This is a genomic window from Siphonobacter sp. BAB-5385, from assembly GCF_002261125.1.
In the GTDB taxonomy this organism is placed as follows: Bacteria; Bacteroidota; Bacteroidia; order Cytophagales; family Spirosomataceae; genus Siphonobacter.
The window spans coordinates 57,672-108,289 of record NZ_NMPS01000178.1 but is presented as its reverse complement, the minus strand read 5'-3'; the positions used below and the strand labels follow the sequence as shown (position 1 = coordinate 108,289).

The following is a 50,618-nucleotide window of genomic DNA, read 5'->3' as shown; positions in this document are numbered from 1 at the left end:
TTTAGATCAAAACGAATTGATGGAAGTAGAAGGAGGCATCGTACCCGCCCTGATCGCTGGATACATCGCTGGTGTGGCCCTCTACGCCTGGGTTTCTAAGTAGTAGTTCCGCCAGGCAAGACCCTGCTCCTGGTAGCAGGGTCTCTGCTTTTCGCCCGCGGGAATGCCATTCGTTCCGTCCGTAGCCCGCTACGGACGGAATTGCTGATTATAGCCTCCCGTTATAAAGCAAAACCAAACGTTGTTGAGCTAGCGAGCTGATTGATAGACCTTTGACCTAAGAAGTTAAACGTCGAAATCATGAGCCAACAACTGCATCCGGCTGAAGTCATCGAGCACACGACTGAAGCCTACTTACCCCAAGTATCCGCTCGCGGGCAGGTGATCTACCTGACGATTCTGGCGGCGGTTTTCGTGGCCCTGGGTAGTTTACCCTTTATCCGCACGGAGGTATCAGTACAAAGTTCGGGTGTAGTGCGTCCCCGGGCCGAACGCAATGAAATTCGCCCCCTCATTGCGGGTACACTTACCGAAGTACTGGTTCGGGAAAACCAGCCCGTAACGGTCGGCCAGCCGCTGTTTCGCCTGCAAACGGACGTACTCGACAGCAAATTACGCCTGATCCGCCTCCAGCAGCAGGAAAAAGATGGCTACATCCGCGACCTGACGCTACTGGTTTCTACGCCGCTCTCCCAGGCTCCGGCTTCCCTTTCGTTGCATTCTCCGCTGTACCGGCAGCAATACGAACAGTTTCGGTATCAGCAGGTGGAACTGGCCGAAACCCTTCGCAAACGCCAACGCGAACTCCAGACCAATCAGAAATTACTCAGTGAAAAACTCATCGCCCAGCAGGAACTTGAAGACAAGGAATTTGCCCAAAAGACGGCTCAGGCTCAGTACCAAACCCTGACCGAGCGTCAGATGAGCGATTGGCAAACGGCCCTGGCCCAGTATCGTCGCGATGTGGTCGAACTACAGGCTCAGCAGCAGCAATTGCAACGCGAACGTGACCTGTACCTCATCAAAGCTCCCGTGGCGGGGAGCGTGGGGCAGCTGGTAGGCAAGTACGTGGGCAGTTACGTTCAGGCCGGAGAAGTCATGGGAGTCATTTCACCGGATTCCAATCTGCTGGCCGAGTGCTACGTCTCACCCAAAGACATTGGCCTCCTTCAAAAGGGGATGAAAGCCCGCCTGCAGGTGGATGCCTTCGACTACAACCAGTGGGGCCTGGCCGAAGGCGAGATTGCCGACATCGCCAATGACATCACGGTTACGGATCAGCAGACTTACTTCCGGGTGAAGTGTAAACTCAGCCGTAATCACCTCACGCTCCGGCAGGGCGTCAAAGGATACCTGAAAAAAGGAATGTCCCTGCGGGCTCATTTTGTGGTCACCGAACGCAGCCTTTTTGATCTGCTCTACGATAAAGCCGACGACTGGTTGAATCCCAAAACCAATCCCGGACTGGCTTCCCGCTAAGTGTTTCAACTCCTTCCTGTGTACCTCCTTAATGAAATTGAGCAATGTTTACCCGTAAGAAAATATGCATCAAGCAGCATGACATCACCGACTGTGGTGCCGCCTGCCTGGCTTCGGTAGCCGCCCATTATGAATTACTCATGCCCATTGCCCGCATCCGGCAGTATGCCTCGACCGATCAGAAAGGAACTAACGTACTGGGCATGATTGAAGCCGCCCAGCGACTGGGTTTTCAGGCCAAAGGCGTACGGGGTACGTTTGAAAGCCTCTCGAAGATTCCCATGCCCACGGTGGCCCATATTGTCGTCAAGGAAGTACTGCACCATTTTGTCGTCATCTATCAGGTGACCGATACCCACGTGGTCGTGATGGATCCCGGTCCGGGCAAAATGGAAAAATATACGCACGAAGCGTTTCAGAAAGTATGGACGGGTGTACTGGTGTTACTATTGCCTGGGGAAAGCTTCGAAACGGGGAACAACAAAAAATCGATTACGGGCCGGTTCTGGAATCTGGTCCGCCCGCACCGCTCGGTGATGATGCAGGCACTGGTTGGGGCGTTGGTGTATACGGTGCTGGGCCTGTCCACGTCGATTTACATGCAGAAAATCGTAGATCACGTATTGGTAGAGGGAAACCGGAATCTGTTGAATCTGCTCAGTGTGGCCATGATCCTGATTCTGGGACTGCAACTCTTCATCGGTTCCATGAAAAGCATTTTTGCCCTGAAGACGGGACAGCAGATTGATGCTCACCTGATTCTGGGTTATTACAAACACCTGCTCAAGCTACCCCAACAGTTTTTCGATACCATGCGGGTAGGGGAGATCATCTCGCGGGTGAATGACGCCGTAAAAATCCGGGCATTCATCAATGACACCGCTCTGACGCTGGTAGTCAACGTATTTATCGTCCTGTTTTCCTTCGGTATGATGTTCACCTACGACTGGAAACTGGCCCTGATCATGCTGGCGGTCATTCCTTTTTACGCTTTGATTTACTGGGTTGTAAACCGGGTTAACAAAAAGGGGCAGCGAACCCTGATGGAAAATTCTGCTGATCTGGAATCGCAACTGGTGGAATCACTCAATTCGGTAGGAACCATCAAACGCTTCGGGCTGGAGGGCTTTTCGAACGTGAAAACCGAAACCCGCTTCATCAAACTGCTCCGCAGCATTTATACCTCGGCTTCCGTATCTATCTGGGCGGGTAGCGGTTCGGAGCTGGTATCGCGGTTGTTTACCATCATTTTACTCTGGGTGGGTTCGGGCTTTGTCATCGACAACGCGATTACCCCCGGGGAACTCCTCTCGTTTTACGCCCTCATTGGCTATTTCACGGGTCCGGCCAGCAGCCTGATCACGGCCAACCGCGTGGTACAGGAAGCCCTGATTGCCGCCGACCGTCTTTTTGAAATCATGGATCTGGAACGCGAGGCTACGGAAAATAAAATCGAACTCCGTCCGGAAATGATTGGGGACATTACCTTCCGCCAGATGTCTTTCCGCTACGGCTCCCGCGTACAGGTCTTCCAGAACCTGAATCTGACGATTCCCAAGGGTAAAGTGACAGCTGTAGTAGGCGAAAGCGGATCGGGAAAATCTACCCTGCTCTCGCTGTTACAGAATCTCTACCCGCTGCAAACCGGGTCCATTTACATCGGCGATTACGACATCAAGCACATTCATAATGAGAGCCTGCGTCGGCAGGTGAGCGTAGTACCGCAGCAGGTGGATTTATTCGCCGGGAATGTCATCGACAACATCGCCGTCGGGGAGTACCAGCCCGATATGCAGCGGATTCTGGGGCTCTGCCAGTTGCTGGGTATTTCCGAATTCATCGAAAAATTACCCAACGGTTTTCATACCTACCTGGGCGAAAACGGAGCCAGTCTGTCGGGCGGTCAGAAACAGCGGCTGGCGATTGCCCGGGCTCTGTACCGCAATCCCCAGATTATCATTCTGGATGAAGCGACCTCATCGCTCGATTCGGTATCCGAACGAGCCGTACAACATACAATTGAACAATTGCGTCAGGCGGGCAAAACCATCATCATCATTGCTCACCGCCTGAGTACGATCATGAATGCGGATAAGATTGTCGTGATTGAAGAAGGCAAGCTGGTCGAAGAAGGTTCGCATGCCGAATTGCTCGACTACCGCCAGGCCTACTATAAACTCTGGGCTTCGCAGTATCTGGTCAGTACCCCGGAAACGGCTCTGGATCGGGCTAGTCTGCTGAATGTGAGTGCCAACGGTACGGAATCCACCCCTACAAACGCCAGCCACCATGTTTCGATTCAATCCTAAACTCGTCGCAGCCTTTCTGCTGGGCGTTGGATGCCTGACGCCCGGCCTGGCCCAGACCCGTATTTCACTCCAGGAATGCATTCAGCAGGCCATCAAGGAAAACCTGCAGATTAAAGATGCGGAGTTGCAGCAGGAGTCAACAATCAACACCTATCAGCAATCCCGACGCGACCGAATGCCTGCCGTATCCGGCGTATTTAATCCGGGCTATTCACTGGGTCGTTCCATTGATCCGTATACCAACAGCATTACGACCGATCACCTGGGAACGAACAATCTGGGCATAACGGCCAGCTGGGCGGTCTACAACGGCAATCAGTTGCAAAGTATTCAGAAGCAGAATGCCCTGAATCTATCCGCAGGTCAGTACGATTTGCAAGCGGCTAAAAATACGATTACCCTGAAGGTACTGCAGGCCTATTTGCAGGTGCTCGTGACGCAGGAACTCCTACAGGTGGCCCTGAAACAGGCCGAGGCGACGCAACTGCAACTCGACCGCATGACCCGGCAGGTGCAGCTTCAGGTCGTGGCTGAAGCCAATCTCTACAACCTGCAATCGCAGCGAGCGAATGATGACTTACAGATTACCAACGCTCGAAACGAGGTTCGTACGGCCCAGATGGCTTTGAGCCAGCTACTCAACTGGCCCGCGGATCAAAACTACGAACTCGAAGCCATCGCCAGGGAAGTGACGGCGGCTCCGGTAGAATCCTGGCAGCAGGTATACCGCTCGTCGCTGACGATTCTGCCCGAAAGTAAATCCGCGGATTTACGCATTCAGTCTGCCCGAAGGGGTATGGACGCAGCCCGGGGGTTGCGACTACCCACGTTAACGCTCAATAGTTCGCTGGGAACCTCGTATTCATCGGCGGCCAAGAAATACGTCGCCGGCGATTCGTACCGCGAAGAGCCGCTCAATGCCTTTGTAACGGTGAATAATGAACGCTACCAGCTCAGTTCGATCAGCCAGACTACCCGTACGCAGAACATGGGTTACCTGGAACAATTGGGCAACAACCCGGTATGGGCGGTGAGTCTGTCTTTGCGTATTCCCATCTTCAATGCCAATCAGGCTTCGTACCGGATTCAGGAAGCGAAGATCCAGCAATTGCGGGCTGATAATCAGCGAAAACAGGTCCATCTGCAACTGCGACAGCAAATTGAACAGGCGTTTGTTCTCTATAAAAATGCCCTGGAACGCCAGCAGACGCACCAGCGGCAGGTAGAAGTACTCGAAAAGACTTTACACGCGGCCCAGGTACGTCTGGAAGCAGGGGTGGTAAACGTACTTGATTATACGCTAGCCAAAACGAACCTTGACCGGGCTCGGGCCAGTCTCATACAGGCAACGTACGAATGTGCGTTCCGCCAGCAAATTATTGGGTTTTACCAGTCAGGTACCCTCAATTAATGTGTTGCTCAATTTCGACTATTCACACACGTATCGGCTGCTGGCTGGTGCGTGTGTTGCTGTTTCACGGAGGATCGAGGGGTTCAAGGGATATAAAAAACTCCTGATCATCAGTGATGACAGGAGTTTTTACTTCAGTGTTTCAGAAAAGTTCCGCCAAGACCTTCTCTGAAACAGTACGGTTGAATTATTCCTCATAGGTAAGATTTTTCTTTGAATTGAAAAAGGATTTTTGTAAGAATTTTTATTGATATAACAGGTAGTGGTACAAAGGTTTAGGCGTAAAAAAAGCTATGGATTTGAGCGTTGGTTTTCTCTGGAAAACGCAGCAATCTGAGCATGATAAATCTTGCGTATGTATGACCGACTGACGAATACAGATTCGTTTTATAACCCACGATTCAATGCCCGTAAAGCCTGTTTTTTTAGTAGTTGAAGATGATGAAGATGATCGCGATTTTTTAATGATGGCCTGTCAGGAAGGAGCGTACTTCTGTGATCTGGTTTTTGCTCACGACGGGGCCCATGCCCTGGATTTACTGGAACATCATATTCCCACGCCTAGTCTCATCATTCTCGACATCAATATGCCAAAGATGAATGGCATGCAACTGCTGGAAAAACTTAAAGAATCTTCCCAGTGGAAACATCTGCCTATTATTATGCTGACCACCTCGCAGGACCTGCAGATGATTCAGGACGCCTACCAGCTCGGGGCGAATTCCTACCTTGTAAAACCTTATTCCTATCAAAAAGTATCCGAACTCTTCGACGGCCTGTATAGCTACTGGATTCGGACGGTACAACTGCCGAAAAAGTAAAAGCCTAACGTAGCGTAGAACCGGGAAGCAGACAGTTTTGCCAGTATTCGACGATGGTTTTCAATTGTTCCTTGAACGTGGAATAATCGCTTGCTTTTTTATAAAAACCCTGAATGGAGCCCTGATATGCCTGATTGACCAGGGTCGGATTGGCCGCGGTCGTCAGGTAAATGAAGGGGATAAATTTTTTCTGAAGGTCGGCGTGCTGCTGCATTTGCTGGCGAAGCTCCAGTCCATTCATTAACGGCATGTTCACATCGCAGAGAATCAGAAAGGGTTCTTCACTGGTATTCGTCAGATATTCCATCACCGGAATGCCGTTGGAAAAGAAAAGCAATGGATTGCTGATTCCCAGTTCTTCCAACGTAGCACGCAGTAAAAATTGATCATCTTCGTCGTCTTCAACGCAAAGGATAGGGCCGTGTAAAGCCATAAGCAGCAAAAGTAAAAACTGTAAGAAAAACTACCGGCAAACGTCTGCACGAAGCATTCTTTTGGGATAAACACAAAAAATAGCTTCTGGTTTAAAAACCTTCTATTTTCTAACTAGCTGGCCCGGAGTTTTATTACCTGAATCAGGGAAAGAAATACCCGACTGAATTTTGCTACTTTGCAGGGTTAATGACCTGTAATCTTTAAACAGTCGGGTCTGTTCCCCAGTTACCTGAATAAACGAAGTATCTTGGCTAAGCTACCCATGAGTAATGATTTGTTAACGCCTGAATCCAACCACTACCAGCATGATCGGTATGTATTTGCACTAGCCTCTGCGGGGCTGGGCACCTGGGACCTGGACCCCCTGAATCATGTTGTTGCGTGGGATGACCTTTGCAAGCAGTTCTACGGATTTTCTAAAGACGATGTCGTAGGCTACGATGAGGTACTTCGTTGCATCCACGCCGAGGATCGCGAACGGGTTGATCAGGCCGTTACTTGGGCCCTTAATCCTGCTTCAGGGGGACTGTATGAAATCTCTTTTCGAACCATTGGGGCAGAAGATGGCCTCCTTCGGTGGTTGCACTGCAAAGGCAAAGCTTATTTTAATGAGAACGGAGAAGCTACCGATTTTCCGGGACCGCTCAGGACGTTTCTTCCCACCGGGAAGCCCAGCAGAAAGTACAGGCCGCCGAAAATTTAGCCCAGCTTGCTCTGGAAAGCTCCAAAGCGGGTTCCTTTTATATTTTACTGGCAACAGATGCCATTTCCTATACGCCGCGGCTGGCGGAAATACTAACGGGTGAACCACGTTCACAACTGAACCGCCAGAACTTTATTGCGAGTCTACATCCTCAGGATGAGCATATTCGGGATGAGGCTTACCAGATCGCCAACCAGACAGGCCACCTGCAATACGAAGCTCGCTTTGTCTGGAGAGATGGCTCTGTACACTGGGCCCGTGTCATTGGTACCTTCGCTTTCGATACTGACGGTACGCCTTTATCACTGGCGGGCATCGTTCAGGAAATCACCGATGAGGTGATTCACCAGCAGGAGGATGAACGCCTGAAAGCCCTGGTGAACGGCAGCGAAGAGTGCATGGGTATTGCGGATATGAACGGCAACCTGCTCTTTGTGAACCCCTATGGACTACAGCTGACGGGCCTGACTCTTGCTCAGGTAAAACGGATGAACCTGCTGGAATTCTGCTCAGCAGATGCCTACTGGCTGTTGACGCAGGAAATTTTACCCACGCTGAAGCAGGAAGGTCGCTGGGCGGGGAATGTACCTTTCCGGAGTTTTCCCTCGGGCAAAGCCATTCCCGTTCACATGAAAGCTTCGTATCTCAAGGATAAGAGCGGCCATGTCCTGAACCTGCTTTTTACGGCTCATGACCTCCGGGCGGAGCTGGCTTCGCGTCAGTCCCTGCAAGAAAGTGAGGCGTTGTTTCGTAATATAACCACGGCCTCAACGGCGGCTCTCTGGATTACCGATGCTCAACTGCACATTACGTATGTGAGTCAGCGGTGGATTGACTGGACCGGCGAACCCCTGAATCAGCATGTAGGTTTTGGCTGGCTGGATTTCGTAGTTGAACAGGATCGAGCTCAGACGGCGGAACGCTTTCTGGCTGATTTTCACGCAAAGCGTAACCATAAAAATCAGTTCCGGATTTTTAATACCGACGGTACGATCCGCTGGGTAGACTGCTCGGGAAGTCCGCAGTTTAATGAACAGGGTAACTTTACCGGCTATATCGGGGCTATTCTTGATGTGACGAGTACCGTTGAGGCTCAGCACCAGCTCCTCAATAGCCAGGATCGCTTGCAATCCATTATTCTTCAGGCTCCCGTGGCCATTAGTCTGTTAATGGGGCGGTCGATGGTCATCGAAACGGCTAACGACCGAATTCTTGAACTCTGGGGTAAAACGGAAGCCGTAATTGGGCTGCCGCTGACCCAGGCCCTGCCCGAAATTGAAGGGCAACCGTTTATGCAATTGCTGGAAGGCGTCTACGACACCGGGCAGGCTCATTACGGAATCAGTACGCTGGCCCGACTCGAACGCGGTGGCGTATTGCAGGATTGTTACTTCGATTTTGTCTATGCTCCCCTCCGCGAAGCTGAGGGGCATATTAGTGGTGTTATGGTGATCGCTACGGAAGTGACCGAACAGGTCCGCATTCGATTAGCCCTCGAAGCCAGTGAACGGCGTTTCCGTAAACTCATTGAAGAAGCTCCCATGGCTACGGGTCTTTACAAAGGTCGTGAACTACAGGTAGAACTGGTAAATGAAGCGATGATTAAGCTTTGGGGCAAAGATAAAAGCGTACTGAACAAGAAACTACCGGAAGCCTTACCCGAACTGGAAGGACAACCGTTTCTGCAAATTCTGGACGACGTATTTACCTCCGGGAAAGCCTACCATGCTCAGGCCGACCCGGTGGATCTGGTCATTGATGGTCGGATGCAACGGGGCTACTATAACTTTACCTACAAACCCCTGCGAAACGAATTCGGGGAGGTGTACGCCATTTTGAATATGGCCGTAGATGTTACCCAGCAAATGACGTCTCAGAAAGCTCTGGAGAAAAGTCAGAAACAGTATCAGTTACTAGCCAGCCAGCTTGAAGAACGGGTGGCCGAACGTACCCTGGAACTTGATCAGCTCAACCAGGAATTAACTCTGACCAATAATAATCTTCAGCAATTTGCTTATGCTGCCAGTCACGATTTACAGGAGCCGTTAAGGAAAATACAGACCTTCAGCTCCATTCTGGCGGAACGGCACACGGCTGGACTCACGGAAAGTGGTCTGAACTTACTGCATCGCATTCAGTCTACGGCGGATCGTATGTCAATGCTGGTGAAGGATGTTCTCGATTATTCCCGGCTGACGACCACCCAGGGATTGGAACAAAAAGCCGTAGAGCTTCGGGAGTTACTCGACGGCGTCTTACTTGATTTGGAAATGCCCCTGCAGGAAGAAAAGGTAGAACTCGTCATTAGCCCTTTACCGACGGTTTGGGGCAATGCTCGTCAGCTCACGCAATTGTTGCAAAATCTGCTTTCCAACGCTATTAAATTCCATAAGCCGGGAGAACATCCCCGGGTTGAAATCCGGACGCAGAAGGCCACTGCTGAAGAAATGGCCATGTTGCCTCAGCTTTCTCCCTTCAGAACCTACATTCGGCTGGACGTCAGCGATAACGGAATTGGTTTCGAAGAGGAATACAAAGAGCAGATTTTCCAGATTTTTCAGCGACTCAATAGCCGGGACAATTACCTGGGTACGGGTATCGGGCTGACCCTGTGCCGGAAAGTTGCCGAAAACCACCAGGGCTATATTACCGCTCAGAGTCAACCGGGGCAGGGAGCTACCTTTCAGGTGTTTTTGCCGGACAGTCCACCCGTATAGTCTGATACGGTAAACAGAATGGTTAGTCCTGGGACTGCCGTATACCTCGCAAAAGTGGTATGGTTTTATTGAGCTAGAGCTTATCTAACCACTAATCCACGAAGTCATGACTGTGATCGAGCTCACAAAAAACGAGGTATTTACGGCCCCCCGAGACGGGGCGAACGAAAGTCTCTGGCAATCGAAATTACATGTGGGAACCGAATCCCTATCCTTCAACGAATCAACCGTATACGACACGCTAATTGTGGGCGGAGGAATTACCGGCCTTACCGCCGCCGTGTTATTACAGCAACAAGGACAGAAATGCCTGCTCGTCGATGCCCATAGCCTGGGTTATGGCACGACCGGAGGAACCACGGCCCACATCAATACCTTTGCCGACACCACGTACGCGGAAGTAGAAAATGATTTTGGGGCCGAGGCGGCCCAGCAATTTGCCAATGATATTGCCGGGGCTGTGTCCACGATTCAGGATTGGGTCCAGACGTATAAAATTGACTGTGATTTTGAACGCAAGCAGGGCTTTGTGTACGCCGATGAAGAAAAGCAGCTCAAGGAACTCGACAGCCTGTTTCAAAGTGCGGTGAAAGTAGGAGTGAAGGCCCGTCTGGCTCCTAAAGCTCCCGTTCCCATACCGACGGTGAAGGTCATTACCATCGACGATCAGGCTCAGTTTCATCCCTTAAAATACCTGATGGGTTTACGCGAAGTGTTTGTTAAAGCTGGCGGCGTTATTCTGGAAAACACCCGGATCGAACAAACGACACAGAAGGACGGCTACCACGAAGCCGAGTCCGAAGGCCGTATCCTGAAAGCCAAGCAAATCATTTACGCTACGCATATTCCGCCTGGTGGTGTGAATCCCCTACATTTTGAAGCAGCACCGTACCGGAGTTATGTACTGGCCGTTACCCTGAAAGACAAAGCCTACCCCGACGCCCTGGTGTACGATATGCAGGACCCCTACCACTACTTCCGTTCGCACGTAGTCGAGGGCCAAAAGTATCTGGTTGTGGGTGGAGCGGACCATAAAACCGGTCACGGCGATCCTGAAGCTTCCTTTGCTGAGCTGGAAGCCTACGTGCGGCAGTACTACGAGGTGGATTCGGTAGCTTATCGCTGGTCGGCCCAGTACTACATGCCCGTGGACGGACTGCCTTATATTGGTAAACTGCCCGGCTTTTCGGAAGGAATTTTTACGGGGACGGGTTACAACGGAAACGGAATGATTCTGGGTACGCTAGCAGGAAAAATTCTGAGTGATCTCGTGCTGGGGAAAGAAAATCCGTCGGCAGCTCTGTATGATCCGGGTCGGGTAAAACCCCTGGCCGCCGCTTCCGAATTCATCAAGGAAAACGCCGATGTCGCTTACCGCTTCGTCGCTGATCGTTTTTCTACCGAAGAATTGGATTCACTCGATCAGCTTCAAAATGACTGTGGGATGGTGGCTGAATTTTCGGGAGAAAAAGTGGCCGTCTATAAAGACCCATCGGGAGACATTCACGCGGTTAGTCCGGTGTGTACGCATACGCACTGCATTGTCAACTGGAATAACTCCGAAAAAAGCTGGGATTGTCCCTGCCACGGAGCCCGCTTTGATACGGATGGAACGGTACTGACCGGCCCCGCCCGGCGAAATCTGGAACCGGTAGATTTGAAAGGCAAGGCTTAAGCTTAAGGCCAGATTGTTTATAGAGAAACTAAAAAGAGCGGATGAAAGGTTAACTTTCATCCGCTCTTTTTCTACGAAATGCCTCAAGTGTTTATGTAGCGAAAATGATACAAACACCTGAAAATGAAAACTACTCCATAAATTCCCAGGCACTTTGATACGCTTCATGACTTTCCGCATACGCGATGAAGTCCGCGTAAAAGGGAAGTTGCGAAAGCGTAGCACTATCGCCAATCACGACCAGCTTTTTACGAGCCCGGGTCATGGCTACGTTCATGCGACGGATGTCGGAAAGAAAACCGATCTCACCTTCACTATTACTGCGGGTCATGCTGATGTAAACCACATCCCGTTCCTGCCCCTGAAAACTATCAATGGTATTAATGGAAATGTACTCAGCTACGGCTTGCAAAGATTCCGTGTGCTGAAACTGTTCCTGTAACACGCTGATTTGTTGCTTATAGGGTGAAATAACCGCAATGCTGGGGAAGTCGCCGCCTCTGGACCGTACCTGTTCCACCAGTTGAGCCAGATGCCGCATGAGAAAGGCCGCTTCTTCGGGGTTGGTCGAACTGGTCCCTTCCAGTTTTTCTTCGAACCCGCAGCCCGCTGTATCAATGAAAGCCAGCGGGGCATCGCCAGGAAACAAGAGCCGATGAGCTACCGAAGCATGAGCGATGAGCCGATCCTGATAGAATAGTTTCGAGGAAAAACCCATGATTTGTTCGTGCATGCGATACTGTTCCTCAAGCAGTACCACGGCTTCCGGATGGAGAGCAACGGATTTTTCAAGCAATGTGGTACTCAGTCCCTGACGGGCGGCTTCTTTGGACTTTACCGTGGGCGGCAACTGGCAATGGTCGCCCGCCAGTACTACCTTTTGAGCTTTGAGAATGGGAATCCAGCAGGCGGGTTCCAGAGCCTGTCCGGCTTCGTCGATGACTACCGTATGAAAGGTTTGATTGCGAACGGTGTAATGATTGGCTCCCACAAGCGTTGCCGTAATCACCTGCGTACGCCCCACCAGATCGTCAATGATGTATTGTTCGCTCTGATCAACCTCTTTCATAATACGATGAGCCTCGTCAAAGAGAGCCTTGCGTTGGTCGCGTTCACCTTTCCCAAAGTTTCGCTTGTAGGTATGGGCCATGCGTTTGTATTCCTGAGCCTGCTTCTTCAGGTTTTTGATTTCTTTCGTGCGGGCATGCTCGGCCATTTTCTGGTCAAGCGTCAGGGACATCAACCGCTGTGATACGCGGGCCGGATTGCCTACCCGTAATACGTTGAGGCCTTCTTCACTTAGTTTTTCACTGAGCAAATCGACGGCCGTATTGCTGGGAGCCACCACCAGAATTTTCTGGTGCGTTTGTTGCCAGAGGGCTTTAATGGCCTGGACGAGTGTGGTCGTTTTACCCGTACCCGGCGGGCCGTGAACGATAGCCAGTTCATTAGCCGCCAGGATTTTTTCAACGGCCTGTTGCTGAAAGGGATTCAGTCGCGGCAAAGAAACCGGCGTAACGTCGGTACGAAAGGTGGGAGAAGCCGAGCCCGTCAACAGTCGAATCAATTGACCATCGGGTTTGTCGCTCCGTTGATCCGCCACTTTCAGGGCATTCTGCATTTCCTCGTAGCTGTTGTCATCAAACAGCAGGTCAATGCCCAGTTTGCCCTGACGGGACCATTCGGGCAGCTCATCCGTCCGCAACGTTAAACGAAGACGGTTGCCACTTTGGTGGGCAACAATGCCCTCCACGCGATCCTCCTTGGGATCATGGTTGGAAAACAGTACCGCTGGCATACCGAAGCGGAACTGATGAGGTATATCCTGATGCGTGGTTCGCTCTAGTTCCACCGTCAAATAATCGCCGCGACTCATTTCTGAACCCCGGATGGCCAGTGGGTACCAGCTCAGGCCGGCAGCTCTCCGCTCGCTAACGGAGGACGATTCGGTCAGTTTTAAATACGACTGCCGATCTTCTTCCCGCTCGATCTGGAGTAATTCCAGTAGCTTTTTAAAATAATCCATACACAAAGGTAGCCGCTGGTTCACAGAAATGGGGAATTCCTCCGAAAACCAAAGGGACAGCCTGTCACTTTGGAAGCAAAAACTACTGAGTGTAGAGCGGCACGTGTAGCTTTGCCGCGTCTAATCACGTACCGAATGCCTGCGATCTCTGCCCCCGAAACTACTGAAATCTATCGTGAAGCGTCCCTTTCGCTAGTAGTTAAACCCCAGGCCGATGCGGCGGCCTTGAGCCTGCTCAAAGACACGGTTTATGGTACCAAAGGCGTTCGGTATCGGCAAACCAATCAGGAAGAGCGGTTGCGGGAACTCTACAATCCCTTCTTTTTTCACCTGTATGAAGAGGAAACCCTGTTGGGCGTGTACTGCCTGGATCATCGGGTCGTTGAAGTGCCCTGGGGATGGGTAGACAGCTTTTATGGGCGGTATCTGGCCGTAACCTCAGTCGCTCAGGGCGGGCTATGGTCGTTTGCTGAAAACGCAGGCCGTTGCTTACCTTTTTCAGCAAATCCCGGCTCCGTTTCTGGTGTATTCGTTTATTGAAGCCAGGAATACGCGTTCGGTAGCCGTCTCTCAAACGCTTCAATTTGAGTCCATTGCCCGGCTACAATCGTACCTGTTCCGCCGCTTGAACCCTAAAAGAGATCCCCGTTTCAGAGCCCTGACACGGGAAGAAGAATCGCAGCTACTGCCTTCCCTGCAAGCCAGCTACCAGCCGTACGCTTTTAAAACCTGGACGAAAACGCAGGGAAATTTTTATGGTCTTTGGGAAGCAAATCAAATCGTAGCTGCCGTTGCCGCCCGGCGGGTTCGCTGGCAGTTCAGGCACATGCCGGGGGCGGGGGGCTGGTTTTTGATGCATGGACTTCGTTACGTACCGATTCTAAAGAATCTTTTCCGGGCGGATTACGCCTTTGTCGCCGTGGAAGCCGTCTACCTGAAGGCGGGTTACGAATCGCTTTTACCCACACTGCTGGAAAGCTTACTGGCTCATAGGGAAAGATACACGGCTCTCTGGCAACTCGATGAACGCCGTACCGAATGGACCCGTCTACCAGGTATGGGCTTTTTTAGCGGCTTTCAAACGGGAGTGTCTACGCAGGTATGGGTACAGGCGAAAGGCCTGTCCGAAGAGCAGTGGCAACAGCTCCGGCAAAGTCCGGTGTATGTCTCTTCATTTGATTATACCTGAGAAAAATGATTTCAAGTTTAAGTTGAGGTAGGAATGTTTATTTAATTAGTAATCAAACAAGTATTATAAAAAGCAAAGAGGGAGTATAGGATTGCCTGTACTCCCTCTTTGCTTTAAAACGAATGCTCTATTTAGCTTTCTTAGACATTTCGTCAATGGCCAGATACCGCTCACGTTGCTGCTCGGGTTGCTCAAAGGTCTTGGCACCAATGTGCATGACGTACACCTTATTTTCCGTAGCGGGCGTCCATTTGGGTAAGCCAGCTCCGTTGGGATTGCCCGTTTTGATAAAATTAGCGAAGTAGTTTTGCATGGTTTTGGACACTTTGTAATCTTCATCCGTCCAGGCGTACACTTTGTTGGTGGCCAGATTGCCCATAGCGTACTCAATTTCAGCCGAGTGAACGGCACCCTTAGCCGCCGGAGCGGGTTTGGTAGCGGGATCCGCATTTTTCACTACGCCTCCGGCCAGTCCGGGCTGAGCATTACCCATTTCAGGCCGCATCGCGGGACGCGGCTGGGTATACAGGTAACGGTACACGGGCTGCTTGCTGGTTTTCATGTGGTAATCCGCCCATTTCCAGGTGCTGTACCCAATGAAAAGATCACCCGCCAGAGCCGTACCTACTTCTTCTACCTGAGCATCTGAAGTCACGGGATAAGCCTTTAGAATGTCATCAGCCGAAGCTCCTAAACGACCCTGCACGGCCTTTTTGTAGTTTTCTACGGTAGGAGCTTGCGGACCCAATAAAGCCCGGTAATTCATTTCTTCCGAGTTCCAGCCCAGTAACAGCGGTACTTGAGCCTGATCACCCGCGGCAAAAATATCGCTGACAGGTTTCGGGAAAAAGTAACCGTCGATGGTGATGGGAAAGCTGCCAGGAGCTGCCTTTGCGGTCGCTTCCAATAATTCTTTCGCCGGCAGGGCCCGCAGGGCAGCCAAAGATGAAGCCCCGATGGATTCGCCAAACTGACTGCCTTTCTTTTCCGCCTCAGCCAGGGAAACGGGTGAGAGCGTACCCATCAGCGAACCACTTTCACCAATCGCCTGAGCAAACAGGTTTTTGGAACCCGGCGAGGCCATCTGGGCACTTACCGCAATAGAGCCAGCCGATTCGCCAGCAATGGTTACTTTGTTCGGATCGCCTCCGAAAGCGGCAATGTTAGCCTTTACCCAGCGTAAAGCCGCCTGCTGATCCATGAGCCCGTAATTACCGGACGAATGGTGTGGTGATTCCTTAGTTAATTCGGGATGGGCCAGAAAACCGAAAACCGTAAGCCGGTAATTTACTGTTATGGCGACTATGCCCTTCTGAGCCATGCTTTCGCCATCGTAACGTGGCTCGGAGCCATCACCGGCCATGAAGCCACCGCCGTAGAAATACACCAGTACGGGCAGTTTTTCATTCCCTTTTTTCGCCGGCGTCCATACATTCAGGTACAGACAATCTTCACTCGTTCCGTTCGAACGAAAGTTCATGTCCCCAAACAAGGCTCGCTGCATGGCAGCAGGGCTAAAATGATCCGCTTTGTGCACGCCTTCCCAGTTTTTAACGGGCTGAGGTTCTTTCCACCGTAGATCGCCCACGGGGGGCTGAGCAAAGGGAATGCCCTTGAACGAACGAATCCCACTGGCTTCGACGGTTCCTTCGACGACTCCGTTCTGGGTTTTAATCTGAGGAGCTTTCGACGTCTGGGCGAAGGCCAGCGTCGTTCCCATCAGTAAAAAGGTAAGCATTGTTTTCATCATTGCAAGAGGCTGTTTAACGCTTGAAGTAATGGATTGGGCTTTTTGAAAAATCAGAGAAATGCTTTATTGTTGCACAGTGCAACAATAATAGAAAATGCCCTTGAATCGAACAAATTTTGTAAAAAAGAAACGATAAAGAGTGTTACGTATGACTACTGCGACGGATGAGACCAACCCTGATGGACGAGGGTTTTTACCGGGTCTGGCTCTTGATTTTGTCATTTTCGGTTTTCACGATCAGGAACTTAAAATTCTGATTCTGGAGTACAAAAACACGGATTTATTTGCCCTGCCGGGCGGATTTGTCCGCGAAAAGGAAGATCTGGAGTCTGCCGCCCGCCGCGTGCTGGCTCAGCGAACGGGCCTGACCGATATTTACCTCGAACAGTTTCATACCTTCGGAAGTCTGCAGCGGTACGATCCAGCTCCGCTTGCTCAGATTATGCAAGCGAAAGGGCACGCGGTACAACCGGATCATTGGCTGTTACGTCGGTTTGTAACGGTAGGCTATTACGCCCTGGTGGATTTTACCCAAGCCGTACCTCAGCCCGACGCGATGGCCGATCGCTGTGCCTGGTACGAACTACATCAGCTGCCTTCGCTGATGCTCGACCACAAAAGCATTGTAGCTAAAGCCCTGGAAACGCTTCGGGAAACGCTGGATCGGAAACTCATTGGGTTTAATCTGCTGGAAGAATCCTTCACCATGCACACGCTGCAACGACTTTACGAAACGGTGTTAGGAGAACCACTGAATCGATCGAGTTTCCAGCGACGCATGCTGAGCCTGGGAATTTTGCAGCGACTGGAGAAGACGTATACGGGCAAAGCTCACAAAGCTCCGTATCTCTACCGGTTTATTGAGCCGGATTAAACTGTCGGAATCAGCCCGGCAAATTGTCGGTTTTAGCCAGTATTCGCTGAAAAAAAGGGGCTTAGGTTTGCAAAAACAAAAACATACTAAACCTATGGCTACGCAAATCTTTGTAAACCTGCCCGTCAAAGCCCTGGAACCTTCCGTCACCTTTTTTACGCAACTGGGCTATTCATTCAATCCGGAGTATACGGACGAAAACGCCACGTGTATGGTCATCAGCGATACCATTTTCGTCATGCTATTGGTAGAACCCTTTTTCCAGACGTTCACCAAAAAAACTGTAGCCGATGCCCAACAAACCGCTGAAGTAATCGTATCCCTCTCCCTCGAAAGTCGGGCGGCCGTCGATGACATGATCCAGAAAGCCCTGGCGGCTGGAGCGACCACACCTACGCCCGCTCAGGACATGGGATTTATGTACCAGCACGGTTTTCAGGATCCGGACGGTCACTTGTGGGAATTTTTCTATATGCAGCCCAACGCGTAAGTACGTTGCCATCCAACGTCCACTACTCCGTAAGACTAGAGCTTAGGGGGTGGTGGACGTTACTTTAATTAGCAGACGCCAAATGTTTGATAGCCACCGAAATCGTTAGTGCGTGTCTGAAAACAGCCTTGATCAACACGGGCACGGTGCAACCCATAAGAGCTTTTGACCAAACCGTATTAATACAATTAGAAGTAGCTTATACACCAAAAAACAGGGCATACTCGTTCTATCGGCAGAAAAAAAGTTAAGGAATCCCGCTGGCAAAACAACGCCTGTTGACTTGTTCAGTGTACCTTAGCCTTTTTGAAACCCTTACTCTGGAATTTTTTACAATGCAAAGACGCCATTTTTTAAAACAGTCTGCTCTGCTGACGGCTGGTGCCCTCGCCTTACGTGAGTCGCTTGCGGCGGCTCCGTTGAAAACGATCAATCCGTTCGGCGTTCAGTTGTACAGTGCCCGCGACGTACTGCCGAAGGATCCTAAAGGCATCATGACGCAGTTGGCTCAGTACGGCTACAAGCAGTTTGAGAGCTACAGCGGACCCAAGGGATTTTTGTGGGGTCTGGAGCCGAAAGAAATGAAATCGTTTCTCGATGGGCTGGGCGTAAAGATGATCAGTACGCACTTCGATTTTCGGGCCGCGGCCAGCAAGCCTGATGTACTGAAAAAGAACATTGAAATGGCACAGGGAGCGGGCCTGAGTTACCTGCTTTGTCCTTACATTGGTGCTCAGAAGACCTGGGATGACTGGAAGAAAATCGCCGATGAATTCAACAAAGTAGGAGAGGAAGTAAAGAAAGGCGGCCTGAAGTTTGGGTACCATAACCACGACTACTCGTTTAAGCCCCTGGATGGCAAGCTACCCCAGGATTACCTGCTGGCTAACACCGATCCTAAAAACGTAATGTTTGAGCTGGATTTGTGCTGGATTGACGTTGCGGGAGTGAATACAACCGAACACCTGAAGAAATACGGCAAACGTTACGAACTCTGCCACATCAAGGATTATACCGTTAAAAATGGTAAACCCGTTCAGAACGATATTGGTGAAGGATCCGTAGATTTCAAAAAGACGTTGCGGAGCGTACTGGATACGAGTAAGATTAAGTACTTCCTCGTTGAACAGGAGGAGTACCCCGGCTCGCCGATGGACAGTCTGAAAAAGGACGCTCAGTATATGAAAACGCTGAATGTGTAGCCCAAAGGCAGCTACGAAAAGAGCAAGGCACGGACCACTGTCCGTGCCTTGCTCTTTTGTAGGGTATACGGGTGCAGGTTTCCAGACCTGTACCCACTATGAGGCAGTTGCCAACTGCCGCCTCTCCAGTAGGTGATTAGTACTTCTGAATGAAGTTGATTGACTACAGATTCACCCCACCCGATACCTCGATTCGCTGAGCATTGATCCAGCGGGCTTCTTCCGTACACAGAAAAGCCACTACACCCCCAATGTCATCGGGTAAACCTACGCGGCCGAGGGCCGTCGCACTGGCAATTTGCTGGTTGATCTGAGCATTGTCCCGCACGGCTCCACCGCCAAAATCGGTTTCGATGGCTCCCGGAGCTACAACGTTGACGGCAATACCCCGCGATCCCAATTCTTTTGCCATGTACCGGCTCAGCGTTTCGATGGCCGTTTTGAGGGAAGCGTACACGGCGTAGCCTGGATTGGAAAAGCGAGTCAGACCCGAAGAAATATTGATGATCCGGCCACCATCGGTGAGGAGGGGAAGTAGGTGCTGGGTCAGGAAAATGACGCCCTTGAAGTGAATGTTTACCAGTTGATCCACATCTTCTTCCTTCGTGTTGCCAATGGGCGTATGAGCGGCCACACCAGCGTTGTTAATCAGGAAGTTGAAGTGTTCCTGGCCAAAGGTATCGGCGAGTACGTGTTTGAACTGGCCAACAAAAGCCTCAAAGCTAGCCACGTTTCCCGTATCAAGCGGAAGGGCTATGGCTTTCGCTCCCAGTTGCTCAATCTCTGCGACGACCGCCTGAGCTTCGTCAGCTTTACTATGGTAGGTAAGAATCACGTCGATTCCCTTTTTTGCCAGACTCAGGGCCATGTTTTTGCCCAAACCGCGGCTTCCCCCGGTAACTAATGCAATACTCATAATGGTCTGTTTCTTAAGGTTTGAAAGAACGGTACTTAGCCGTAAAACCAAGTACCAGCAGGCACAGGGCGTACCCGGCTAGGCCGTATCCCAACCAGCGATTTACGGCTGGCTTGCCGGATGCAAAGATGAGGGCTAGGACAATCCGGGTGTTTGTAAGGATCAATCCATTCGTTGCAAAAATCAAATCTTAGGCCCGAAAAGCAAGTGGCGAGAAGGAGGTTTGTTTGCGGAAGAAATTGGAAAAGTGGGCGACCTGCTCGAAACCCAGGCAGTAAGCAATTTCGGAGACCGTCCAGTTGGTTTGTTTGAGCAAAATTTTGGCTTCCTGCAGAATCCGCTGTTGAATGGCTTCCGTCGTGGTTTGGCCCAGCGTTTCTTTCAAAACTTTATTGAGGTGATTGACGTGAACCGCCAGATGATCGGCAAAATCCTTGGCCGTACGAAGGCCTACTTTCTGATGAAGCGTATCAATGGGAAACTGCCGTTCCAGTAATTCAAGAAACAGGGAGGTAACCCGGGCAGAGGCCGGCGGATGGGTTGAACTTGCCGGCAACGGCTGTAGTTTCTGTCCGTAATGAATCAACTCCAGCACGTAGGTGCGTAGCAAATCGTATTTATAGGCGTAATCGGACGTAATTTCTTCCCGCATCTTCAGGAACAGGCTGTTGAGCTGGTCGGCTTTCTCATCGCTCAGCTGGAAAATCGGTATGCCGCCCGGCCGGAAAATGGGTAGCTCGTCCAGGATGACGCCGCTCTTGCTGGGCAGAAGAAACGCATCCGTGAAAATGCAGAAATAACCCGCCTGGTGCTCATCCAGTGGTACGTAATGATAGGGTACTTTAGGTGAAGCAAACAGCAGGGCATTGGTTTCAATGTCAAGGACTTTATCGGCGTATTCGGCCCGGTTTCGGCCGCGAATCAGACTGATTTTGTAATAAGTCCGACGATTGTACGGCATGACCGACCGCTGCGTTGTCTTCTGAAATAAGTCTTCGATACTGAAAACATTGAAATGACCAATTTCTTTCGCGACATCCTGCGGAAAAATCGTCTGTTTTTCGAGCGTAGAGCCCGTCGTTACTTCCCGATAAAAATCATCAACCGAGGTCAGAGCCATGTAGCGTACGTTTGTAAAAATCAAATTTACAAAGAGTCATCAACAACTCAAACGAACCACATACGGATTCTATGGGTACGCGTAGAGGTCAGTTAAAGAGAAGAGCTAAAATCGGAACATTAAGAAATCTTAATCTTATCCTAAGGTCGTTTTTATCGCAGTAGCCGAACTTGGCTCCTTTACAAGGAGAAAATTCGTCGGGGCTGGCGGACTCAAAAGGACGATACTCTCTGAAATGCTTAGGTAAACATTTCAGTAAAAGGACTTATCGTGATCTGGGATTCGAACGGGTACGGTTGATAAAACGAATCCGTGTAGCACCTATTGAAAGAAAAAAGTATCCCCATTAAGGAATCGTTCGTGATTCCCCTTTATTCGCTGGTGTGAAAAAAACCTTACGCTATACCACCCTTTTCCTGCTCTGCTGGCTAACTAGTGAAGCAACCCTGGCCCAGACCTCCGTTTCCGGCCGGGTGCTCGGCTACGTGTTCAATCGGATTGGGGATTATGACGGCTTACGGCTACAAACAACGGCAGGCGAAGTACAACTAGGTTTCCCTCCCCACGCCGCTCTCAGTGTCCGGCGACTGGCCCGCACCGGGCAAACGATTACCGCCGATGTCGAACCCGGAGCGGGTGGTCCCGGCCCGGCTCGCCCACCGGAAGCCCGCCTGAACCGGTATCGCCTGATTCGGCTGCGAAATCCTTCCTCGGGTTTGGTGATACAAGTGGCTGACTTGCCGCCGCCCCAACCCAAATCGGGCTCGTTGGTTCAGGCGGAGGGACCCCTGCTCAAAAAGATACAGGACGAACGGGGGCAGTTGATCGCTTTGCTGACGGATAAGTATCTCATTGAACTGAAACCCCACCAGGCCGGACAAATTCTTCCCTTGCTGGAGGGTATTCAACGCCTGGGTGTAACCGGTTTCGAGCGAAACGCCGAAGGCTTCGTCAATCAAACCGGCCGTACGGTCTTACACCCTTCTACACTAACGATTCGGGGTCAAACCTTTGCACTCTAATGAAAATTCTGTTAATCGACGACGAAGAAAAACTGGTCCTGCACCTGCAGAAAGGTCTTCGGCAGGCGGGTTACTCGGTGGATATTGCCTTATCGGCATCGGTGGGCCTGGAACAGGCAGCCGTAGGCGATTATGATTTGATTTTGCTGGACCTGATGTTACCCGGAACGACGGGCTTCGACATACTGCGTACCCTACGGGCTTTTGGCATTGACGCTCCCGTGATGATTCTGAGTGCTCTCAATCAGTCCCGCCACGTAGTAGAAGGATTGGACTTAGGAGCCGTTGACTACCTGCGTAAACCCTTTGAGCTGGAAGAATTACTGGCCCGGATTCGTACAGTACAACGGAATCAGGCGGGCAGTCGGCTGGCGGTGTGGCAGATCGGGGACTTGCGTATGGATCTGGCCAGTCGGCAGGTCAGCCGGGGCGAACAACCCATTGCTCTGACGCCCCGGGAGTATCAGTTGCTGGAACAGCTCATGCGAAATGCCGGTCGCATTCTGTCCAAAGCCCAGTTGACCGAAAAAGTCTGGGAATCTGATTTTGATCGGGGTAGCAATGTCGTGGAAGTACACATCCACCAGCTTCGGAAAAAAATTGACCGGGGCTTTGCCGTGCCGCTGCTCGAAACGGTCGTTGGCGTAGGGTATCGCCTCAAGGGAACGCTGGAAATCAATTAAAATCCTTGATAAAGATGGTCGGGTTCTGGCCCATTCGCAGTATTCGGGTAAAGATGGGTCTGGTGTTCGGGCTTACCTTCTTTTTGGGGTTTGCCGCCGCGGCTACCTACGTATTCCATGAGGTCAAAAAGGTACTGATTCAGCAGGAAAATCGGGCGTTGATTGATCGGGCTACGCGGCTATCCGAACGGGTGTCGCTGTACCCCTTGGTCATTCCATTGCCCGAATCGGGCGAAGTGCTGGCCCTTTGGTATACCACGGGCGATTCCTCCCACCGTCTGTACCAGTCGCCGCAATTTCCGGAACACCTGAGCAAAACCGGAGCCGCTACGGTCTTTCAATCCGATACGCTTGAACTGGCCCGGGTGAACCGAGATGCGGAAGGCGATTACGGAAATCTTACGACCATCGTAGGGCGTAGCAACCGCCCCCTGACCCGGCAACTGCAAAACATTGGCTGGTTACTGATCAGTACACTGTTGTTGAGCATGGTCATTTCGGGACTGGGAGCCTGGTGGCTGAGCGGCTGGCTGTTACGCCCGCTACAAGCCATCATTCAGTCGGCCCGTTCGGTCAATCTGGCCGGCGGAGTAACGCCCATTCCCATGCCCCGGACCAGCGATGAGATACAGGAATTAGCGACGACCATCAACGACATGCTGGCCCGCATTCAGCAGGCCGTGGATACGCAACACAACTTCTTTGCCGCTGCCTCGCACGAACTGCGTACGCCCCTTAGTATCCTGCGTACTGAAATCGAAGTGGCCCAGCGGGAGGCGATCAACGACCGCGAACGTTTTTTTCTAGCGAGTCAACTGGCCGAATTACGGCGACTGAGTCGGCTGGTGGACGATCTGCTGGCGATGAGTCAGCTTCGGGCGGGTACCCTGCAACTACGTCCGGAGCCCATCGAACTTGATGATTTGACCTTACAGCTAACGGAACGCTATCATGCCGTCCTGAAGCAGAGGCAACTCTATTTGTCCGTGCATTTGGATGATACGGCTCCTTCGTTTCGCGTAGGGGCGGATGAAGACAAACTTACGAATGTGCTGCTCAATCTGCTGGATAACGCCACCAAGTACGCCCGGCCACAAACGCAGGTGGATTTGCGACTGGAGGTGCTCGACGAAAACGTGGTCTGGTCCCTGACCAACCTGATCAGCGGTCCGGTAGCCGATCCCGATCGCTTGACTCAGGAATTCTATCAGGCCGATACCCGGCACGATGGATACGGTTTAGGCCTCTGGATTAGTCAGCAAATGGTTCGACTCATGCAAGGTTCATTCACCGTAACGGCCACCCGAGACTCCTTTCGAGCCGAAATTCGCTTCAAAAGAAACCAGGACTCCGTTCGCTAAAACAGTGCCCTGGTTCACTCACCTCAACTACCCTTATCCTCGGGCATGGGCCATTAGTAATTCACCGGAGGCTGAAAACCGAAGCGTATACAACTGCTCACCCACGGCTACATCAATTTTGTACTCACTTGTAGTTCCCGCTGGCGGCGTATGCTGCTTGGCTATTAGGAATGTGTACCCACTGAAATGAGTCTGTAAGTAGGTCGTAATTACGGAAGGCAGCAGCGTCGCATCCTGAATCAGGGCGTCTTTGGCCGGAGCCATTGGTCCGCCCGGTCCTCCTGGTTTGGGACCTGGTCCTGCCGGAGTAACCTGTGTACCCGTCGTATCAAAATGCAGAACGAGGAGCTGGCCGTTACTGAAAACTTTCACGTCGTAAGTAGTCGTCTCATCGTGCACGTGTTCCTCGGTCCAGCCGTAGGTATAGCTGGTGTAGGTGCTCGCAAGAGCCGTCTCGATGGCCGCTGGTACTTTATCTCTGGAGAGGTAACGGACGGCGTGCGTTTTGGTCAGATCGCCGGGAGCCGTATGAGCATCCCGGAAGGTTCCTGTCCCGTCGAAATGAACGTTGATGCGTTGTCCATTCGCTACAATCTGTACCCGGTATTCCTGGGCAACGCCGTTGATCTGGACGGATTCCGCAACGATGAACTGGTACCCGGCGTAGGTCTGGCTGAGGTAACTGCTTACCGTAGCGGGCAATTGCGTAGCGGTCAGAGACGTAAGTACCTCTCCGCGAGGACCCGCCGGACGGGTCGTTAGGGCTCCGTTTGTGTCAAAGTAATAATCAACCGGAACGCCGTCTTTTAATACCGTCACCTTCGTACCCCCGTACGTGTTGGTACCGGGCTGAGCCTTTTTTTCTACCCGAATCAGGGTATATCCTGCGGCGTTCTGATCCAGGTACGTTTGGATGGCCGTCGGCAACGTTGAACTGGGCAATCCTACCACACTGGCGGAGGCCCGGGTACTAAACAGGATGCTGTTTTCAGTCGTCTGCGTGGGGCTGGGGGTCATCGCCGTTTTGGTACAGCTGGCGGTGAGGAGCGTGAGCAAAATCGCTCCGGATACAAAAGTCTTCTTCATTGGGCTCTTTGGTTGTTTGACCAAAGGTGATTCTGCCACATGAAGATAACCTTAAGATCGTATTAATTCTATTCGGTCTTACTAAAGCAATAGAACTGCCGTTTGCAAACCGAAGTCGGGTCGGCATTCTAAAGCTATCAATGTTCTACGCTTGGAAAAAGAACCGAAGGCTAGAAGCGAAATCGGTTGTCTGATTTCCTGGTAGTACTCAGGAAATCAGACCAACCGATAGTTTTTAGGTAAAGCCGCTATTAACGGAGCAGAAAAGACTTTCCGTTTACGGTAAGAACCGAGGCTTCGATCACCTGTTGTTTTTGCAGGCGAACCTGACCTTCGCCCGTGGGTTGGACGTATCCTTCTACCGAAACCGTACTTTCTTTCGGTGCGACCGCAATCACCTGGGCGGCGAGGTGAGGAGGCACGCGGACAAGTGTCTGGTCACTGAGGCGTAACCCACTTACCTGGCCCTGCTTGTTGAGCTGATAATCCAGCACTTTGCCTTTGAAAGTCGTCGGCGTTAATGTCGGTGGGGTAGCGGGTGCGGCCGGAGGCGTATCGGTTACGACGGTTTGGCCACTCGTCAGGCTAACCAGCCGGAACATACTCTGCCCCTCGGGCGTGAGTTCCGAAGAACCCGTTATTGTTACCTGACGGCCCGATTTACTCGCTGCCTGAACGGCTTGTCCCAGATGCGGGGGAAACTGAACGACTATCTTTTTTCCTTCGGTATTAAAAGTGAATCCGTCCAGAACCGACTCATCGTTGGCCGTGAAATCCTGCACAGTACCGCTCAGCGTTGTGAGGGCAACCAGTCCCGGTTGTTGAAGTGGAAGCGGCCCAGCGGGAGGAGCGGGTCGGAAGGCAGCGGGGCCTGGACCTGGGCCTACGGGAGGTTGTGCCTGGAGTGTGGCTACACTCGCCATACCGGCGAGTACGAGAAGTGCGAATGATGGTTTGCTTTTCATAGGTTTGTTTTGATGACTTACGATGGCAAACCTACCGTACCCACTTAAGGACGATCTGAAGAAACGATTAATTTATCTTAAGCTCCAAATGCAGTAAGGGTTTGAATCGGATACGCTATTCCCAATCCGATTCAAACCCTTATGACTTTCCGGGTTTAGTTACAGGGCAAGCGACTGCGGACCAAATTCTTCAAAGCGAATAGAGGAAGCGGGAATACCAGCGGCTTGTAGATCCTCGAATTGTTTGGTAATGAATCCCGATGGACCACAGACGTAGTAAATGGCCTCGGGATCCAGAACGGAAGCGGGTAGCTGCGAAATATCAACGATGCCCGTCTGAACGCCCGCCTGCGAGCCGCCCAGCTCGGGTAACTGGCTGTAGAACAGGTGCGTGTGCAGGTGTGGATACGCCGCTTCCCACTCGGCCAATACGTCTTTGAAGGCGTGTACGCCCGCGTGGCGACAGCCATGAATCCAGTGAATGGGTTGCTGCGAGGAGGAATTTAGCAAATGTTCCAGCATACTCAGCAAAGGCGTTTGACCGACACCGCCGCTGATGAATACGCTGGGCCGGGAAGCCGATAGCTCCAGCGTAAATTCCCCGGCCGGAGCACTCAAATCCAGCGTATCGCCCTCCTGAATGTGGTCGTGCAGATAGTTACTGATCATGCCGTTGAAACTGGGAATGGCGTTGGTTTCCCGTTTCACCGAAATCCGGTAATACCGCTGATTTGGAGCCGAAGAAATGCTGTACTGACGCGGCTGAAGCAACTGGAGCTGGGGCAGAAACACGCGTACGCTCAGAAATTGTCCCGGTTGGTGTGGGGCTACTGGACCGCCATCGACCGGGACCAGATAAAAAGAAGTAATCTCGCTGCTTTCGGCCTGTTTAATTTCTACGCGGAAGGGCCGCCAGCCGGTCCAGCCGCCTTCCTGAGCTACATTTTGCTCGTACAAATCCGCTTCCACGCCCGACATAAGCTTCGACAGTTGCTGATACGCTTTGGCCCAGGCTTGTATGAGTTCGGGCGTTGCCGCCTCCCCGAGTACTTCGCCAATGGAAGCCAGCAGATGGCGGCCCACAATGGCGTAATGTTCGGGCCGAATGGATAAACTGACGTGTTTGTGGCCAATGTGGTTCAAAACGGGTAAGAGTACGGAAGGATCATCGATGTGTTCGGCGTAGGCCAATACGGCCATCGCCAGGGCCATTTGCTGGCGACCGTTCTGCTGGTTCCCCTGATTGAATGTATGCTTAAGCTCCGGATTATAGCGGAACATGCGTTGGTAAAAGTGCGTCGTTAGTTGTACCCCATTGGTTTTCAGTACGGGAACGGTGGCTTTGACGAGTTCTTTTTCTTCGGTGGTCATCATGGTCATCTAGGAGAAACAGTGTTGAATTAAATAGTAAAAGACCTTTTAGTCTTTTATTGAGATAAAAAAAAGGATCAGGCACTTTTTAACCGAACCAGACCCTGGGCAATCAGGTCATTGAAATCACCGATGGTAGACGATTGCAACATTTTCTGAATCTGAGCCCGTACGCTTTTAAATTGCTGATGGATGGGGCAGGGGTTGGTTTCCGAGCAATTAGGTAGGCCCAAACCACAGCCGCTAAAAAGTTTGTCACCATCAATGGCCCGTACGACGGCAGCCAGTGAAATATCCATCGCCGCCACGAAAAACCCGCCATTTGGGCCTTTCGCCGATTGCAGTAAGCCTTTGCGAGTCAAATCCTGAAGGATTTTAGCCAGAAAGGGCTCGGGAGCATCAATTGCCTGAGCAATCTGCCGGAAACCGACTTTGTGCCCAGCGTCCGATTGCTGAGCAATGTAAAGCAGGGCCCGGATGGCGTATTCGCAGGTTTTTGAAAACATCGGCGTGTTAAACTTGGGACAAACGTACGCGGTTTTAAATAAAAGACAAAAATATCTTTTATTTATTTTTTGCCTGATTTTCTCGCTAGCCAACGCCTAGCGGGCTTTCCATTCCGCTCGGACGTGTGTTATGATTTTGTAAAAGTTTAGAGAAAACGGTACTTGAGGCTCCGAATGAACCTAGATTCACGCCGTCAAACCCTGGTAGGTGGGACAAAAACGCATTCGCACTCCCTGGACAAGGGGAGGCTTGAGCGAACTGCTTGGATCATTCAGGATTGTTAAACGTTTTACGGGATCAAGTCTATTTTTCACGTACCATGAGCTTTACACGTTATTTTGCGTATGCGATGCTTTTGTTGGCCAGCGTCCGGACCAGTTACGCTCAGCCGGGGGCACACAAGGCCGTATTCGTAATTGTCGATGGCATTTCTTACGAACAACTCAAAAAAATCTCGACGCCTCATCTGGATGCCATTGCCAAAGTCGGCGGTATGAGCAAAGCGTACGTAGGGGGGCAGAAACAGTCGTATTCACAAACCCCCACCATCTCGGCGGTGGGTTATAATAGCTTACTGACGAGTACCTGGGTCAACAAGCATAACGTCTGGGATAACAGCATCCGGGAACCGAATTATAACTACTGGACGATCTTTCGCTTCTTTAAGGAAACCTATCCCCAGAAGAAAGCCGCCATTTTTTCCACCTGGCTCGATAATCGTACCAAGCTGATTGGTACGGGTTTAGACCAGACCAATTACCTGGAAATGGATTACTTCTTCGATGGTTTTGAACTGGATACGCTGCATTTCCCGCACGATAACAAATCCGAGTACATTCGCCGCATTGATGAAAAAGTTGTCGATGAGGCGGCGGCCTACATCCGTACCAACGCTCCGGATTTATCCTGGGTTTATCTGGAATACACCGACGACATGGGCCACCGATACGGGAATAGTGAGGCTTTTACCAAAGCCGTTACGCTGATGGATGATCAAATGGGGCGATTGTGGAAAGCCATTCAGGAACGGGAGAAACTCGGTGAAAAATGGCAGCTTTTTATCACCACCGATCACGGGAGAAGCGAACCCATGGGAAAAGATCATGGTCGCCAGTCGGATGCTGAACGCAGTACCTGGATCGTAACCAACGCCAGCGGCTTGAACGATTACTTCCGCCAGTCGGCGAAGACGCAGGCGTACCCCGCCATTGTGGACATCACCCCAACGATTGGTCGGCACCTGGGAATCAATTTTCCAAAAGAACGGGCCTTTGAACTCGACGGCGTACCGCTGACCGGTAAACTTTCGATCAATCACCCCACCATTGCCAAAGAAGACAAGCAGATCAAGCTTACCTGGCAGGCGGTTGACAAAACGGGCGAGGTAAAGATCTGGCTGGCCCTAACCAACGACTTTGAAAAAGGCGGCCATGACCGCTATCTGTTGATGGAGCAAGTCCCCGTAACGGCTGAAAAAGCGACACTGGACGTATCTAAACTACCCGAAGGTTTCTATAAAGTCGTACTCGAAGGAACGTATAACACTGTGAATCGTTGGGTAGTGGAACGGTAAAGGAACGGCACTAGTAAGCGAAGAGCCGCATCGGTTAGTCTATCTAACTAATGCGGCTCTTCGCTATTAGTAGTGAATGAATAGGTAATTATTTTTTAAAAGAATCCGCCTAAGAATAATGGAGATTGCCAGCGAAATTGATTTTGTAGCAGCAATACAATCTAATATTTTTACGCTTTAAAAAAATAAATAACTCTTTTACCATTATTTTTAAAACGGGATTAAGCTTACTTTAAAAAATAAATTAACCTGTCTTTCTATTTTAATTTAGAACCAACCTTCCCCTCTATGAAATGGCTTTATACGAGCATAGTAATGGTACTGTTTTCTTCCCTGTCATACGCACAGCGTACGTCCCGATTTGAATCCAGTCTGTTCGTAGAAAAATTTAACTATTTAATCCGCGGTCGTACAGTAGATCCCGGTCCAGACTGGAAAGGATACTACCTGCCCTCAGAAGCGAACGGATTTCGCGTGACTTCCGTAAACGGCTGGGTTTTTAAAGAAATGGTTCACACGGGCCTGGGACTTAGTTACGCCCGAATCGCTGGAATCAATGGTATGATGGCTTTTGCGACCTGCGGGCAGACCTTTCTACTAAACGTTTCACACCGTATTTTTACCTGAATCCCGGCTATTCTCATTTCTGGAATCAGTACGAAGGGGGTACGGCTACCTTTTTGTTAGAGACGGGCCTAGGTGCTGGCTATCGACTTGCGGGTAAAAGCCGTATACTCGCCTCCGTGGGCCTGTTAGGCATGCAGCAGAAAGGTTACCTCACGGGTAAAATTGGGTGTACCTTTTAAAATTCATTCACTAATACGATTCCTTTCACCAACCCATCCAATGATTAAATTTACTTTTTACGTACTGCTTCTTTTCTTCGTTACGGCTTTTAGTGGAAAAACGTATGCACAGGACCCCTCTCGGGTACGTCCGTCCCGGGACGGGTTTTGGTTATCCTTAGCCGGTGGAGGTGCCGTAGGACAAACCAAGTTGGCCAATCTAACGGGGGCCGTTGCTTACGAGTTTAAAAACAAACCAACGCTCCTTACCCTTCGCTGTTCGTATAATCTGGGGATTTTCGAAAAGGAAAGCGTAACTCCTCTGATTGATGTGGCGGATGTAGGTTTACTCTACGGCTACAAAGTAGGAAAGTTTCGTTTTTCGGCGGGTGTGGGTGCGGTATGGGGTACTGATCGGGGGGCGTATAAATACTACCTTTCCGATCCATTAACCTATGGAAACAATGTGTACGAAAGCCTGGACTATACAACCATTGGCTTGCCCACCGAAATTCGATTTATTACGGGAGGAAAAGATTTAGGAATCGGTCTAACGGCTTTTGGGAATGTAAACGCCAAGCGTTCTTTCTTCGGTTTAAACCTCGCCTTTTACCTGGGTGAACTCAAATAAATCGGGCGGTTCTACGTATGTCTGAAACCAGAACGTATCCATACGTTAATTTTAGAAACCATCATTGATTCAGCCAATGCTTAAACGTAGGAGCCTTGTCCTTACTGATGATAATCTCCAGCGGTTCGTATGTGCCGATTTGTACTTTAAGCTTACCGTTGAAGTAGTTATGAATACTTCGGATACTGCCTACGTGAATAATGTACTGGCGATTGGCCCGGAAGAAATGCTGCGGATTTAAATCAATTTCCAGCTCTTCGAGCGTATGCGGAATCATCGTTTTGCCACCGCTTTTCGTGTGGGCGAAGGTGAGCTTGGCTTCCGAGAAAAAGAACTCAATATCCTCCACCAGCAGGGTGGTATAGCCATCGCGGTAGGGCAGCAAAAACCGCTGTCGGGATGGTTTCATCTGCTTCTGATACAAGGCCAGAAACTCGGCGTAAAGCGTAGCCGGATCGGTGGTGGGTTGGGTAGGATGTAGCTGATCGAACTTATCCAGGGCCTGAGCTAGTTCGTCGGCGTCAATGGGTTTTAACAAGTAATCAATGCTGGTAACCTTAAAGGCCATCATCAGGTACTCGTCGTAGGCCGTGGTAAAAATGATGGGGCTGCTGACGGGTACCTGCGAGAAAATGTCGAAACAAATGCCATCCGCCAGCCGGATATCCATAAAAATTAATGGAGGCTTAGGCTGCGTTTTCAGCCAGGCCACACTTTCGCTAACGGTACCCAACACCGCCAAAATCTGATGATTCGGGCGAAGGCTTTGCAGCAGTCGAATCAGACGGTTCACATTGGCTTGTTCGTCTTCAATAATCAAACAGGACAAAAGGCTCGTATTCATTCGTGCGTAGTGCTCAGGCTAAGACTGGATTGCGGGGCGTGGGGGAAATCGAATAAGGGGAGTTCTACCCAGAAGTGCTGGCCATTGGCGTTTACCACCGGTACCTGACTGGAAAGAATGCGATACCGATTCTTAATGTTTTTCAGTCCCAAACCCGAAGAGGGTAGCGGCGTCGGAAAGGGCTGGATGTTGTTGGTCACGCACAGGCGATTACCAACCTGCTCGATACGAATGGTTAAGGGTTCGGCTAGGGTTGCCCGGTTGTGCTTGATGGCATTTTCAATCAGTAATTGAATGGAAATGGGTGGAATCCACTTATGACCGAGTGTCGGATTAAGATCCAGTTCAATCAGCACCTGTTGCCCGTGCCGGATGCCAATCAGATACTGGTACGCTTTCACGAAAGCAATCTCATCCTTGAGGGGTACCAAATCCTGCTTCATGTTCTGGATCATGTAGCGGTACACCTTGGCCAGTTTATCCAGAAAGAGGGAAGCCTTGGAAGGATTTTCCAGAATCAGTTCGGATAAGGTACTGAAGTTATTGAAGAGAAAATGCGGATCGAGTTGAAGCTTGAGCGATTGTAACTCCGCCTGCAGGGCCATTTCTTTCAGTTCCAGCGTCTTTACTTTCAATTCGGCCGCTTCTTCCAGCGTGGTTTTCCAGCGGTTCAACAGAAAGTAACCCGTATGATAGGTGCTCACCATGAGAGCTACGATTAGATTGACGACGAGAAACTGCCAGGCTTCCAGTACTTCCTTGGGCGTGGGCGTTTCCGGATAAATCCAGGCATATAACTGATCCTCAATCAACAAAATGATCACACTGGCCAGTAGCGTACAGACGGTCTGCACGATAAACCGCAGGAGTGGCGAGCTGGACCAGGGGAACCAGCCTTCCAATCCATCGGCAATACCGATACTTACTTCGATCAACAGCCAGCAAAACAGGAAGGTGATGGTCAGGTCCGTCGCCCACTGTTTGCAGACGAGGGTACTACCAATATTCCAGAGCGAGCTTTCCGGATTAATGAGGTAGTACAGCACGTGAATGGCCAGCATGACCACGGGAGTCAGAGCGAGTCGAATGTACCGTTTGTAGGTACGACGATCCAGATGCAGAGGAGTGCCAGGCATACGCTTGTTGGAATTAACGCCAGCCACCGCCCAAAGCCCGGTAGAGCTCAATGGTAGCACTGGCTTTTTCGCGTTCTAATTGAGTGACGGCCAGTCGGGACTGCAAGTAATTACTTTGGGCGGTAATAATTTCCAGGTAATTCGCCATGCCGTTTTTAAACAGCAGCTCCGTTGAGCCAATGCCTTCTTCGAGGGCTTGTCGCCGATTAGTAGCTGATTGAATCTGCTCTTCGAGTTTCTGGTTGGCTACCAGGGCATTCGATACTTCCATATAACCCGCGAGTACGGCCTGCTGAAAGGTAATGGCTGCCCGTTCCTGATCAATACGAGCCTGCTCCACCTGAGTTCTCAGTTGGCGACGCTGGAAGATCGGCTGAGTAAGTCCTCCGGCAATATTCCAGAAAAACGATCCCGGCACACTCAGCCAGTTCGAAGCCTGAAAGGAAGTAAGACCACTTTGAGCGGTAATGAGTAAGCGAGGATACAGGGCTGTTTGAGCAATACCCAGCCGGGCGTTGGCCGAGCGAAGGGCGTATTCGGCGGCGTGAATATCGGGCCGGGCGGCCAGTAGCGACACTTCGTAGCCGCCTTTCGGATTGATCGTGAATTCCGAACTGGTATGCACCTGACGCAGAATTCCTTTGGCGTACTGGCCGCAGAGCAAGCTCAGAGCGTTTTCCTGTTGGATAATACTTTGCTGGATTTGCGGAATCAGTTGCTTGGTGGCTTCGAGTTGAGCTTTGGCTTGCTGAATGGCTAGTTGCGTCGCTTCCCCGACGCGGTACTGGATGTTCGTAATGCGTACGGTAGAGTCACTCAACTCCTGACTATGGACGGCAATTTTGAGCTGTTCATCCAGCATCAACAGGTTGTAAAACCCACTGGCTACATCGGCAACCAGCCGCGTTTGTACGCCACGTTTGATTGCTTCGTTTTGAAGCAAATCCGACAAGGCCTGTTCTTTTTGTCGTCTTACGCGACCCCAAAGGTCAATTTCCCAGTTTAGGCCCATATTCAAACTGAAGTCACTGACATTTAGCGTACCAATAAAAGCTTCATTCCCCAAACCCGCGAAGCTGTTGCGGGCCGTTCGGTTGCGACTCACCTGCAATTGAGCGTTCAGATCGGGCAGATAGTTGAGTTTCACCTGCTTTAACGTAGTCTGAGCATATTCAATATTTTTAATGGCAATTCGCAAATCGTTATTAGACGTCAGGGCTGTATCAATTAATGCCTGAAGTAAAGGATTGGCGAAAAAATCCCGGAGGTGAGGCAGCGTAGCCAGACTGGAATCGGCGGGCTGATCGTTGCGAAACTGCCGGGGCGTCTGGGTGTCGGGGCGTTTGAAATCCTTACTCACCCGGCAGGCGGTAAGCAGAACAAACACGAGTAGTAGGGAATAAAAGGCTTTCATGTGCTAATCAATCGATTAGATAAGGGAAATGTTGACGGAAGCAAGCCCCGAACCCGCCTCACAGGCCAGCGGAGGCGGGTCGGAGTTTACTTCTCATCTATCGTTAACCTGGCTTTTCTACGCATGTACAGGTTGGGGCCGGGAGCGTTTCCGGCTTATTTTTTCCTGCAAAGACTGGCAAAGGACAAACAGCAGTGGAATAATCAGCAGTCCCAGTAGGACTCCGGTGATCATTCCTCCCGCCGCACTGGTACTGATGGAACGGTTACCTACGGCGGAGGACCCCGTCGCAAACATCAGCGGTATCAAACCGGCCACGAAAGCCAGCGAAGTCATCAAGATGGGGCGGAAACGTTGCCGGGCTCCTTCCACGGCCGCCTCCACAATACCCAGCCCCGACTGCCGGGCTTTGAGGGCAAACTCAACGATCAGAATCGCATTTTTAGCCAGCAACCCAATCAGCATGATCAGTCCAATCTGCACGTAAATGTTATTGGTAATACCCGCCATGCCGATGGCCAGATACACGCCCAGCAAACCCGTCGGAATGGATAAAATAACGGCCAGGGGCAGCAGATAGCTCTCGTACTGAGCCGCCAGCAGGAAGTAGGTGAATACCACGCACATACCGAAGATAAGTACCATCTGGCCCGCGGATTCTTTTTCTTCCCGGCTCAGTCCGCTCCATTCGTAACCGTAGCCTGCGGGTAATTTCGCCTGGAGAATACGCTCGGTGGCATCCATGCTTTGACTGTTGCTGTAGCCTTCCTTGGCCAGAATATTGACGGTAATGCTGTTAAACAAGTTGTAGCGGTTGACCACGTCGGGGCCGTATACCTTGTGTAAGCGAACCAGGTTGCCAATCGGGATCATCTGACCACTCGCATTTTTGACAAAGACCTGATTCAGGGATTCTTCATCCATCCGGAATTGGCCTTCGGCTTTGACGTTCACCCGGTAGAATTTTCCGAAGCGAACGAAATCACTCGACTGGGCACCCCCGTAGAAGAGTTGCAGCGTCGTCATGACCTCGCGGGGCGTAGTACCCAGCTGGTAGGCTTTATCTTCATCGACAATGACTTCAAACTGCGGGAAGTCACTGCGGAAAGTGGTGAACGCCGCTCCAATGGCCGGGTCCTGATTCAGGGCTCCAATGATTTGCTGAGCCTGGGTATTAAAGCTACTTAGTTCACCCCCAGTCTTGTCCTGTAGTACGAGTTCCGAGCCGTTTACGCTACCAAAACCTTCCACCGGAGGCGAACGGAAGAGACTGAAATCCCCTTCCTTGACGTTCGTCAGCCGTTGGTTCATGGCTTCGATAATCTCGTTCATGTCCTGAATTTCTCCACGATCCTTGATGGCTTTCAGGCGAATGAAGCCGACGGCGTAGGCGGGACCGGCACTGTTACTCAACAGGTTAAAGCCAGATACGCTCGTCACGGATTCTACTTCCGGCATTTTCTTAACGGCCTGATCGATGCGGCGAATAGCGGCGGTTGTGAATTTCAGGTTAGTGCCCGGCGGTAAGGAAAGTGAGTAGACAATGAAGCGGTCGTCTTCGTTGGGTACGAAATCCTTGGGTGCCCGGCTCATCAGGAAAAAGGCCAGTCCGGTGACTAGAGCCAGAGCGGTAATCCCCACCCATTTGCGGGCAATGAGAAACTGAATGCTGCGGATGTACTTGGACGTCAGATTGTCAAAACCCGCGTTGAAGGCCGTCACAAAACGTTGACTGAAATTCTGCTTGGGTGTCTGACCGTGCGTATTTTTTAGAAACAGGGCACACAGGGCCGGACTCAGGGTTAGAGCATTTACGGCTGAAATCAGAATGGCACTCGCCAGGGTAAAAGCAAACTGCTTGTAAAAAATCCCCGCCGGACCGTTCATAAAGCCTACGGGAAGGAACACGGCCGCCATCACCATAGTAATCGATAAAATGGCTCCCGTAATTTCCTGCATGGCAGAAACTGTAGCCTGTTCGGGCTCCAGATGTTCTTTTTCCATTTTGGCGTGAACGGCTTCCACCACGACAATGGCATCATCTACGACAATCCCGATGGCCAGTACCAGAGCAAAAAGCGTCAGTACGTTGATCGAAAAGCCGATGATCTGTAAAAAGAAGAAGGTACCCACAATGGCTACGGGTACGGCAATCGCCGGAATCAGCGTAGACCGCCAGTCCTGCAAAAACAAAAAGACGACGATAAATACGAGGATAAATGCCTCCACCAGCGTCTGCTTTACCTGATCGATGGATTGATCGAGGCGTTCTTTCACGCTTTGAATGATGTCGTACTGCACGCCTTTAGGGAAGCGTTTACTGCTTTCATCGAGGGTTTTACGAACGGCAATCTCAATTTCATTGGCATTGGAACCACTGACCTGCTGAATGGCCAGGGTAACGGCTGGTTTGCCGTCTTCTTTGTTATCGCTGTCGTAAAAAGCGGAACCGAACTCAATGCGGGCCACGTCCCGGAGCCGCAGCAACGATCCGTCGGGTTTGGCTTTCAGAATGATGTGTTCAAACTCTTCGGGTTTGTTGAGCTTGCCCTTGTACTTGACAATGTACTGTAGGGGAGCCTTCGATTCTTCACCCAGTTTCCCCGGTGAGGCTTCCAGACTGCTGTTGGCAATGGCCGTTTCAATGTCCTGTGGAACGAGGTTGTTTACCGTCAGCTTTTGCGGATTCAGCCAGATTCGCATCGAGTAGTCCTTACTCCCGAAAATTTGCACGTTTCCTACCCCTTTGATCCGCTTGAGGGCCGGTACCAGGTTAATTTTGGCGTAGTTCTGAAGGAAAAGCTCGTTAAACTTGGCTGAATCCTGACTCATCACGTTAAAGAACATGATGTTACTATTCTGCTGTTTGATGGTCGTAATCCCCGCCCGAATTACCTCCGCAGGAATCTGACTGTTGACCTGAGCAACCCGGTTCTGTACGTTTACGGCTGCCTGATCGGGGTTCGTACCCTGATTGAAGATGACCTGAATGGAAAACGAACCATCGCTACCCGCCGTAGACTTGATGTACTGCATGTTTTCCACGCCGTTAATGGATTCTTCCAGGGGCGTAATCACCGAACGCGTCACGCTTTCACTGTTTCCACCGGGGTAAAGACCGGATACGTAAATGGTTGGCGGGGCAATGTCAGGGAACTGCATGACCGGCAGCTGGGTCAGGGAAATAAGTCCCAGCAGCACCAGTACAATGGAGATGACCGTGGCCAGTACGGGCCTATGAATAATTTGTTGAAGCATATCGGGAAAGAATAAGCCGGTGAAGGTACCGGCTGCACTACATCATTTACTGAACGGGCTGGACCTGTTCGCCTTCCGTTACCATTCCGGCGTCCTTGGCGATAATCCGGTCGCCGACCTTGACACCTTTAACCAGCACGTAGTTATCACCACTTTTTCCGTTGACCTCAATCGGTACCCGCTCGGCGTGGTTATCCTGGGTCAGACGGAAGACATAGAACTGGTCCTGAATATCAGCCACGCCCTGTGTTGGGATGAGAATAACATTCTGCCGGGTTTCGGGTAGCACAATGCGACCCGTATTACCCGAGCGGAGCAAATACCGGGGGTTGGAGAACGCCGCCCGAACGCTGATACTACCCGTGCCCGTGTCGAATTTTCCGTCCACCATCTGTACTTTGCCGGGCTGCTCGAAGGGCTTGCCATCGGCGAGTACCAACTGTACGTTCGGCAACTTTTGGAGGGTTTCGCTGAGCGATTGCGTGGAACTCCGACTGAGTTGAAGAAAGTCCTGCTCGGTCATCGAAAAGTAGGCGTAGACCTGACTGATGTCCGAAAGCGTCGTCATGGGTTCGGTATCGCTGCGGGAAGCCAGATTGCCGAGGCGTTTAGGAATACGGCCAATGTAGCCACTAACCGGAGCCTTGACGAGGGTAAAGCCCAGATTGATCTGAGCCGTAGCGACGGCAGCCTGCTGTAAAGCCACATTGGCCTTAGCCGTTTCGTAGGCAGCTTTGGCCGTTTTCAGCTGAAACTCGGAGGTGACCCGATTCTGACTGAGTTCGGTGAATTTTTCAACCTCCAGCGTAGCTTTCTTCAGTTCCGCCTGGGCGGCTCCCAGGTTAGCCTGAGCCGTATGCAGGGCTTCGCGGTAAGGAGCATCGGCGATTTTGAACAGCGGCTGACCCGCCCGAACGAAGGCTCCTTCTTCGACGTAAATCTTTTCCAGATAGCCTTCCGCCTGCGGACGAATGTCAACGTTGACTTTGCCTTCAATGCGGGCGGGGTATTCTTTATGAAGGGTTACGGAACGTTCCTGGAGGGTTAGTACGCTGCGTCGTTGCGGGGCTGCGGCCTGCGTGGTTTGGTTTTCCGCGGAGGAATGGCAACCAGCCAGGGCCAGAAGTGTACCGAAAAGGACCACCAGCAGTGTATTGTTTTTCAAAAATGGGAAGTGTTTCACTTTGATTGCTTTTAATGCAACAAATATAGATAGTACCCAAAGGTAAGCTTCCTTTTTTGTTACCCAGCCGACCAAACGGCTTACCCAGTCGGAAAGAACGCCAACTCATTCGTCGGGTATAAAATCGACCCCGATTACCAGTAAATAATCTCCATTGACGCTTGAAGAGGTCCAGGAGGTACAAATTAGTTACGAGTAAGCTGGAAGTTGACAAAAGAAATGCGGTGAATACGTGGATTAATCGCCGCACAATATGCGGCGATTAGATTTGGGTGTATGCAGTATTTGGAGTATATTCACCGCATATTATGCGGTGAATCTGTTATGTATATCTATAATAATAAGGACTGGCCTCATTTCCACTGGCATTCTGAGCAACTCATTCATACGTTAGCAACCGTACGGCACAAACAAGGTCATCTACTAGGTAAAATGGCTGGACTTGGATTCACGCTCCAGACAGAAGCAATGCTTGAAACCATGACCCTGGAAGTTATTAAAACGAGTGAAATAGAGGGAGAAATACTGAAAGCTGATCAGGTTCGCTCCTCCATTGCCCGGCGACTGGGAATTGAGACCTTCGGATTGGTTCGGGCAGATCGGGATGTGGAAGGGGTTGTTGAAATGCTGCTGGATGCGACTCAACACTATGATTACCCTTTGACCAAAGAGCGGTTGTTTGGCTGGCATGCCGCTTTGTTTCCGACCGGATACAGCGGCATGTACAAGATTACGGTTGGGGATTGGCGAACGGAAGGAGACGGTCCCATGCAGGTTATTTCAGGACCCATGGGACGCGAACGGGTTCATTTCGAGGCTCCAGCATTTGACCGGCTTGAGGAGGAGATGCAACGTTTTCTGGAGTGGTTTAACAGTGAACAGTTAATAGATCCCGTGATTAAGGCCGGGATTGCTCATTTGTGGTTTGTGACTATCCATCCTTTTGATGACGGCAATGGACGGATTGCCCGAACGATTGCCGATCTGCAACTCTCCCGAGCCGACACCAGTACACAACGCTTTTACAGCATGTCTGCCCAAATCCGCAAAGAATGGGGGATGTATTACGACATGCTGGAAAAAACCCAAAAAGGAACAGTAGACATCACCGAATGGCTGGATTGGTTTCTCGCCTGTCTGGATCGAGCCGTAGTAGCTTCGGGCGAAGTACTCAACACCGTTTTGAGCAAAGCCCGGTATTGGGAATGGCTGACCACCAAGTCCCTTAATGAGCGGCAAAAACTTCTGTTGAACAAACTTATGGATGGCTTCGATGGCAAACTAACCACGTCGAAATGGGCGAAGATTGCGAAATGTTCGCAGGATACCGCCTTACGGGATATTCAAAACTTAATGGCCCAGGGGATTCTGATTCAGGAGGAGTCAGGGGGCCGGAGCACGGCCTACCTGCTGGCCCCGCTGAACGAGCGATAAATAAACGTAACGGATGTTTCAGGATAATGAACCCCCACTTTTAAGTCATTCTGTCCGCTTTAAGTATACGCGGAATTAGCACAGATTCGAGTGGGACAGCTATTCTTAAGCATTGAGAAAAAGGAGGAAATTTCAGGATTTGTAAGGAGGGTGAACAACCAGAGGCAAGACAGTAATGCAAACATTTCCCAGAACGGTTTAGAAGGCAAAAAGTAAATTGCCAGAGTATAAGCCTGCCATATCCTGAGTACAGATTAGTGGTACCAAATCCTGAAGCAATCATTTTACTTTAAACCGAAAGTCCTTCGCCCGATGTATACTAAACGTTTCTAACGGGGGCTTTCTTTCTAAAGTAGATGTTGAATTTAAATTATATAATAATCTGAAAGTCAGGGATAATCTATGATATTTTAGTCATTGCATGTTAAAAAAGTTGCCTTCGTCTTTTTATCTGCCTTTATTTTCCTATAAATTTAGTAGATTAATAGGTTTTGTTGGGTCTTTCTTCCCTTTTGAATCAATGAACGGTTGTCACGAGCTTTCAGCGTGCTCTCTACGGCTTGAGTAAGGGAGTACCCCACCGTTTTGGCGTCTTTTTCAGATTAGTTTAAAATCCTTTGTCATGCGATTTTCGTTCAGCTATACGGTTATACTTATACTGTCCTTTGCTTCGATGGTTCGGGCTCAAAAAGCTCCCCGGCCCAACATCGTCTTTATTATTGCGGATGATCTGGGTTACGGCGATGTAGGATTTAACGGGCAGAAGAAGATCAAAACGCCCAACCTTGACCGGCTGGCCGCTGGAGGCATGCGATTTACGCAGTTTTACGCCGGTACCTCCGTCTGTGCTCCCTCGCGGTCCTCTCTCATTTCGGGCCATCACACGGGGCATACGTACATCCGGGGCAACAAGGGCGTATCACCTGAGGGACAGGAACCCATCGCCGACTCGGTCGTGACCGTGGCCGAAGTATTGCAACAGGCGGGGTACAAAACCGGGGCGTTTGGAAAATGGGGCCTAGGACCCACGGGCTCCGTTGGCGACCCGAATCGTCAGGGCTTTGATGCCTTCTACGGCTATAATTGTCAAACGCTGGCTCACCGGTACTATCCTAACCATCTGTGGGAAAATGACCGGAAGATTGTTTTGGAAGCCAATGAAAACCTTCGTCAAACGAAGCAGTACGCTCCTGATCTGATTCAGGCCAAAGCACTGGACTTTGTCGAAGCCCAATCCAACGACCAACCCTTCTTCCTGTTCCTGCCCTACATTCTGCCCCACGCCGAATTGCTGGTTCCCGACGACAGTCTGTTACAGTACTATAAAGGCAAGTTTCCCGAAAAACCCTACATGGGGCACGATTACGGTGCCGAAGCGACCCGGGGCGGATACACTTCGCAGCCCTACCCACACGCTACCTTCGCGGCGATGGTGGCCCGGCTGGATTGGTACGTCGGGCAAATCGTAGCTAAACTCAAGGAAAAAGGACTGGATAAGAATACGCTCATCATTTTTACCAGCGATAACGGGCCCCACATCGAAGGCGGAGCTGATCCGGATTTTTTCGATAGCAACGGACCTTTCAGGGGGTACAAGCGGGATCTGTACGAAGGAGGCATTCGGGAGCCGTTCGTGGCCTACTGGCCCGGTACGATCAAAGCGGGTTCGTCGAGTGCCTACCTCGGAGCCTTCTGGGATTTGTTACCCACGTTCGGTGAATTGGCGGGTACGAGTGCTCCCCAAGGCATTGATGGACTTTCGTTTGCGGCGACGTTGACGGGGCGTGGCAAGCAGCCTCAACATGACTATCTCTACTGGGAATTTCACGAACAAAATGGCAAGCAAGCCATTCGCCAGGGCAACTGGAAAGCCGTGCGATTAAACGCGGGTCGTCAGCCGAATGGCCCGGTTGAACTTTACGATTTATCGAAAGATCCGGGTGAAACTACCAATTTGGCCTCGAAACATCCCGCTAAAAGCAAAGAACTGGCTCAGTTGATGAACCAGTCGCATGTTCCCTCGGCTTTATTTCCCTTCGGAACGGGGGAGAAGTAGTGTATCGTTATACGAAGTGCATACACCCTGGTTAAAACAAATCCCTGTCCAAACACCTCTGCAAATCCCAGAAAAAATTTGTTGGGTCTTAAAACGTATAGAGAGGAAAGTCAGTATCAAATCTTGCGTAACGGTCTGTTGTCTGTAGGGGTACAGTCCAGTAAAAACAGATCACTCTAGTAACGTATCCGCGTGACTGAACCCCGGTGCCTCGATGAAACTGCCTATGAAAAAAACGACGCTATCCGCCTGCCTGCTGACGTGCTTACTGAGTGTCGCCGCAGCCAGTCAGGCTCAGGTGAACTGGCCAGTGATTACCTCTCAGCATAAACCCTGGTCCCGCTGGTGGTGGGAGGGCAGTGCCGTTAAGAATCAGGAGCTTCGCAAGGCTCTGGAAACTTACCAGAAAGCCGGATTGGGTGGGCTTGAAATTGTACCGATTTACGGGGTGAAAGGCTACGAAAAAGACTTTCTGCCCTATTTAAGTCCGCAATGGATGGATGCTTTAACGTATACCCTCCAGGAAGCCAAACGCCTGAATCTGGGGATTGATATGTCGCAGGGCTCAGGCTGGCCCTTTGGCGGACCCTGGGTTACCGAGAAAGATGCCGCCAAAACGGTGTATCACCAAACCTACGAACTCAAAGAAGGACAACGCCTGTCGGAAAAAGTACTGTACTTTGTACCCGGCTTCGTTCGAACGGCGAATCCGACGAAACTGGAATTGTCGCAGGTAAAAGCCCCTTTAGCCGCTAATACCAATCTACAGGAACTGGCTCTGGATCAGATTCAGTACCCCGCACAGCTCAAAGCCCAGCGGCTGGTGGCCCGCAATCAGCAGGGTACCACGCTGGATCTGACCAGCAAACTCGACGCGAGCGGTACGCTCAACTGGCAGGCACCCGCTGGATCATGGAAATTGCTGGCCCTCTTCGAAGGCATGCACGGCAAGATGGTCGAACGGGCGGCCCCCGGCGGGGAAGGTTATGCCATCGATCACTTCTCGAAGGCCGCGACGGATCGATACCTGAACCACTTTGATCAGGCATTTAAGGGTCATACGCTGAAAGGTTTACGGGCGATGTTCAACGATTCCTACGAAGTGGACGACGCCCGGGGCCAATCCAACTGGACGCCGGAGTTCTTTGCCGAATTCAGGAAACGTCGGGGCTATGCACTGGAAGAGCACCTCTTCGATTTATTGGACAAGGGTGAAAACCAACTCGGCGTTTTATACGATTACCGGCTCACTATCAGTGAATTATTGCAGGAAAATTATACGGCGGCCTGGCGAAAATGGGCGAATCAGCGGGGCTATCCCATTCGTAATCAGTCCCACGGCTCACCCGCCAACATTCTGGATTTGTACGCCACCTCCGATATTCCCGAGACAGAAGGCCGGGATATTTTCCGTTTTAAGTTCGCTTCGTCGGCTGCTCACGTGACGGGCAAAACGCTCGTTTCCTGCGAGGCAGCTACCTGGCTTAATGAGCACTTTGTTTCCACGCTGGGTGACGTCAAGCGGGCTACGGATCTGTACTTTCTAGGTGGAGTAAATCATTTGTTTTACCACGGCATTGAATATTCGCCCAGTACCGACCCCTGGCCGGGCTGGTTGTTTTACGCGGCCGTCCATTTTCAGCCCACCAACCCCTTTTGGCACCATTTCCCAACGCTGAACCAGTATATTGCCCGGTCGCAGTCCTTTCTTCAGCAGGGTCGGGCCAATAACGATGTCCTGCTGTATTATCCGCTAGCCGATAAGTACAACGAGCCCGGTCGCGAGTTGCTGCAACACTTTGATGGCATGGAGAAGGGTTTTAAGGGTACCGTTTTCGAAGCCAGTGCCGAAGAAATGCAGGCGAAAGGTTACGCGTTTGACTATATTTCGGATAAACAAATCCTGACGTTACAGACCCAGCAAAAGCAGCTGATTAGCCAAGGAGGCCGCTACCAGACGCTCGTCTTGCCTGCCGTACATTACTTACCCCTGGCTACGCAAAAAGCTCTGCTGCAACGGGTACACAACGGAGCCACGGTCATTTTTTACAAAAACCGGCCCGAGCGGGTGCCGGGTCTGTCCCGGCACGAAACCCAGCAAAAGGCTTTTGACGAAGGGTTCGCGGGTTTACAATGGTCGAAATCGGAGGCTGGTCAGCAGGCCGTCTGGGGTGAAGGGCGAATTTTAATTGGTAATGATTTGACCGGGTTACTCGAGCAGGCTCAGGTACGGCGGGAAGCGATGGTGGCCGAAGGGATTCAGTTTAGCCGCCGGATGATTGGGTCTAAGACCTTGTACTTTATCCTGAATACCAATAAAAATGCCTGGGAAGGCTGGTTACCGCTTTCGACCAGGGCCGCCTCGGTTGCTTTGTACGATGCGTATACGGGTAACAAGGGACTCGCTCGTTTGCAGGACGGAAACGTTTGGGTTCAACTGGCCGCTGGAGCTTCGTTGATCCTGGAAACGGCACCCACCCAACGGACGGGAACACCTTTTCCCTATTACAAAACAGCCGGAGCAAAAATAGCCCTGAAGGGTCCCTGGAAGGTACACTTTATGGAAGGGGGGCCAAGTTTACCAGCAGATCTAGAACTAACCACATTAAAACCCTGGACGGAGGTCAACCAACCTGCATTACAGGAGTTTTCGGGACTGGCTAGTTACCAAACTACGTTTACTAAACCCGAAGGTCCGGCCAAACGCTGGCTGTTGCAGCTGGGCAAACTTCATGGTAGTGCCGAAGTGCGGTTAAACGGAACATCAGTAGGTACCTTATTGGAAAATGATCAGCAGGTAGTGCTGGATGAACGCTGGTTAAAAGCCAGCAATTCGTTGGAAATCAAAGTAGCCAATGGCATGGCTAACCGCATTATTAGTCTGGAGAAGCAGGGTGGGGCGTACAAGAAGTTTTATAACACCAACTTCCCGGCCCGGCTCAAAGAAAACGTGGGTAAAGATGGCCTGTTTACCGCCAAAGACTGGAAGCCCCTGCCCTCTGGACTGGAAGGGGAAATTACGATTCAGCCCATTGAGTAAGTTGCCCGTACAGGTGGATGTTTCATTCACTCGGGTGGAAGCTTTATTCCAACCCAAAAAGAGTAGGATGGATTTGGATAGTCCGCCCACCCATTCAGGCTACTCATTGAAACTTGAGTCCGATCGGGCAGATCGTACTACAACAGTCAGGTGTTTAAGCAAAAAGGCCAAGCGTTTTACACCAGGCAAAAAATTGGAGAAGGGCGGTTTGGTTTAATGCCGGGTACGTAAAAATTTTATGAATCCGGGACACATCAGATCGGAGATTCGAGAAAATACCGTCCTGCGAGAAGAGAAAAACCAGTTTTTGCTGGCGAAGTAGCTGCCGAATCGATAACCGGTCTTCGGTACGGGAAGCAAGGTTGTCGTTGCCTTCAAGAAGATCCGGGGTAAGGGATGAATAGGCTGAGCTTACAGTAGCTAACGCGGGCTGAACAATCACAACAGCATCCGAAATTTCTAATCCCGGTGTTTCCGCGTCAGACCGGTCGGCATCTAAACTTTGTAGATAGATTTCATTACCCTTATTCCATAGATAATCCGCTACGTCAAACGTTAGCGAATCTTCCGCCTGGATGTCTCCAATGATTAGAAATTTCATAGCTAAGTGGGTCTGATGCTACTGTAAAACGGGATATTTCTTACCGAAAGGCTTACTCGGAAACGTGTAGTTTTCGGAAATCCGTGGGGGACTTCCCAACGAGCTTGCTAAACAAACGGGTGAAGTACTTCCCATCTTCGTAACCCAGGCCATAAGCAATTTCCTTGACGCTTTGAGTCGTATAGAAAAGCTGTCGTTGAGCCTCCTGGATTACTTCTTGCTGAATAAAATACGTTGAAGGAAAACCCGTAACCGATTTTACCGTGTCATTTAGGTAACTCACCGTAATGTTGAGCATCGCGGCGTAATCGGCGGGTCTTTTCAGGTTCAGGAAATGTTCTTTTACCAATTGCTGAAATCTTTTTGACAGGTCAACGCTTCGAAGGGTATGCTGCTGAATGCGTTGCTCTTCCTGGGTCTGAAAGAGATGAGCAGCCTGATAAAAAAAGGCATTCAGTAAGTGCTGCAACAGCTGAGCCTGAAAACGCTCGGGCTGCTCGGTATGGACCCGCGTATGAATGAGCTTAAACAGGTGGACGAACCAATCCAGGCTGGACGCGTCCAGACGCATGAGTACGATTCGGGAAAAAGCCTGATCAATCACGGTGCGGGCTTTGGGATCAATCAGAGCCGCATCGCAGGCCAGCATCCAGCCGTGAGCTTGTCGGGCAAAACCCAGCTGGTGGACTTGTCCGGGACAGGAGATCAATAAACTTGACGTACCAACTTCCATCTCCTGAAAATCAATGCTAAAATTAACCGCTCCCCGTTCCAGCAAAAAACAGCAGTAGTGATCGTGGCGGTGAGGCATCATGCTTCGATCCTGGGCAAGTACCTCGATTTCATCAAATGAAAACGATTGAATCTCAACGCCTGACAGGCTTTCAATGAGCGAGTAAAGGGCTATGGTTTCCTGGGTCATGGCTGTAGTCAGGACCAAAATCCGTGTGCGTAAATTTTAGCGTGCACATCCGGCATGGCTTTTAGTTTTTTTCGCAGGCTTTGTACCAGCGGAATATTTCCGGCAATATAAATGCTGGTGTACGCTTGTAACGACTGCGTTTGAAGCCATTGTTCCAGCTCCGCCTGTCCGTTGCTGTGACTTTTTACTCGAAACTCGAATTCGGGGTACTGCCAGGAGGCCGGAAACACGTAGTCATCCGTGAGCAGGACGCAGCCTTGCATGGGATAATGTTCCCGGGTCGTGAGTTGTCGCAGGCTCAAAAAGTGGCCCAAGGCACTGGCGTCCCCCAGGCAAAGGATTTCTCCCGGCTTTTCGGGTACAGGAGCCGCATGAGCGAGGCCCAGCAAAATAGTATCACCCGCTTTGAGTTGTCGGGCCCAGCGACTGCCAGCCCCCGCATGTCCGGTTTCGATATAAAAGGTACATTGCCGGGTGTCAACGTCCCATTCGGCAGGTGTATAATCGCGGTACGTAAGCGTTTCTACCTGACACTTGAAACGCTTGATACTTTCCCACTTTTCCATGGCAACGGTTGGGGTATGAATGACAATTTCGTGCAGGGTGGACGGTTGCCAGGCCCGGACGCTAACTACCTGAGCCGGAGTAAGCATTTTTTCCAGTAAACCCGACGCTGCTTTTTTAAGAAGATTGGCCATAGTCGATTGATTTGCTGGCAAAACTACGGGCCAATCAACTGCCTTTTGTCTAACAAAGAACGGGGATAGGTGGACAAATGGCGGTAAATGCTGATAGGTGTGCGTGGCAAGGCAGACGTAAGGCTACGTATGTCAAAAGCCCCTCCTACTACTAGTGAAGACCAGCGATGGAAGGGGCTTTCCAATGGGTACAATGATCATTGTCTTGACAGGCCATTAACCGACATCGATTGGGGCTCTTACAAAGTCGCCATATCGATTACAAAGCGGTAGCGTACGTCACCTTTCAGCATGCGATCGTAGGCGGTGTGAATATCGTTTATGGCAATGATTTCAATGTCCGAAACGATGTTCTTATCCTGACAGAAATCCAGCATCTCCTGCGTTTCGGCAATACCACCAATGTTCGAACCAGCCAGACTTTTACGCCCCGGAATCAGACTGAAGGCCAGAATAGCCGAGGGCGTTGGCGGGGCTCCAACGCAAATATGAACGCCGTCGGTTTTGAGTAAGGCCAGGTACTGATTGTAATCGTGCTCGGCGGAAACCGTATCGAGAATAAAATCGAAATAGCCCGTTACGGAAGCTAGTTGTTCGGGGTCTTTGGTCACGATAAACTTGTGGGCACCGAGGGCTTTGGCATCCTGTTCTTTGCTCGGTGAGGTACTCAGCACGGTTACTTCCGCTCCCAGAGCAACCCCGAATTTTACGCCCATGTGGCCTAAACCTCCTAGACCCAGAACTGCCAGTTTATGGCCTGGCTTTACGCCCCAGTGTCGCAGGGGCGAATACGTAGTAATACCGGCACAGAGCAGGGGAGCCGTAGCTGCCAGATCGAGATTTTCGGGGATGTGCAGTACAAAATCTTCGTGCACCACGATGGTGTTGGAATAGCCCCCGTACGTCGGTGTTTTCTTATCCTGCTCCAGCCCATTGTACGTCTGACTGTTGCCGTTGAGGCAGTATTGTTCCAAGCCGTGCTGGCAATTTTCGCAGGTGCGGCAGGAATCCACCAGACAACCCGTTCCGGCTAAATCGCCTACTTTAAATTTTTGCACATGGCTACCCACGGCCACCACGCGGCCTACGATCTCGTGCCCGGGTACCATGGGAAAAATGCCGTTACCCCATTCATCCCGAATCTGGTGCAGATCCGAGTGGCAGACGCCGCAGTACGTAATATCGAACTGAACATCGTGCGGACCGAGTTCCCGGCGTTCAAAAGACCAGGGAGCCAGGGGCGTATCCTTGGTCTGGGCGGCGTATCCTTTTGTTTCTATCATCGTTTTCTTATGCTTGAAAAGGGTTTTCATTGCTTTAGGGAAGCCATACGTTTCATTGCTGGGCCGAGGTGAAATCAAGGCCCGGGCTACGTCAGAGCAACTTTATTACCTTTTAGGTGAAAATCACAGAGTAATCGGAAAGGAATGGGCCAGGTAAGGGGGTGAGAACAAAAAGAATCAGCCTCTGGAAGCAGGGGATTTTCTTGCCCCATTCTGTTGGCAACCCTTCAATAGTAAAACCAGAGGCTGATCAGATACGGCTAAACATGAGCCCTGGAGCCCGAGCTACTGCCTGCCTCAATCAAGATTTATTCTGATAAAGCGTTGATTGTATGTTGTTTAAAAACTATTTATAAAGCTTTGTCCTGATCAAAATCAAAGCTTAAAGGCTGAAGGTTGTTCCTTTTAACATACTGCTCTCAAACAAGGACTATTCTTTTAAACGTATATCCTTAACCTCAACGCGAAAGACCCCGTGCCGAAAACGGGCAACGGGCGGAAGCTGGTTTTGTAAGCGATTGGGAATCGTGAGGTTTTCGTTCAGGTCCAGCGAAAACTGACCCTCCACCGTGCAGGATTCCGGATCGTACCGGGTAATACGCACCCAGCTTGCACGGCCCTTGCCATTGACGTATTCTTTGGCAAGGCCACTGCCATTCCACAATAGTCGGTAATTGGTTCGCTCCACATCCGTAACCCGCTGGCCATGAAGCTGGGCAATTGTATACCGACCTTTTTTAAGTGGGATCTGATAGACAGACAAACTTTGGGTAGGAACGCATTCGCCGTTGCAACCCGTAATGGCAGGGGAACGGTTGACAGAACTATTGCCCGAAAAGTCAAGGTCGGTAAACACTTGCAGCGTAAAGACCGATCCGGGCTGTTGACCCGGCTTGATGAGGCGAATGGCCTTTCCAGTAGCGAACCACGTAGAGTCATTAAGTTGGCTGACTACATTATGCGGACTCGAACGCGGCAGGCTGGTGTGGCGGGTACAGGCCGTACCGAGCACAAGCAAAAGAAGTAGTTTTTTATGCGGTGAATGGTGAACCGAAAGGCGTATAATGCGTAACGTCCGTGCAAGATGAAACAAAAACAACTAAGGTTTTAATTTTTTAACTATTTATTTAGTTATTGTGAATATACAGTGCTAGTATTACTGCAGATTTGAAAAAGATCCTTCCTCTATAATTAATTTTGCTATGCGATCAGCCTGCATTTTGTTTATTCTTTCTACGAATTAAGCACTTCGCTCAAGAGACATTCCAGCGTAAGAATGCTATTTCCCGCCGTCTTTAAGAACGGCTAAACGATCGGCCATTTTGGATTAAATCGGCAAGCCTACATCGCTTGCAGTGGGTGCTTTTTGTAAAGCACTTAAGCTAACTATTTGACAAATAGTGGCTTATAGAAACAACTATGGGCTGTTTTAAAGCAGCAAGTCATCACGTCAACATTTAAAAAAATCCTATGAAAAACATCGGTCTGTTTGGTACGGTCCTACTTTTAGGAACATTAGCAGAGGGGAATAGTCAGACGATTGCTAACCCTCCATCGGTTACGATTCAATTTAAAAATCAGCCGCAGATTGATAATTATTTTCATTTTAAAATTAACAACCGTACGTCCTGGTCGAGGAGAGACGATC

The 50,618-nt window shown here is 50.7% G+C and carries 42 protein-coding genes and 1 pseudogene (1 of these 43 only partly in view); 24 read left to right on the top strand and 19 right to left on the bottom strand.

Annotation, left to right across the window (positions count from 1 at the left end):
- The 5 genes from BWI93_RS29680 to BWI93_RS18005 form a co-directional block, all read left to right on the top strand.
- A partial coding sequence (locus BWI93_RS29680; protein WP_141217519.1) for a class IIb bacteriocin, lactobin A/cerein 7B family occupies nucleotides 1-103 on the top strand: 103 nt, incomplete at its 5' end.
- 197 nt (nucleotides 104-300) lie between these two features.
- Nucleotides 301-1,479, top strand: coding sequence for an HlyD family secretion protein (locus BWI93_RS18020; RefSeq protein ID WP_094813767.1), 1,179 nt, complete (start codon nucleotides 301-303; stop codon nucleotides 1,477-1,479).
- Nucleotides 1,480-1,523: 44 nt separating this feature from the next.
- Nucleotides 1,524-3,788, top strand: coding sequence for a peptidase domain-containing ABC transporter (locus tag BWI93_RS18015; RefSeq protein WP_094813765.1), 2,265 nt, complete (start codon nucleotides 1,524-1,526; stop codon nucleotides 3,786-3,788).
- Nucleotides 3,769-5,199, top strand: coding sequence for a TolC family protein (locus BWI93_RS18010; protein WP_094813763.1), 1,431 nt, complete (start codon nucleotides 3,769-3,771; stop codon nucleotides 5,197-5,199). Before BWI93_RS18015 ends, BWI93_RS18010 begins: the two co-directional genes overlap by 20 nt.
- A 404-nt stretch (nucleotides 5,200-5,603) precedes the next feature.
- Nucleotides 5,604-6,020 (top strand): response regulator, encoded by a 417-nt coding sequence (locus BWI93_RS18005; RefSeq protein WP_094813761.1) that lies wholly within the window; start codon nucleotides 5,604-5,606, stop codon nucleotides 6,018-6,020.
- A 4-nt stretch (nucleotides 6,021-6,024) separates the two neighbouring features.
- On the opposite strand, the gene BWI93_RS18000 is transcribed toward BWI93_RS18005, so the two are convergent.
- Entirely contained in the window at nucleotides 6,025-6,453 is a 429-nt protein-coding gene (locus tag BWI93_RS18000; RefSeq protein WP_094813819.1) for a response regulator, read from the bottom strand.
- Between the two features lie 249 nt (nucleotides 6,454-6,702).
- Between BWI93_RS18000 and BWI93_RS17995 the strand changes: the two genes are divergently transcribed.
- The 4 genes and pseudogenes from BWI93_RS17995 (at nucleotide 6,703) to BWI93_RS17985 (ending at nucleotide 11,550) form a co-directional block, all read left to right on the top strand.
- Complete coding sequence (locus BWI93_RS17995; protein WP_176454265.1) at nucleotides 6,703-7,158, top strand: PAS domain-containing protein; 456 nt, start codon at nucleotides 6,703-6,705, stop codon at nucleotides 7,156-7,158.
- A gap of 11 nt (nucleotides 7,159-7,169) precedes the next feature.
- Nucleotides 7,170-7,493, top strand: a pseudogene (locus BWI93_RS29675) (PAS domain-containing protein); the annotation flags it as partial.
- Between the two features lie 3 nt (nucleotides 7,494-7,496).
- A complete protein-coding gene (locus BWI93_RS17990) occupies nucleotides 7,497-9,875 on the top strand; it encodes a PAS domain S-box protein (protein ID WP_094813758.1) in 2,379 nt (792 codons plus the stop codon).
- Nucleotides 9,876-9,981: 106 nt separating this feature from the next.
- Entirely contained in the window at nucleotides 9,982-11,550 is a 1,569-nt protein-coding gene (locus tag BWI93_RS17985) for an FAD-dependent oxidoreductase (protein ID WP_094813756.1), read from the top strand.
- Between the two features lie 130 nt (nucleotides 11,551-11,680).
- Here the strand turns inward: BWI93_RS17985 and BWI93_RS17980 are convergent, their stop codons facing one another.
- Nucleotides 11,681-13,576: an AAA domain-containing protein gene (locus tag BWI93_RS17980; RefSeq protein WP_094813754.1), complete on the bottom strand. Its 1,896-nt coding sequence runs from the start codon at nucleotides 13,574-13,576 to the stop codon at nucleotides 11,681-11,683.
- A 135-nt stretch (nucleotides 13,577-13,711) separates the two neighbouring features.
- Here BWI93_RS17980 and BWI93_RS27515 point away from each other — a divergent pair, with 135 nt between their 5' ends.
- Nucleotides 13,712-14,116, top strand: a complete 405-nt coding sequence (locus BWI93_RS27515; RefSeq protein WP_141217518.1) for a hypothetical protein — start codon at nucleotides 13,712-13,714, stop codon at nucleotides 14,114-14,116.
- The gene (locus BWI93_RS17970; protein ID WP_094813750.1) at nucleotides 14,043-14,765 is read left to right on the top strand and encodes a hypothetical protein; all 723 of its coding nucleotides are present in this window, start codon (nucleotides 14,043-14,045) and stop codon (nucleotides 14,763-14,765) included. The genes BWI93_RS27515 and BWI93_RS17970 overlap by 74 nt, the downstream gene beginning before the upstream one ends.
- Before the next feature lie 127 nt (nucleotides 14,766-14,892).
- On the opposite strand, the gene BWI93_RS17965 is transcribed toward BWI93_RS17970, so the two are convergent.
- On the bottom strand, nucleotides 14,893-16,503 hold the full coding sequence (locus BWI93_RS17965) for a carboxylesterase/lipase family protein (protein ID WP_255157939.1): 1,611 nt from the start codon (nucleotides 16,501-16,503) through the stop codon (nucleotides 14,893-14,895).
- Between the two features lie 160 nt (nucleotides 16,504-16,663).
- On the opposite strand from BWI93_RS17965, the gene BWI93_RS17960 reads away from it, so the two are divergent.
- The 3 genes from BWI93_RS17960 to BWI93_RS17950 all read left to right on the top strand — a co-directional run bounded on the left by BWI93_RS17960 (nucleotide 16,664) and on the right by BWI93_RS17950 (nucleotide 19,081).
- Entirely contained in the window at nucleotides 16,664-17,389 is a 726-nt protein-coding gene (locus BWI93_RS17960; protein ID WP_094813748.1) for an NUDIX domain-containing protein, read from the top strand.
- Between the two features lie 94 nt (nucleotides 17,390-17,483).
- Nucleotides 17,484-17,879 (top strand): VOC family protein, encoded by a 396-nt coding sequence (locus BWI93_RS17955; protein ID WP_094813815.1) that lies wholly within the window; start codon nucleotides 17,484-17,486, stop codon nucleotides 17,877-17,879.
- A gap of 335 nt (nucleotides 17,880-18,214) precedes the next feature.
- The gene (locus BWI93_RS17950; protein WP_094813746.1) at nucleotides 18,215-19,081 is read left to right on the top strand and encodes a sugar phosphate isomerase/epimerase; all 867 of its coding nucleotides are present in this window, start codon (nucleotides 18,215-18,217) and stop codon (nucleotides 19,079-19,081) included.
- A 163-nt stretch (nucleotides 19,082-19,244) separates the two neighbouring features.
- On the opposite strand, the gene BWI93_RS17945 is transcribed toward BWI93_RS17950, so the two are convergent.
- Both BWI93_RS17945 and BWI93_RS17940 read right to left on the bottom strand, forming a co-directional pair.
- Nucleotides 19,245-19,997, bottom strand: a complete 753-nt coding sequence (locus BWI93_RS17945) for an SDR family NAD(P)-dependent oxidoreductase (RefSeq protein ID WP_094813744.1) — start codon at nucleotides 19,995-19,997, stop codon at nucleotides 19,245-19,247.
- A gap of 190 nt (nucleotides 19,998-20,187) precedes the next feature.
- Nucleotides 20,188-21,117: an AraC family transcriptional regulator gene (locus BWI93_RS17940; protein ID WP_094813742.1), complete on the bottom strand. Its 930-nt coding sequence runs from the start codon at nucleotides 21,115-21,117 to the stop codon at nucleotides 20,188-20,190.
- Between the two features lie 383 nt (nucleotides 21,118-21,500).
- On the opposite strand from BWI93_RS17940, the gene BWI93_RS17935 reads away from it, so the two are divergent.
- Genes BWI93_RS17935 through BWI93_RS17925 form a run of 3 tightly spaced genes read left to right on the top strand, consistent with a single transcriptional unit; the run spans nucleotide 21,501 to nucleotide 24,183 of the window.
- Entirely contained in the window at nucleotides 21,501-22,139 is a 639-nt protein-coding gene (locus tag BWI93_RS17935) for a hypothetical protein (protein WP_094813740.1), read from the top strand.
- Nucleotides 22,139-22,822 carry a response regulator transcription factor gene (locus tag BWI93_RS17930; protein ID WP_094813738.1) on the top strand — a complete coding sequence of 228 codons (684 nt, stop codon included), beginning with the start codon at nucleotides 22,139-22,141 and terminating at the stop codon, nucleotides 22,820-22,822. The genes BWI93_RS17935 and BWI93_RS17930 overlap by 1 nt, the downstream gene beginning before the upstream one ends.
- Before the next feature lie 14 nt (nucleotides 22,823-22,836).
- A complete protein-coding gene (locus BWI93_RS17925) occupies nucleotides 22,837-24,183 on the top strand; it encodes a HAMP domain-containing sensor histidine kinase (RefSeq protein WP_094813736.1) in 1,347 nt (448 codons plus the stop codon).
- Between the two features lie 33 nt (nucleotides 24,184-24,216).
- On the opposite strand, the gene BWI93_RS17920 is transcribed toward BWI93_RS17925, so the two are convergent.
- The 4 genes from BWI93_RS17920 to BWI93_RS17905 all read right to left on the bottom strand — a co-directional run bounded on the left by BWI93_RS17920 (nucleotide 24,217) and on the right by BWI93_RS17905 (nucleotide 28,111).
- A complete protein-coding gene (locus tag BWI93_RS17920; RefSeq protein WP_094813734.1) occupies nucleotides 24,217-25,269 on the bottom strand; it encodes a PepSY-like domain-containing protein in 1,053 nt (350 codons plus the stop codon).
- 251 nt (nucleotides 25,270-25,520) lie between these two features.
- On the bottom strand, nucleotides 25,521-26,234 hold the full coding sequence (locus BWI93_RS17915) for a hypothetical protein (protein WP_141217516.1): 714 nt from the start codon (nucleotides 26,232-26,234) through the stop codon (nucleotides 25,521-25,523).
- 159 nt (nucleotides 26,235-26,393) lie between these two features.
- Nucleotides 26,394-27,608 carry an NO-inducible flavohemoprotein gene (hmpA, locus tag BWI93_RS17910; RefSeq protein ID WP_255157938.1) on the bottom strand — a complete coding sequence of 405 codons (1,215 nt, stop codon included), beginning with the start codon at nucleotides 27,606-27,608 and terminating at the stop codon, nucleotides 26,394-26,396.
- A 74-nt stretch (nucleotides 27,609-27,682) separates the two neighbouring features.
- Nucleotides 27,683-28,111, bottom strand: a complete 429-nt coding sequence (locus BWI93_RS17905; RefSeq protein ID WP_094813730.1) for an Rrf2 family transcriptional regulator — start codon at nucleotides 28,109-28,111, stop codon at nucleotides 27,683-27,685.
- Nucleotides 28,112-28,431: 320 nt separating this feature from the next.
- Between BWI93_RS17905 and BWI93_RS17900 the strand changes: the two genes are divergently transcribed.
- The 3 genes from BWI93_RS17900 (at nucleotide 28,432) to BWI93_RS17890 (ending at nucleotide 31,101) form a co-directional block, all read left to right on the top strand.
- Entirely contained in the window at nucleotides 28,432-29,685 is a 1,254-nt protein-coding gene (locus BWI93_RS17900; RefSeq protein ID WP_094813728.1) for an alkaline phosphatase family protein, read from the top strand.
- A 288-nt stretch (nucleotides 29,686-29,973) separates the two neighbouring features.
- The gene (locus BWI93_RS17895; protein WP_094813726.1) at nucleotides 29,974-30,312 is read left to right on the top strand and encodes a hypothetical protein; all 339 of its coding nucleotides are present in this window, start codon (nucleotides 29,974-29,976) and stop codon (nucleotides 30,310-30,312) included.
- Between the two features lie 219 nt (nucleotides 30,313-30,531).
- Nucleotides 30,532-31,101 (top strand): hypothetical protein, encoded by a 570-nt coding sequence (locus tag BWI93_RS17890; protein ID WP_094813724.1) that lies wholly within the window; start codon nucleotides 30,532-30,534, stop codon nucleotides 31,099-31,101.
- 61 nt (nucleotides 31,102-31,162) lie between these two features.
- On the opposite strand, the gene BWI93_RS17885 is transcribed toward BWI93_RS17890, so the two are convergent.
- The 5 genes from BWI93_RS17885 to BWI93_RS17865 form a co-directional block, all read right to left on the bottom strand.
- The gene (locus BWI93_RS17885) at nucleotides 31,163-31,945 is read right to left on the bottom strand and encodes a LytTR family DNA-binding domain-containing protein (RefSeq protein WP_217902307.1); all 783 of its coding nucleotides are present in this window, start codon (nucleotides 31,943-31,945) and stop codon (nucleotides 31,163-31,165) included.
- Nucleotides 31,942-33,081 carry a sensor histidine kinase gene (locus tag BWI93_RS17880; protein ID WP_094813723.1) on the bottom strand — a complete coding sequence of 380 codons (1,140 nt, stop codon included), beginning with the start codon at nucleotides 33,079-33,081 and terminating at the stop codon, nucleotides 31,942-31,944. The genes BWI93_RS17885 and BWI93_RS17880 overlap by 4 nt, the downstream gene beginning before the upstream one ends.
- Nucleotides 33,082-33,094: 13 nt before the next feature.
- The gene (locus BWI93_RS17875) at nucleotides 33,095-34,495 is read right to left on the bottom strand and encodes an efflux transporter outer membrane subunit (protein WP_094813721.1); all 1,401 of its coding nucleotides are present in this window, start codon (nucleotides 34,493-34,495) and stop codon (nucleotides 33,095-33,097) included.
- Nucleotides 34,496-34,612: 117 nt separating this feature from the next.
- A complete protein-coding gene (locus BWI93_RS17870) occupies nucleotides 34,613-37,753 on the bottom strand; it encodes an efflux RND transporter permease subunit (protein ID WP_094813719.1) in 3,141 nt (1,046 codons plus the stop codon).
- Nucleotides 37,754-37,799: 46 nt separating this feature from the next.
- Entirely contained in the window at nucleotides 37,800-38,918 is a 1,119-nt protein-coding gene (locus tag BWI93_RS17865) for an efflux RND transporter periplasmic adaptor subunit (RefSeq protein ID WP_217902306.1), read from the bottom strand.
- A gap of 294 nt (nucleotides 38,919-39,212) precedes the next feature.
- Here BWI93_RS17865 and BWI93_RS17860 point away from each other — a divergent pair, with 294 nt between their 5' ends.
- From BWI93_RS17860 to BWI93_RS17850, 3 genes are all read left to right on the top strand, one after another.
- Entirely contained in the window at nucleotides 39,213-40,370 is a 1,158-nt protein-coding gene (locus tag BWI93_RS17860) for a Fic family protein (protein ID WP_369679178.1), read from the top strand.
- A 622-nt stretch (nucleotides 40,371-40,992) separates the two neighbouring features.
- Nucleotides 40,993-42,426 carry an arylsulfatase gene (locus BWI93_RS17855; RefSeq protein WP_094813715.1) on the top strand — a complete coding sequence of 478 codons (1,434 nt, stop codon included), beginning with the start codon at nucleotides 40,993-40,995 and terminating at the stop codon, nucleotides 42,424-42,426.
- 226 nt (nucleotides 42,427-42,652) lie between these two features.
- On the top strand, nucleotides 42,653-45,466 hold the full coding sequence (locus BWI93_RS17850) for a glycosyl hydrolase (protein ID WP_094813773.1): 2,814 nt from the start codon (nucleotides 42,653-42,655) through the stop codon (nucleotides 45,464-45,466).
- A 154-nt stretch (nucleotides 45,467-45,620) separates the two neighbouring features.
- Here the strand turns inward: BWI93_RS17850 and BWI93_RS17845 are convergent, their stop codons facing one another.
- The 5 genes from BWI93_RS17845 to BWI93_RS17825 form a co-directional block, all read right to left on the bottom strand.
- Complete coding sequence (locus tag BWI93_RS17845) at nucleotides 45,621-46,067, bottom strand: hypothetical protein (protein ID WP_094813713.1); 447 nt, start codon at nucleotides 46,065-46,067, stop codon at nucleotides 45,621-45,623.
- A 52-nt stretch (nucleotides 46,068-46,119) separates the two neighbouring features.
- On the bottom strand, nucleotides 46,120-46,989 hold the full coding sequence (locus BWI93_RS17840) for an AraC family transcriptional regulator (RefSeq protein ID WP_094813711.1): 870 nt from the start codon (nucleotides 46,987-46,989) through the stop codon (nucleotides 46,120-46,122).
- Nucleotides 46,990-46,997: 8 nt separating this feature from the next.
- Nucleotides 46,998-47,687 carry a siderophore-interacting protein gene (locus BWI93_RS17835; RefSeq protein ID WP_094813709.1) on the bottom strand — a complete coding sequence of 230 codons (690 nt, stop codon included), beginning with the start codon at nucleotides 47,685-47,687 and terminating at the stop codon, nucleotides 46,998-47,000.
- Between the two features lie 239 nt (nucleotides 47,688-47,926).
- Nucleotides 47,927-48,970 (bottom strand): NAD(P)-dependent alcohol dehydrogenase, encoded by a 1,044-nt coding sequence (locus tag BWI93_RS17830; RefSeq protein ID WP_094813771.1) that lies wholly within the window; start codon nucleotides 48,968-48,970, stop codon nucleotides 47,927-47,929.
- 430 nt (nucleotides 48,971-49,400) lie between these two features.
- Complete coding sequence (locus BWI93_RS17825; RefSeq protein ID WP_141217514.1) at nucleotides 49,401-50,063, bottom strand: hypothetical protein; 663 nt, start codon at nucleotides 50,061-50,063, stop codon at nucleotides 49,401-49,403.
- A 377-nt stretch (nucleotides 50,064-50,440) separates the two neighbouring features.
- On the opposite strand from BWI93_RS17825, the gene BWI93_RS17820 reads away from it, so the two are divergent.
- A protein-coding gene (locus BWI93_RS17820; RefSeq protein WP_094813705.1) for a TlpA disulfide reductase family protein crosses the window boundary here: on the top strand, nucleotides 50,441-50,618 show its 5' end (the start). The gene runs 1,391 nt beyond the window's last position; 178 of the gene's 1,569 nt are visible here — the first part of the coding sequence; the start codon lies at nucleotides 50,441-50,443; its stop codon lies off the right edge, out of view.

Bases quoted from the DNA above. Each gene is read 5' to 3' on its own strand.
- BWI93_RS17855 (WP_094813715.1), top strand. From the start codon at position 40,993: ATGCGATTTTCGTTCAGCTATACGGTTATACTTATACTGTCCTTTGCT.
- BWI93_RS17845 (WP_094813713.1), bottom strand. From the start codon at position 46,067: ATGAAATTTCTAATCATTGGAGACATCCAGGCGGAAGATTCGCTAACG.
- BWI93_RS27515 (WP_141217518.1), top strand. From the start codon at position 13,712: ATGCCTGCGATCTCTGCCCCCGAAACTACTGAAATCTATCGTGAAGCG.
- BWI93_RS17960 (WP_094813748.1), top strand. From the start codon at position 16,664: ATGACTACTGCGACGGATGAGACCAACCCTGATGGACGAGGGTTTTTA.
- BWI93_RS17920 (WP_094813734.1), bottom strand. From the start codon at position 25,269: ATGAAGAAGACTTTTGTATCCGGAGCGATTTTGCTCACGCTCCTCACC.
- BWI93_RS17955 (WP_094813815.1), top strand. From the start codon at position 17,484: ATGGCTACGCAAATCTTTGTAAACCTGCCCGTCAAAGCCCTGGAACCT.
- BWI93_RS17965 (WP_255157939.1), bottom strand. From the start codon at position 16,503: ATGCTTACCTTTTTACTGATGGGAACGACGCTGGCCTTCGCCCAGACG.
- BWI93_RS18000 (WP_094813819.1), bottom strand. From the start codon at position 6,453: ATGGCTTTACACGGCCCTATCCTTTGCGTTGAAGACGACGAAGATGAT.
- BWI93_RS17830 (WP_094813771.1), bottom strand. From the start codon at position 48,970: ATGATAGAAACAAAAGGATACGCCGCCCAGACCAAGGATACGCCCCTG.
- BWI93_RS18010 (WP_094813763.1), top strand. From the start codon at position 3,769: ATGTTTCGATTCAATCCTAAACTCGTCGCAGCCTTTCTGCTGGGCGTT.
- BWI93_RS17900 (WP_094813728.1), top strand. From the start codon at position 28,432: ATGAGCTTTACACGTTATTTTGCGTATGCGATGCTTTTGTTGGCCAGC.
- BWI93_RS17890 (WP_094813724.1), top strand. From the start codon at position 30,532: ATGATTAAATTTACTTTTTACGTACTGCTTCTTTTCTTCGTTACGGCT.
- BWI93_RS18015 (WP_094813765.1), top strand. From the start codon at position 1,524: ATGTTTACCCGTAAGAAAATATGCATCAAGCAGCATGACATCACCGAC.
- BWI93_RS17980 (WP_094813754.1), bottom strand. From the start codon at position 13,576: ATGGATTATTTTAAAAAGCTACTGGAATTACTCCAGATCGAGCGGGAA.
- BWI93_RS17950 (WP_094813746.1), top strand. From the start codon at position 18,215: ATGCAAAGACGCCATTTTTTAAAACAGTCTGCTCTGCTGACGGCTGGT.
- BWI93_RS17885 (WP_217902307.1), bottom strand. From the start codon at position 31,945: ATGAATACGAGCCTTTTGTCCTGTTTGATTATTGAAGACGAACAAGCC.
- BWI93_RS17945 (WP_094813744.1), bottom strand. From the start codon at position 19,997: ATGAGTATTGCATTAGTTACCGGGGGAAGCCGCGGTTTGGGCAAAAAC.
- BWI93_RS17905 (WP_094813730.1), bottom strand. From the start codon at position 28,111: ATGTTTTCAAAAACCTGCGAATACGCCATCCGGGCCCTGCTTTACATT.
- BWI93_RS17850 (WP_094813773.1), top strand. From the start codon at position 42,653: ATGAAAAAAACGACGCTATCCGCCTGCCTGCTGACGTGCTTACTGAGT.
- BWI93_RS17925 (WP_094813736.1), top strand. From the start codon at position 22,837: ATGGTCGGGTTCTGGCCCATTCGCAGTATTCGGGTAAAGATGGGTCTG.
- hmpA (WP_255157938.1), bottom strand. From the start codon at position 27,608: ATGATGACCACCGAAGAAAAAGAACTCGTCAAAGCCACCGTTCCCGTA.
- BWI93_RS17985 (WP_094813756.1), top strand. From the start codon at position 9,982: ATGACTGTGATCGAGCTCACAAAAAACGAGGTATTTACGGCCCCCCGA.
- BWI93_RS17835 (WP_094813709.1), bottom strand. From the start codon at position 47,687: ATGGCCAATCTTCTTAAAAAAGCAGCGTCGGGTTTACTGGAAAAAATG.
- BWI93_RS17940 (WP_094813742.1), bottom strand. From the start codon at position 21,117: ATGGCTCTGACCTCGGTTGATGATTTTTATCGGGAAGTAACGACGGGC.
- BWI93_RS17880 (WP_094813723.1), bottom strand. From the start codon at position 33,081: ATGCCTGGCACTCCTCTGCATCTGGATCGTCGTACCTACAAACGGTAC.
- BWI93_RS17915 (WP_141217516.1), bottom strand. From the start codon at position 26,234: ATGAAAAGCAAACCATCATTCGCACTTCTCGTACTCGCCGGTATGGCG.
- BWI93_RS17875 (WP_094813721.1), bottom strand. From the start codon at position 34,495: ATGAAAGCCTTTTATTCCCTACTACTCGTGTTTGTTCTGCTTACCGCC.
- BWI93_RS17860 (WP_369679178.1), top strand. From the start codon at position 39,213: ATGCAGTATTTGGAGTATATTCACCGCATATTATGCGGTGAATCTGTT.
- BWI93_RS18005 (WP_094813761.1), top strand. From the start codon at position 5,604: ATGCCCGTAAAGCCTGTTTTTTTAGTAGTTGAAGATGATGAAGATGAT.
- BWI93_RS17870 (WP_094813719.1), bottom strand. From the start codon at position 37,753: ATGCTTCAACAAATTATTCATAGGCCCGTACTGGCCACGGTCATCTCC.
- BWI93_RS17930 (WP_094813738.1), top strand. From the start codon at position 22,139: ATGAAAATTCTGTTAATCGACGACGAAGAAAAACTGGTCCTGCACCTG.
- BWI93_RS18020 (WP_094813767.1), top strand. From the start codon at position 301: ATGAGCCAACAACTGCATCCGGCTGAAGTCATCGAGCACACGACTGAA.
- BWI93_RS17895 (WP_094813726.1), top strand. From the start codon at position 29,974: ATGAAATGGCTTTATACGAGCATAGTAATGGTACTGTTTTCTTCCCTG.
- BWI93_RS17840 (WP_094813711.1), bottom strand. From the start codon at position 46,989: ATGACCCAGGAAACCATAGCCCTTTACTCGCTCATTGAAAGCCTGTCA.